General features: G+C 65.3%; 52 protein-coding genes (1 of these 52 only partly in view). 19 read left to right on the top strand and 33 right to left on the bottom strand.

Annotated elements, in window-relative coordinates:
• The 5 genes in view from LDZ24_RS16015 to LDZ24_RS15995 are tightly spaced (at most 27 nt apart) and all read right to left on the bottom strand, a layout consistent with a single transcriptional unit that may run on beyond the window.
• Positions 1 to 836 carry the 5' portion of an ABC transporter permease gene (locus tag LDZ24_RS16015; protein ID WP_248323185.1) on the bottom strand. 169 nt of this gene lie to the left of the window's left edge, so only the first 836 of its 1005 coding nucleotides appear in the window; the start codon lies at positions 834 to 836; the stop codon falls past the left edge of the window.
• Entirely contained in the window at positions 829 to 1869 is a 1041-nt protein-coding gene (locus tag LDZ24_RS16010) for an ABC transporter permease (protein ID WP_371747463.1), read from the bottom strand. Before LDZ24_RS16010 ends, LDZ24_RS16015 begins: the two co-directional genes overlap by 8 nt.
• Positions 1869 to 3380 (bottom strand): sugar ABC transporter ATP-binding protein, encoded by a 1512-nt coding sequence (locus LDZ24_RS16005; RefSeq protein WP_248323184.1) that lies wholly within the window; start codon positions 3378 to 3380, stop codon positions 1869 to 1871. Before LDZ24_RS16005 ends, LDZ24_RS16010 begins: the two co-directional genes overlap by 1 nt.
• 14 nt (positions 3381 to 3394) lie before the next feature.
• Positions 3395 to 4285 (bottom strand): amidohydrolase, encoded by an 891-nt coding sequence (locus LDZ24_RS16000; protein WP_248323183.1) that lies wholly within the window; start codon positions 4283 to 4285, stop codon positions 3395 to 3397.
• Positions 4286 to 4312: 27 nt separating this feature from the next.
• Positions 4313 to 4627, bottom strand: coding sequence for an L-rhamnose mutarotase (locus tag LDZ24_RS15995; RefSeq protein ID WP_248323182.1), 315 nt, complete (start codon positions 4625 to 4627; stop codon positions 4313 to 4315).
• 165 nt (positions 4628 to 4792) lie between these two features.
• Here LDZ24_RS15995 and LDZ24_RS15990 point away from each other — a divergent pair, with 165 nt between their 5' ends.
• Positions 4793 to 5749, top strand: coding sequence for a LysR family transcriptional regulator (locus LDZ24_RS15990; RefSeq protein ID WP_248323181.1), 957 nt, complete (start codon positions 4793 to 4795; stop codon positions 5747 to 5749).
• Here the strand turns inward: LDZ24_RS15990 and LDZ24_RS15985 are convergent.
• The 4 genes from LDZ24_RS15985 to LDZ24_RS15970 all read right to left on the bottom strand — a co-directional run bounded on the left by LDZ24_RS15985 (position 5736) and on the right by LDZ24_RS15970 (position 8935).
• A complete protein-coding gene (locus tag LDZ24_RS15985) occupies positions 5736 to 6518 on the bottom strand; it encodes an SDR family NAD(P)-dependent oxidoreductase (protein WP_248323180.1) in 783 nt (260 codons plus the stop codon). The genes LDZ24_RS15990 and LDZ24_RS15985 overlap by 14 nt on opposite strands.
• Positions 6519 to 6529: 11 nt before the next feature.
• The gene (rhmD, locus tag LDZ24_RS15980) at positions 6530 to 7708 is read right to left on the bottom strand and encodes an L-rhamnonate dehydratase (RefSeq protein WP_175941938.1); all 1179 of its coding nucleotides are present in this window, start codon (positions 7706 to 7708) and stop codon (positions 6530 to 6532) included.
• Positions 7709 to 7909: 201 nt separating this feature from the next.
• The gene (locus LDZ24_RS15975; RefSeq protein WP_248323179.1) at positions 7910 to 8671 is read right to left on the bottom strand and encodes an SDR family NAD(P)-dependent oxidoreductase; all 762 of its coding nucleotides are present in this window, start codon (positions 8669 to 8671) and stop codon (positions 7910 to 7912) included.
• 108 nt (positions 8672 to 8779) lie between these two features.
• Positions 8780 to 8935 (bottom strand): hypothetical protein, encoded by a 156-nt coding sequence (locus tag LDZ24_RS15970; RefSeq protein ID WP_248323178.1) that lies wholly within the window; start codon positions 8933 to 8935, stop codon positions 8780 to 8782.
• A 237-nt stretch (positions 8936 to 9172) separates the two neighbouring features.
• Between LDZ24_RS15970 and LDZ24_RS15965 the strand changes: the two genes are divergently transcribed.
• Both LDZ24_RS15965 and LDZ24_RS15960 read left to right on the top strand, forming a co-directional pair.
• Entirely contained in the window at positions 9173 to 9418 is a 246-nt protein-coding gene (locus LDZ24_RS15965) for a hypothetical protein (RefSeq protein WP_248323177.1), read from the top strand.
• Positions 9419 to 9488: 70 nt separating this feature from the next.
• Positions 9489 to 9692, top strand: a complete 204-nt coding sequence (locus LDZ24_RS15960) for a cold-shock protein (protein WP_175941946.1) — start codon at positions 9489 to 9491, stop codon at positions 9690 to 9692.
• 66 nt (positions 9693 to 9758) lie between these two features.
• Here LDZ24_RS15960 and LDZ24_RS15955 read toward each other — a convergent pair whose 3' ends face one another.
• Complete coding sequence (locus tag LDZ24_RS15955; RefSeq protein WP_248323176.1) at positions 9759 to 10268, bottom strand: DUF6622 family protein; 510 nt, start codon at positions 10266 to 10268, stop codon at positions 9759 to 9761.
• A 248-nt stretch (positions 10269 to 10516) separates the two neighbouring features.
• Here LDZ24_RS15955 and LDZ24_RS15950 point away from each other — a divergent pair, with 248 nt between their 5' ends.
• Entirely contained in the window at positions 10517 to 11371 is an 855-nt protein-coding gene (locus LDZ24_RS15950; protein WP_248323175.1) for a helix-turn-helix domain-containing protein, read from the top strand.
• Between the two features lie 3 nt (positions 11372 to 11374).
• Here LDZ24_RS15950 and LDZ24_RS15945 read toward each other — a convergent pair whose 3' ends face one another.
• From LDZ24_RS15945 to LDZ24_RS15935, 3 genes are all read right to left on the bottom strand, one after another.
• On the bottom strand, positions 11375 to 13195 hold the full coding sequence (locus LDZ24_RS15945) for an ATP-binding protein (RefSeq protein WP_248323174.1): 1821 nt from the start codon (positions 13193 to 13195) through the stop codon (positions 11375 to 11377).
• A gap of 19 nt (positions 13196 to 13214) precedes the next feature.
• The gene (locus LDZ24_RS15940; RefSeq protein WP_248323173.1) at positions 13215 to 14852 is read right to left on the bottom strand and encodes an ATP-binding domain-containing protein; all 1638 of its coding nucleotides are present in this window, start codon (positions 14850 to 14852) and stop codon (positions 13215 to 13217) included.
• A gap of 106 nt (positions 14853 to 14958) precedes the next feature.
• A complete protein-coding gene (locus LDZ24_RS15935) occupies positions 14959 to 15630 on the bottom strand; it encodes a glutathione S-transferase family protein (protein WP_248323172.1) in 672 nt (223 codons plus the stop codon).
• 104 nt (positions 15631 to 15734) lie between these two features.
• Here LDZ24_RS15935 and LDZ24_RS15930 point away from each other — a divergent pair, with 104 nt between their 5' ends.
• Positions 15735 to 15905 carry a hypothetical protein gene (locus tag LDZ24_RS15930; RefSeq protein WP_175941955.1) on the top strand — a complete coding sequence of 57 codons (171 nt, stop codon included), beginning with the start codon at positions 15735 to 15737 and terminating at the stop codon, positions 15903 to 15905.
• 47 nt (positions 15906 to 15952) lie between these two features.
• Here the strand turns inward: LDZ24_RS15930 and LDZ24_RS15925 are convergent, their stop codons facing one another.
• Positions 15953 to 16366 carry a response regulator gene (locus LDZ24_RS15925; protein WP_175941956.1) on the bottom strand — a complete coding sequence of 138 codons (414 nt, stop codon included), beginning with the start codon at positions 16364 to 16366 and terminating at the stop codon, positions 15953 to 15955.
• 362 nt (positions 16367 to 16728) lie between these two features.
• Positions 16729 to 17556, bottom strand: coding sequence for a helix-turn-helix domain-containing protein (locus tag LDZ24_RS15920; protein ID WP_371747450.1), 828 nt, complete (start codon positions 17554 to 17556; stop codon positions 16729 to 16731).
• A 443-nt stretch (positions 17557 to 17999) separates the two neighbouring features.
• Here LDZ24_RS15920 and LDZ24_RS15915 point away from each other — a divergent pair, with 443 nt between their 5' ends.
• Positions 18000 to 18167: a hypothetical protein gene (locus LDZ24_RS15915; protein WP_248323171.1), complete on the top strand. Its 168-nt coding sequence runs from the start codon at positions 18000 to 18002 to the stop codon at positions 18165 to 18167.
• 12 nt (positions 18168 to 18179) lie between these two features.
• On the opposite strand, the gene LDZ24_RS15910 is transcribed toward LDZ24_RS15915, so the two are convergent.
• Positions 18180 to 18566, bottom strand: a complete 387-nt coding sequence (locus LDZ24_RS15910; RefSeq protein ID WP_248323170.1) for a hypothetical protein — start codon at positions 18564 to 18566, stop codon at positions 18180 to 18182.
• A gap of 280 nt (positions 18567 to 18846) precedes the next feature.
• Here LDZ24_RS15910 and LDZ24_RS15905 point away from each other — a divergent pair, with 280 nt between their 5' ends.
• The gene (locus tag LDZ24_RS15905; RefSeq protein ID WP_248323169.1) at positions 18847 to 19302 is read left to right on the top strand and encodes a hypothetical protein; all 456 of its coding nucleotides are present in this window, start codon (positions 18847 to 18849) and stop codon (positions 19300 to 19302) included.
• Between the two features lie 18 nt (positions 19303 to 19320).
• On the opposite strand, the gene LDZ24_RS15900 is transcribed toward LDZ24_RS15905, so the two are convergent.
• On the bottom strand, positions 19321 to 19515 hold the full coding sequence (locus tag LDZ24_RS15900) for a hypothetical protein (RefSeq protein WP_248323168.1): 195 nt from the start codon (positions 19513 to 19515) through the stop codon (positions 19321 to 19323).
• A gap of 320 nt (positions 19516 to 19835) precedes the next feature.
• Between LDZ24_RS15900 and LDZ24_RS15895 the strand changes: the two genes are divergently transcribed.
• Positions 19836 to 20756, top strand: coding sequence for a DMT family transporter (locus LDZ24_RS15895; RefSeq protein ID WP_248323167.1), 921 nt, complete (start codon positions 19836 to 19838; stop codon positions 20754 to 20756).
• A gap of 38 nt (positions 20757 to 20794) precedes the next feature.
• On the opposite strand, the gene LDZ24_RS15890 is transcribed toward LDZ24_RS15895, so the two are convergent.
• On the bottom strand, positions 20795 to 21067 hold the full coding sequence (locus LDZ24_RS15890; RefSeq protein WP_248323166.1) for an XRE family transcriptional regulator: 273 nt from the start codon (positions 21065 to 21067) through the stop codon (positions 20795 to 20797).
• A gap of 451 nt (positions 21068 to 21518) precedes the next feature.
• Between LDZ24_RS15890 and LDZ24_RS15885 the strand changes: the two genes are divergently transcribed.
• The gene (locus LDZ24_RS15885) at positions 21519 to 22103 is read left to right on the top strand and encodes a phasin family protein (protein WP_248323165.1); all 585 of its coding nucleotides are present in this window, start codon (positions 21519 to 21521) and stop codon (positions 22101 to 22103) included.
• A gap of 48 nt (positions 22104 to 22151) precedes the next feature.
• Here the strand turns inward: LDZ24_RS15885 and LDZ24_RS15880 are convergent, their stop codons facing one another.
• Entirely contained in the window at positions 22152 to 22520 is a 369-nt protein-coding gene (locus LDZ24_RS15880; RefSeq protein WP_248323164.1) for a DOPA 4,5-dioxygenase family protein, read from the bottom strand.
• Positions 22521 to 22558: 38 nt separating this feature from the next.
• Positions 22559 to 22693, bottom strand: coding sequence for a hypothetical protein (locus LDZ24_RS27985; RefSeq protein WP_256465410.1), 135 nt, complete (start codon positions 22691 to 22693; stop codon positions 22559 to 22561).
• Positions 22694 to 22788: 95 nt separating this feature from the next.
• Here LDZ24_RS27985 and LDZ24_RS15875 point away from each other — a divergent pair, with 95 nt between their 5' ends.
• The 3 genes from LDZ24_RS15875 (at position 22789) to LDZ24_RS15865 (ending at position 26489) form a co-directional block, all read left to right on the top strand.
• Positions 22789 to 25110: an ATP-dependent DNA helicase gene (locus tag LDZ24_RS15875; RefSeq protein WP_248323163.1), complete on the top strand. Its 2322-nt coding sequence runs from the start codon at positions 22789 to 22791 to the stop codon at positions 25108 to 25110.
• A gap of 58 nt (positions 25111 to 25168) precedes the next feature.
• Positions 25169 to 25660, top strand: coding sequence for a hemerythrin domain-containing protein (locus LDZ24_RS15870; protein WP_175941974.1), 492 nt, complete (start codon positions 25169 to 25171; stop codon positions 25658 to 25660).
• Between the two features lie 91 nt (positions 25661 to 25751).
• Positions 25752 to 26489 carry a 2OG-Fe(II) oxygenase gene (locus LDZ24_RS15865; RefSeq protein WP_371747462.1) on the top strand — a complete coding sequence of 246 codons (738 nt, stop codon included), beginning with the start codon at positions 25752 to 25754 and terminating at the stop codon, positions 26487 to 26489.
• Between the two features lie 24 nt (positions 26490 to 26513).
• On the opposite strand, the gene ribA is transcribed toward LDZ24_RS15865, so the two are convergent.
• Both ribA and LDZ24_RS15855 read right to left on the bottom strand, forming a co-directional pair.
• Positions 26514 to 27182: a GTP cyclohydrolase II gene (gene ribA, locus LDZ24_RS15860; protein ID WP_244850281.1), complete on the bottom strand. Its 669-nt coding sequence runs from the start codon at positions 27180 to 27182 to the stop codon at positions 26514 to 26516.
• 142 nt (positions 27183 to 27324) lie between these two features.
• On the bottom strand, positions 27325 to 28020 hold the full coding sequence (locus LDZ24_RS15855) for an NADPH-dependent F420 reductase (RefSeq protein ID WP_175941978.1): 696 nt from the start codon (positions 28018 to 28020) through the stop codon (positions 27325 to 27327).
• Positions 28021 to 28237: 217 nt separating this feature from the next.
• On the opposite strand from LDZ24_RS15855, the gene ahpC reads away from it, so the two are divergent.
• Together ahpC and ahpF are read left to right on the top strand one after the other, a co-directional pair.
• The gene (gene ahpC / locus LDZ24_RS15850; protein WP_175941980.1) at positions 28238 to 28801 is read left to right on the top strand and encodes an alkyl hydroperoxide reductase subunit C; all 564 of its coding nucleotides are present in this window, start codon (positions 28238 to 28240) and stop codon (positions 28799 to 28801) included.
• Positions 28802 to 28952: 151 nt separating this feature from the next.
• Positions 28953 to 30539, top strand: coding sequence for an alkyl hydroperoxide reductase subunit F (ahpF, locus tag LDZ24_RS15845; RefSeq protein WP_248323161.1), 1587 nt, complete (start codon positions 28953 to 28955; stop codon positions 30537 to 30539).
• A 71-nt stretch (positions 30540 to 30610) separates the two neighbouring features.
• Here ahpF and LDZ24_RS15840 read toward each other — a convergent pair whose 3' ends face one another.
• Complete coding sequence (locus LDZ24_RS15840; RefSeq protein ID WP_248323160.1) at positions 30611 to 31840, bottom strand: sensor histidine kinase; 1230 nt, start codon at positions 31838 to 31840, stop codon at positions 30611 to 30613.
• A gap of 256 nt (positions 31841 to 32096) precedes the next feature.
• On the opposite strand from LDZ24_RS15840, the gene tam reads away from it, so the two are divergent.
• Positions 32097 to 32873: a trans-aconitate 2-methyltransferase gene (tam, locus tag LDZ24_RS15835; RefSeq protein WP_248323159.1), complete on the top strand. Its 777-nt coding sequence runs from the start codon at positions 32097 to 32099 to the stop codon at positions 32871 to 32873.
• A gap of 7 nt (positions 32874 to 32880) precedes the next feature.
• Here the strand turns inward: tam and LDZ24_RS15830 are convergent, their stop codons facing one another.
• Positions 32881 to 33816, bottom strand: coding sequence for a LysR family transcriptional regulator (locus tag LDZ24_RS15830; RefSeq protein ID WP_248323158.1), 936 nt, complete (start codon positions 33814 to 33816; stop codon positions 32881 to 32883).
• Positions 33817 to 33967: 151 nt separating this feature from the next.
• Here LDZ24_RS15830 and LDZ24_RS15825 point away from each other — a divergent pair, with 151 nt between their 5' ends.
• Positions 33968 to 35551: an aldehyde dehydrogenase (NADP(+)) gene (locus LDZ24_RS15825; protein ID WP_248323157.1), complete on the top strand. Its 1584-nt coding sequence runs from the start codon at positions 33968 to 33970 to the stop codon at positions 35549 to 35551.
• Between the two features lie 201 nt (positions 35552 to 35752).
• Here LDZ24_RS15825 and LDZ24_RS15820 read toward each other — a convergent pair whose 3' ends face one another.
• Positions 35753 to 36352, bottom strand: a complete 600-nt coding sequence (locus LDZ24_RS15820) for a hypothetical protein (protein ID WP_248323156.1) — start codon at positions 36350 to 36352, stop codon at positions 35753 to 35755.
• Between LDZ24_RS15820 and LDZ24_RS15815 the strand changes: the two genes are divergently transcribed.
• Complete coding sequence (locus tag LDZ24_RS15815) at positions 36315 to 38144, top strand: zinc ribbon domain-containing protein (protein WP_248323155.1); 1830 nt, start codon at positions 36315 to 36317, stop codon at positions 38142 to 38144. The genes LDZ24_RS15820 and LDZ24_RS15815 overlap by 38 nt on opposite strands.
• 131 nt (positions 38145 to 38275) lie before the next feature.
• Entirely contained in the window at positions 38276 to 39412 is a 1137-nt protein-coding gene (locus LDZ24_RS15810) for a TAXI family TRAP transporter solute-binding subunit (protein ID WP_248323154.1), read from the top strand.
• Between the two features lie 9 nt (positions 39413 to 39421).
• On the opposite strand, the gene LDZ24_RS15805 is transcribed toward LDZ24_RS15810, so the two are convergent.
• From LDZ24_RS15805 to LDZ24_RS15790, 4 genes are all read right to left on the bottom strand, one after another.
• On the bottom strand, positions 39422 to 39862 hold the full coding sequence (locus tag LDZ24_RS15805) for a hypothetical protein (RefSeq protein WP_248323153.1): 441 nt from the start codon (positions 39860 to 39862) through the stop codon (positions 39422 to 39424).
• 105 nt (positions 39863 to 39967) lie between these two features.
• Positions 39968 to 42703, bottom strand: coding sequence for a glucosidase (locus tag LDZ24_RS15800; protein ID WP_248323152.1), 2736 nt, complete (start codon positions 42701 to 42703; stop codon positions 39968 to 39970).
• 88 nt (positions 42704 to 42791) lie between these two features.
• Positions 42792 to 44705, bottom strand: a complete 1914-nt coding sequence (locus tag LDZ24_RS15795) for an amylo-alpha-1,6-glucosidase (protein ID WP_248323151.1) — start codon at positions 44703 to 44705, stop codon at positions 42792 to 42794.
• Entirely contained in the window at positions 44702 to 45178 is a 477-nt protein-coding gene (locus LDZ24_RS15790; protein WP_248323150.1) for a nuclear transport factor 2 family protein, read from the bottom strand. The genes LDZ24_RS15795 and LDZ24_RS15790 overlap by 4 nt, the downstream gene beginning before the upstream one ends.
• A gap of 634 nt (positions 45179 to 45812) precedes the next feature.
• Between LDZ24_RS15790 and LDZ24_RS15785 the strand changes: the two genes are divergently transcribed.
• Positions 45813 to 47009, top strand: a complete 1197-nt coding sequence (locus tag LDZ24_RS15785; protein WP_248323149.1) for a hypothetical protein — start codon at positions 45813 to 45815, stop codon at positions 47007 to 47009.
• 2 nt (positions 47010 to 47011) lie between these two features.
• Here LDZ24_RS15785 and LDZ24_RS15780 read toward each other — a convergent pair whose 3' ends face one another.
• The 4 genes from LDZ24_RS15780 to LDZ24_RS15765 all read right to left on the bottom strand — a co-directional run bounded on the left by LDZ24_RS15780 (position 47012) and on the right by LDZ24_RS15765 (position 55614).
• Positions 47012 to 48292, bottom strand: coding sequence for a DUF445 domain-containing protein (locus LDZ24_RS15780; protein ID WP_248323148.1), 1281 nt, complete (start codon positions 48290 to 48292; stop codon positions 47012 to 47014).
• Positions 48293 to 48331: 39 nt separating this feature from the next.
• Entirely contained in the window at positions 48332 to 48736 is a 405-nt protein-coding gene (locus tag LDZ24_RS15775; protein ID WP_248323147.1) for an ACT domain-containing protein, read from the bottom strand.
• Positions 48736 to 54546, bottom strand: a complete 5811-nt coding sequence (uvrA, locus tag LDZ24_RS15770; protein ID WP_248323146.1) for an excinuclease ABC subunit UvrA — start codon at positions 54544 to 54546, stop codon at positions 48736 to 48738. Before uvrA ends, LDZ24_RS15775 begins: the two co-directional genes overlap by 1 nt.
• Before the next feature lie 174 nt (positions 54547 to 54720).
• Positions 54721 to 55614 (bottom strand): alpha/beta fold hydrolase, encoded by an 894-nt coding sequence (locus tag LDZ24_RS15765; protein WP_248323145.1) that lies wholly within the window; start codon positions 55612 to 55614, stop codon positions 54721 to 54723.
• Between the last annotated feature and the right edge of the window lie 105 nt (positions 55615 to 55719).

Raw genomic sequence — 55719 nt, 5'->3', positions numbered from 1 at the left:
GACAGCAGCACGCCGATCATCGAGCCGCGTCCGCCGAAGATGCTCACGCCGCCGAACAGCACCGCGGCGATGACGGACAGCTCGAAGCCTTCGCCGTTGTCGCCGCGCGCGCTCGTGAAGCGCAGCGTATACACGATGCCCGCGAGGGCCGACATCGCGCCCGACATCATGAAGAGCTTGAGCTTCGTCTTGTCGACGTCGATGCCGGAAAACTGCGCGGCTGTCGGGTTCGCGCCGATGGCATAGAGGCTGCGTCCGAAGGGCGTCGCCTGCAACAGAACCGTGAAGACGATGGCGCCCGCGATCACGAGCAGGAACGGCATGGGCAGGAACGTATCGCCGACCGTATTGATGCCGAACGCCGTGTACGATGCGGGGAAATCCGCGATGGCCTGATCGCCGAGCAACACATACGCGAGGCCGCGAAAGAGCGCGAGCGTGCCGATGGTCACGGCAAGCGAAGGAAGGCCGAAGCGCACGATGACGAGCCCGTTCAGCAGCCCCGCGAGCGTGCCCGCGACGAGCACGATGGCGATGACGAGCGGCATCGGCAATCCCATATGCCAGAGCACGCCCATCAGCGCGCTGGATGCGCCGAGCACCGACGCCACCGACAAGTCGATCTCGGCCGCCACGATGACGAGCGTCATCGGCAGCGCGATCAACGCGATCTCGGTGAAATCGGCCAGCATGTTCGAGAGATTGGCCGACGACAGAAACATCGGCGCGAGCACGCGCCCCGCCACGAGCGAGACGACGAGCACGATGACGAGCATCGCTTCCCATTGCAAATGACGGCGCTTCGTGATGGACAAAGCGGAATCCGGTTTAGCCATGATCGCGTTTCCTCATCATGCGGCGCGCGACGGAACGCGCGAGCAACGTATCCAGCGTGATCGCCGCGACGATCAGCGCGCCTTGTATCGCCTGCTGCCAGAAGGGCGACACGCGCAGCACCACCAGCGCGATGTTGATGACGCCGAGCACCAGCGCGCCGAGCGTCGCGCCCGCCACCGTGCCCACGCCGCCCGTGATCGCGACGCTGCCGACGACCGCCGCCGCGACCACTTGCAGTTCGATGCCTTTCGCCGTGCTGGCATCCACCGTGCCGAAACGCGCGAGCCACAGCACGCCCGCAAGTCCCGCAATCCCGCCCGACAGCAAGAAGCCGATCATCACGCGACGGTCCACGCGAATGCCGGCGAGTCGCGCCGCTTCGGGATTCGAGCCGATCGCGTAATGCTCGCGTCCGCCGCGATACTGCTTCAGATACACCGACAGCGCGACCAGCACGACAAGCGCGATCAACACGAGATTCGGCACGCCGAGCAACGAGCCGGTCGCGATTCTCGCGAACGCATCGGGCAGGCTCGTCGCGTTGATCTGTCCGCCGTGGACCCATGCGTAATCCGCGCCGCGCACGATGTATAGCGTCGAAAGCGTGGCAACGAGCGACGGCACGCGGCCGAACGTGACGAGCGCGCCGTTCAATGCACCGATAAGGAGTCCGATACATATTCCGGCGAGCATCGCGACCGCCACGGGCATATGCGGAAACATGACGAACAGGCTGCCGACCGCATAAGCGCTCACGCCGACGATCGACGCCACCGACAGGTCGATGTGCCGCATCAACATCACCATGGTCATGCCCGCCGTCAGCAAGCCGATGATCGACACGTTGAGCAATACGTCGCGCAGATTCTGCAGGTTGAGGAAGTCGGGCTTCACGGCCGCCGTCGCGCCGACGAGCGCGAGCAGCACGACGAAGAGCGTCAGCTCGCGGCTCTTCGCGATGGATGCCGCGAAGCCGTCGCGTTTCTCTTGCGCGGCGGGCATGGCGGGCAAGCTGGGAGAGTGTCGTGTCATCATGCCGCGTGACCCAATGTATGCGCAGGCGCGCCCAATGCCGCGCTCATCACGCGCTCCTCGTTCGCATCGGCGCGGGCGATGTCCGCGCTGATACGGCCTTCGTGCATCACGAGCACGCGGTCCGCCATGCCCAGCACTTCGGGCAGTTCGCTCGATATCATCAACACAGCCATGCCCTCCTTCACGAGTTCCGCGAGCGTGCGATACACCTCGGCCTTCGCGCCCACGTCGATGCCGCGCGTCGGCTCGTCGATGATGAGCACCTTCGGGTTTGTCGCGAGCCACTTGCAGAGCACGACCTTCTGCTGATTGCCACCCGATAGCGTGCCGACGGGCGCATCGAGATCGCTGGCTTTCAGGCGAAGGCGCTTGCCCCAGTCAGCGGCGAGCGAGGCTTCGCTACGCGACGAGATGAGACCGTGCCGCATCAATCGCCCGAGCACGGTCAACGACGCATTGCGCGCGATGGACAGCTCCATCGCGAGTCCTTGCGCGCGCCGGTCCTCGGGCACGAGCGCGAGCCCGGCGCGCACGGCAGCAGCCGGCCTGCCCAGTTCGATCTTGTCGCCGCCGACCTTGACTTCGCCGGCATCGACCGGATCGATGCCGAAGATAGCCCGCGCAACCTCGCTTCTACCCGCGCCGACGAGACCTGCGAGCGCGACGATTTCGCCCGCGCGTACATCGAACGACACGTTCTTGAAGATGCCTTCTCGCGTCAGATTGCGCACGGAAAGACGTACATCCCCCGGCGAAACATCGGCCTTCGGGTAGAACGTATCGAGATCGCGGCCCACCATCTTGCTCACGATGGAATCGATGGTCATGTCCGCGGTCAGCGCGTCGTGAACCTTCATGCCGTCGCGCATGATCGTCATGCGTTGCGTCAGCGCAAAGACCTCATCGAGCCGATGCGTGATGAAGAGCACCGCCGCGTTGCGCTCGCGCAGACCGCGCACGATCGCAAAGAGCCGCTCCACTTCAGGCAACGAAAGCGCGGCGGTCGGCTCGTCCATGATGAGCACGTTCGCATCGAGCGACAGCGCCTTGGCGATCTCGACGACCTGCTGATCCGCGATGGACAACCCGCGCACCAGCCGTTGCGCGCGCATGCTGACGCCGAGCGAGGCGAGCAACGCATCCACTTCGCGATGCATCTCGTCATAGCGGATACGCCCCAGCCGGTCGCGCGGCTGGCGTCCCATGTAGATGTTCTCCGCGATGGACAGATCGGCGAAGAGCGTCGGCTCTTGATAGATGACCGCGATGCCGGCATTGCGTGCTTCGGCGGGATTGGCGAAACGCCGCGCCGCGCCGTCGACCAGCAGCTCGCCTGAATCCGGCTGATAAACGCCCGCGAGCAGCTTGACGAGCGTGGACTTGCCCGCGCCGTTTTCGCCGAGGAGCGCATGCACCTCTCCGGGGAAGAGCTGCAAGCTCGCGTCGCCGAGCGCGCGCACGCGGCCAAATGACTTGCTCGCGTGCCGCATTTCAAGCCTTGGTGTCATCGAACGTCTCCTGCTTAGATGCGGTAAATACGTTCTGCATTCCGAACAAATAATGCTTCGTTCTCGCTCTCGCTGGCGTCCTCGACGATGCGCGCATACGCGTTCCATATCGCCGTGTAAGAGCCGAACAAGCGGTCTACCGGAAAATTCGATGCGAACATGGCGCGCTCGCTGCCGAATGTGTCGATGGTTTCGAGCACGTAAGGACGAAAGCTCTCGACGGTCCATCGATGGTCGAACATCGCGAGACCGCTGATTTTCACCGCGACGTTCGGGCATGCCGCGAGCGCGCGCATCCCTTCACGCCACGCGCGATACCCCGCAGGCGACGCGCGATCCACGAACATGCCCGCGTGATTGACGATGAACTGCGTGTCGGCATGTTCACGCGCAAGCTGCGCGGCATCGGGCATCTGCGATGGATAAAGCTGCAAGTCGAACGACAAACCAAAGCGCCTCAGCAACGCGAAATGCTTGCGCCATTGCGGCTCGTGCATGTAGTGGCGGCCTACGTAGTCGTAAAGCGGGTTGTCATGCACGTTCAGTATCTGGCGAATGCCGCGCGTATTCGCGAACGCTGCGTGTGCTTCGAGCACGCGAGGCGCGTCGTCGCGCGACAGATCCGCGCCCGCGACGATGCCGTTCGGCATGCCGCGCCCTTCGCCGTCCGCGATGCCTTGCAGCCAGCGCGTTTCTTCCACCGGATCGGCGGGATCGTGATTCGCATCGACATGCACGAGCTTGAGCACGTCGATGCCTTCTGCATCACGCAGCAAGTCGGCGAGCAGATAGTCGTGCTGCAACTCGCGCGCATCGCCGACGAAGGAGGTCTGCGGATTGGCGAGCCACGGGTAATGATGCGTGGAAAGGTCCCACAGATGAATATGCGGATCGACAACCTGCATGATGATGTCCTCGCGGCTCGGGCTGATTCACGCAAGATGAAACACGGGCGCAAGCGCAACAGCGACGGGCGCGTTGTCCGCATGCTTCTCCATCAGTTCCGCCATGAAGTCCCACCATCTACGCATGATGGGCAAGTTCGGCAGCGCGTCGGTCGTATGTGTGTCCGCGCGCTTGTATATCGCGAATAGATGACCGGTCGCTTCGTCCAGAAAGATCCAGTAATCGCGGATGCCGGCCGCATGCAACGCATCGGCCAGTTCGGGCCATAGCTCGCGATGGCGCCGTTCGTACTCCTCGCGCATGCCCGGTTTCGGGGTCATGCGAAAAGCCACTGTCTCCATGGCGGCCGCCTTCTTATGTTCGATGCGCCCTGTCTTTGCGTAGAGGCGCGTTATGGCTGCGACTATAATGCGCCGACCGATAGCACGACAATCCGAAAGCAGGATTGGCCGATCGCAAAACCGTATCAGCGGACATCGTTGCGTTGCATCATGCGGGGCTCTTCAATGAACCAGAACGTCTCACAGCTCGCGCTCGTCAATCGCCTCAAATTCAAGCATCTCGCGCTGCTCGTCGCGCTCGACGACACGCGCAATCTTCATCAGGCCGCGGACAACATCAACGTCGCGCAGCCGAGCGCGAGCCGCATGCTCGCGGATATCGAAGAAGCGTTTGGCTTCCAGCTCTTCGACCGCAATGCGCGCGGCATGCATCCGACGCCGCTCGGCACCGCCGCGCTCGCTTACGCGCGCCGCTCGCTGGCGGACCTCACGCGCTTCGCCGACGATCTCGACAACAAGCGGCGCGGCGGTCACGGACAACTGACGGTCGGCGCGATCATGGGCGCGGCGCCCGACGTCCTCGCGATGGCGGTCACCGAACTGAAGTCCGAACGCCCGCTGCTCAACGTGCGCATACTCGGCGAAACGAGCGATCAGGTCGTGCAACTGCTGCATCGCCGCGAAGTGGATCTGGCGCTCGGCCGCCTGACCACGCCGCTACAGCACAACGATTTCGACTTCGAACCGCTCGCCCGCGAAGCCATGCGGCTCGTCGTGCGCGCGAAGCATCCGCTTGCAAGCAAGGCTTCGCTCGAACTGAACATGCTCGTCGGATGGCCGTGGATTCTTCAGCCGATCACGAGTCCCGCGCGCGGTCTCTTCGAGGAAGAACTCGCGCGCGCGGGATTGACCACGCCCGCCGATATCGTCGAATGCGCGTCCATCTTCGCGACGCTGCAACTGCTGCAAAACAGCGACGCCGTCGCGATGCTGCCCGAGTCCGTCGTGCGCGACTATCTGCGCGCGCAACTGCTCGTGGAGTTGCCCGTCGAGATCGGCAAAAGCCTGTCGGGCTTCGGCCTGCTGCGCCGCAAGTTCGAAACGCTGAGCGAGCCGGCCGAGTACTTCATCGCGTTACTGCGCAAATACTCGGCCGTTTCGCTCGCCGTCACTGCAAGTTGACGAAGAGCCCGCCATCGACCAGTAAGGACGCGCCCGTCACATAGCGCGCGCGGTCCGAGGCGAGAAACACCACGCATTGCGCGACATCGTCCGGCGCGCCGAGACGACCGAGCGGAATGCGCTTTTCCATGTAGGCGTGCTTGTCGGCGTCCGACAAGTCTTCGGCGTTCAGGTCCGTCGCGATGGTGCCGGGCATCACCGAATTACACCGGATGCCGTACGGTCCCAGCGCGATGGCGCACGACTGCATAAGCGAATGCACGCCCGCTTTCGTCGGCGTGTAATGCGTCTGCATGCCGCCGCCGACGAGCGCGCTGATCGAACTCGTCGCGACGATCGCGCCGCCCGTGCCTTGCGCCTTCATCTGATTCGCGGCGGCCTGCGTTACATAGAACGCGCCGTTCAGATTCACGGCGACCGTCGTTTCGTACACCGAAGGCGGCATGTCGAGGAAAGCATGAAACGGACAGATGCCCGCGTTGCTCGACAGCACGTCGACGCGCCCGAACGCTTCCACCGCGCGCCGCACCAGTTCGATGCCCGTCTCGCGTTCCGCGACGTTGCCTTCCACTGTAATCGCGCGGCGGCCGAGCGCCTCAATCTCGCCGACGATCGACTCCACCGCCGATGCCTTGCCGTAGGACTGATCGTTGTCGCGCCAGTAATTGATCGCGACGTTCGCGCCTTCGCGCGCGCTCGCCAGCGCAATGGCCCGCCCGATGCCGCGCGAGCCGCCCGTCACGATCACGACTTTGTTCTCTAGCAGCATGGGACGCCTCGTCAGTGGGTATAAGGCCGCGCCAGCGCGCATTCGGGGTTCAGCCGCACGCCGAAGCCCGGCGTCTCCGGCACTTTCATGCGGCCGTTGACCGGCACGGGCTCGTCGAGCAGCAAGGGCGTGAACATCGGCACGACCTGATCGGCTTGCGGCGCCATCATCAGAAACTCGGCGAACGGCGAGTTGTGCCGCGTCACGACAAAGTGATAGCTGTACACCGACGACCCGTGCGGCACGACGAGCACGTTATGCGCATCCGCCATCGCCGAAATCTTGATCAGCTCCGTGATGCCGCCGCACCAGCCCACGTCCGGCTGCACGAGGTCCGCGCAGCCCATCTCGAACAGCATCCGGAAGCCCCAGCGCGTCGCTTCGTGTTCGCCCGTCGTCACCATCATGCCGCGCGGAACGGAGCGGCGCAGTTCGGCGTAGCCCCAATAGTCGTCGGGCGGCAGCGTTTCTTCGAGCCACTTCAGGCCGTATTCGTGCGCGGCCGTGGCGAGCCGCTTCGCGTAGTTGAGATCGAGCGACATCCAGCAGTCGAACATGAGCCAGAAGTCGTCGCCCACTTTCGAGCGCATGTCCGCGAGTTTCGCGATGTTCGCGGCGAGCCCTTCCTCGCCTTCCGCCGGGCCGTGCTGCAACGGCATCTTCCCGCCGATGAAGCCCATCTGCTTCGCGAGGTCCGGCCGCGCGCCCGTCGCGTAGAACTGCAATTCGTCGCGCACCGGGCCGCCGAGCAGCTGAAACACCGGCTCCTTGCGCACCTTCGCGAGCAGATCCCAGAGCGCAAGATCGACGCCCGAAATCGCGTTCAGCACGATGCCCTTGCGCCCGTAGTAGAGCGTCGCGAAGTACATCTGATCCCACATTTTCTCGATGTCCGTCACGCGCTGGCCTTCGATGAAACGCGCGAGATGCTTCTCGACGATGAACGCGCCGATTTCGCCGCCGGTCGTGACCGCGAAGCCGACGGTGCCGTCGCTCGCTTCGATCTCGACGACGAGCGAGCCCAGCACGTTCAACCCGAACGACTGCCTGCTCTGTCGATACTCCGGATAGCGCGCCATCGGCGTGGCGATGTGATCGTCGATCCAGTGATCGGCGCCCTGATCGTGATAATCGGCGCCGCCGCCGCGAACCACGAAAGCGCGAACCTGGCGAATGGTGGGCATGGACATGGTTTCGTCTCCGTATGTTGGAATGGTCAGCACGCGTTCGCGGGCTTGGGCTATCGACGCGAGACTCCGGCGCCGCGCCGCGCGCCGGCACGCGCACGTACATCAAAGAGAAACGGCAGCAGCCGGCGCATCACGCGGGACGTGACAGCGCCTTCCGCCGCGGCGGAATGGTCCATGTCTCTCTCCAGTGAAGCGCGCGGATCAGTAAGTCGCGCGTCCGCCCGACAGGTCGAACACCGCGCCCGTGCTGAACGCGCAGTCCTCGGACGAGAGCCACAGAATGAGCGACGCCGCTTCCTCCGGCATAAGGAAGCGGTTCATCGGGATCTTGGAGAGCATGTAGTCGATGTGCTGCTGCGACATCGAATCGAAGATTTCGGTTTTCGCCGCGGCGGGCGTGACCGCATTCACGAGAATGTTCTTGCCCGCGAGTTCCTTGCCGAGCGATTTCGTCAGCCCGATCAGTCCGGCCTTCGACGCGCTGTAGTGCGAGGCGTTCGGATTGCCTTCCTTGCCCGCGATCGAGGCGATATTGACGATGCGGCCGTAGCCGTTCTTCAGCATGTGCGGCACGACGGCGCGGCAGGTCAGATACGGCCCGATGAGATTCACGTCGATCACGCGCCGCCAAACGTCGGGCGCCAGTTCCCACGTCGTCCCGTTGCCGCCGGTGATGCCCGCGTTGTTCACGAGCACGTCGATCTTGCCGTGCGCGACAAGCGTCGATTGCACGGCGGCATCGACGGACGCTTCATCGGTCAGTTCGACGACCGACTCGCTGACGGTGCGCTCCTCGTGCTTCGACGCGAGTTCGGCGCGCGTGCGCTGCAGCCGCTCGGCGTCGACATCCCACAGCGCCACGTTCGCGCCCGAAGCCAGCGCCCGCTCGGCGACCGCGAGGCCGATGCCCCGCGCGCCGCCGGTGATGACCACGGTGCGTTCCGCCAGATCGATCCGGTTCATGCCTTGTCTCCTGTTGTGTTGTCGATAGCACTATAGTCGGCCAGCGATAACGCAACAATCCGAATGGGCGATCGTTCGATAACGAAAGCGGATCGGTAGCTCTAGGGGTCAGCGGTCGGAGACGGGCCGCTGCGTCGTCTCGAAGCGCAGGCGCGCAGGCGGCTTTTGCCGGCCGCCGCGCCGAAACACCTTATCGGCATACAAGGCGAAGGCGAAAAGCGCGGCGACACCGACGGGGCAAAGCAACAAGGCAGCAACGAACATGATGAGACTCCTCGATAAAGTGCGAGGCAGTTTATCCGCGAAACGTCGGCTAACTAACACAAAATTGAAGCATTCGCCGCTTAACATCTGGAAACGCGTTTTCGAAATCCGACGATGGAGCCGGGCGTGCAACGAACAAGGCGACCCACAGGCACAGACGTTGCTAAATGCTTCGCACCGTCGACCGACCAGGCGCGCGCCGCGCGCACCGACGACCACTTATCCAACAAAAACAGCATGTTCACACCGAAGCCTTGTACCGCTACTTGCGTTCTCGACGGAATGCCCGTCACCCTCACCTACTACCCCGACACCACGCTCTTGCGCATCACCGACGCGACCGGCCGCTGCGTGCGGGAAACGCGCTGGCCGGCGCCGTGGCGCACGCTGCTCGCGACGCTGCGTGAATTCAGCGGCCGCCAGACGGAGGGCCAACTCTCCACGCTGCTCGACGAAATCCCCGCCGAAGCCGCGTTCGCGTGAAGACGCCTTCAACGATTACTTACCCAAGCGAGATTCGGTCTCGCTCAACGCTGCAGAAGAAGAGGAAATAATGGCAACTGGCACTGTGAAATGGTTCAACGACACGAAGGGCTTCGGGTTCATCAAGCCGGACGACGGCAGCCCTGACGTGTTCGCGCATTTCTCGGAAATCCGGGCGGACGGCTACAAGTCGCTGCAAGAAAATCAGAAGGTGCTGTTCGAAGTGCGCCAGGGTCCCAAGGGCCTGCAAGCCGCGAACATCCAGCCGCAGTAAACGCGTGTCCGGACGCTGAAGCCGTGAAGCCGTTGCATCGGCTTCACGGCTTTTTGCTTTCGACCATCAGACCCGTTCGAACACAGCCGCCGCCGGGCGCAGCGCCAGCCAGTAGATCAGGAAGCGGCCCGCGAAGATTCCCGCGACCACGCCCGAAACCAGCGCGCTGAGCACGGCCCACGTCGACTCCATGCCAGCGCCCGTCGCCAGTTCGAAGCCGATGAAGAATTTCGACGCGAACGTCGCGAGGATAAGCAGCATCGGCACGACGGAGCCCGGCACGGTGACGGTGCGCCGCACGCGGTCCACGGCGATGGCGCTGTTCTTCGCCAGCATCGCGCCGATGCCGCCGCCTATCGCGCCGCCGATCAGCCACGTCGCTGCCGGTTCCCAGCCGGCGTCCGGCCCGGTGACGACATGCAGCAAGCCCCACGCGGCGAAGATCGCCGGCACGACTGCGAGTTTCGAGAGCGGCGCCGTGCCGCCTTGCATCGCTTTGAGGCCGCGCGAAACGAGCACCGCCAACAACACCCAGACCCACGCCGGCGTACCGGCCAAGATTGCTTGCAAGGACATGATCGTTCTCCATTGAAACCGTCAGGAAAGTCACAACACAAATCTTTACGCTGGAAACATTGTGCTTTCTGGAAACAGCCGCGTCAACGGATTTTTACATTGTAAAGATTGATCGACCGGCGAGTTCTCATTCCTATGCTGAACATTGGCGGCTGCTTCATCGTTTCGTTTTCGAGCACGCCGAGCGTTGCCCTTTACAATGGGCGGTTCGCTGCGCGTTCGCAGCTATTTCCGCCTCGCCTGGCAGCATGGTCTCTGAAACCTCTTCACTGGAATCGCTCGCCGTCGCCGAGCGCGTGCGCGAGCTGATGAGCCGTCACGGCATCGGCAAGCGTCAGCAGACGGCCGAACTGTGCCGCATTCTCGATCTGAGCTTTTCGCAAGGGCATCGCAAGCTGCGCGGCAATAGCCCGTGGACGCTCGCGCAAATTCGCCGCGTCGCCGACGCCTTCGACGAGCCCGCGCTCCAACTCTTCGACAGCATCGATACGCGCCCCGACGATACCGAAGGCACCGCCCACGACGCCGTGTTGAAGCTCGGCTCGGTCGAGATTCCATGCACCGCGTGGATCGGCGATGCACTGGACGCGGGCAGCCGGCCCGATTTCATCGCGCAGAAAGTGAACGGCCGCTGGATCGTCACGCGCCATGAGGGCGTGCTGTTGCAGCAAGCGAGCGACGTCCACAAGATCGAGATTCAGCCGCGCCGCGCGGACACCGAAAAGCCCGTCATCGCGGTCGTGGATGACGATCACGCGTCGGCCGACAATCTGCACGACTATCTGGAGATGACCGGCTTCACCGCGATGGCCTTTTATGGCCTCGACGCGTTTCTGGAGGCGCTGCAGTCGCAGGTCTTCGACGCCGTGGTGATCGACTGGCTGTTCGGCGCGCACACGTCGGCCGGCGCGATACAGGCAGTGCGCGAGTCCGACAACCCCGACGCGCCGATCTTCGTGCTCACCGGCGAACTCACGACCGGCAAGGCGAGCGAATCGGAAATCAGCCAGATCATTCGCGATTACAACGTCGCGTGCTTCGAGAAGCCGGCGCGGCTCGGCATTCTGGTGGCCGACCTGTCGAAGCGGCTGTTGCGGAACTAAGCCTCAGGCAGCGCGCCGCCGCGCCGTCGCCGCGCGATGCACGGCCGCCTTCAGCACCTCGAAGCGCACCGGCTTCAGCAGATAGTCGAAGAAGAGCACCGTCGCCGTCGGATCGACGAGTTCGGGCACGTACGCGCTCACCGCGATGATCGGCACGCTCGCGCCCGGCGCGATCCGCGAGCGGTATTCGTTGGCGAACGAGTAGCCGTCCTTGCCCGGCATGTGCAGGTCGAGCAGGATCACGTCGGCGTCGTTGGCGCGCAGCCACGCGAGCGCGCTGTCGACGTCCGGCATGCCCACGGCCCAGTAACCCAGCAGCGTCAGCATCTCGATCAGCGAGTCGCGGATCGACTCGTGATCGTCTATCACCAGCACGCGCGACTTGCGCAAGGCGGAGGCTTCGGCGTCGTCGTCGCGGCGCTCAGGCATCTCGTCGACGGACACCGCAGGCAGGCTCACGCGAAACGCCGCGCCCTGACCGACTTCGCTCGACACGTCGATGCTGCCGCCGAGCAGATCGACCAAGCCTCGCACGACCGCGAGACCCATTCCCGCGCCGTCGAAACGCCGCGTGCTCGACGAATCGAGCTGCGTGAATTCCTGGAAGATGAGCGGCAGTTGTTCCCGCGCGATGCCGGGCCCCGTGTCGGTCACCGAGATATCGAGACGCGCCTGGTCGCGCACGAAGCGCACGTCGATGGACCCGGCGTCCGTGTATTTGATCGCGTTCGTGACGAGATTCGTGACGATCTGGCGCACGCGATGCGGGTCCGATTCGAGCAGCCCACGCTCGCCGCTGTATTCGCCGCGCAACTCCAGGCCCTTCGCGGACGCGGCAGGCAGGTTCGCATCGACGATGGAATCGAGCAGTTCGGCGGGATCGAACGCAGCGAGGCGCAGTTCGAGCTTGCCGGCGCCGAGGCGCGCGTAATCGGTCAGGTCACGCATCTGCGCTTCCAGATGACGCGCGCCGGTTTCCAGCCGCTGGATGATCTTGCGATCCGCCTCGCCCCGCAGATTCAGCCCGAGCAGTTCGATGGAGGAGACGATCGCGTGCAGCGGCGTGCGCAGTTCGTGGCTGATCATGCCGAGGAACGTGTCTTTCGCGACAGCCGTTTCGCGCGCCGCCCGCGTCGCCTGATGCTCGGCTGAGAGCGCGGCGCGTTGCTGCTCGATCAGGCGCGCGCGCCGATAACCGTTGAGCAGCAGCAGCGATGTCGCCGCCGCCGATAGCAAGCCGAGCAAAATGCCGCCATAAAGCAGATAGCGGCGCTTGGCCTCGAAGTCGCGCACGATGTTTTCGCGCTCGGCGGCGTCCATCAGCCGCCTGCCGGTCGCCAGTTCCGCGACGGCGGGCGCGTTTTGTCGCAGCACGCCGATCACCCGCAGCGCGCGGCTTTGCCTGACCGTCAGCCGACTCACGTCGCCTTCGATCGAATCGAGCGCCGTATGCAGCTGGCGCAAGATTTCCTGCTGCCGGTTGTGCATGGCGTCGTGGCCTTCGGGCGTGCGCGTGGCATCGGAGACGATGTCGAGCCGCGCTCGCAGCCGGGCGTAGGAATCGCGGACCGCGCCGGCATCCTCGTCGATGCCGCTGCGAAACAGCAGCACCTGGCTCTCGAAGCGCTCGTAGGCAATCTGGAACTGCGCGGCGTCCCAGTACAAACCCTCGTACGGCACGACCATGCCGTGCGGCTGCCGGGCCAGCAGGCCGGAGTACAGCATGTAGCCGACCGCGCCCAGCGGCGGCGCGACCGCCAGCGCGATCAGCGCCGCATACCAGAGGCGGCGCAGCCACGGACGCCGGTTCTGCATGAATGGCATGAGACGACTGCGGCGCGGCCTAGCGCAACGCTTCCATCGCGTGCGTCGCGCGTTCGGAGGCGACCACGATGAGCTTCATCGTCGCCCGCGTCGCGCCGACGAACACTTTGCGCGCCGCCTGATCGTCGAGCGTGTCGAAGTCGACTTCGGTGAGGATCACGCACGGCGCGGATTGCCCCTTGAAGCGATAGATCGACTCCAGAAGCACGTCGCCCTCGCGATACTCAGGATTGCCGAAGAGATCATACGTTCCCGTGAACGCGCGCAGCCGGTGCGGTCCGAGATGATCCACGGCCGTGAGCGCCGAACCCTCGCGCCCGCGAAACGACAGCACCGCGATGTCCTGCTTGCGAAAGCCGAGCGAGAGCGCGTGCGTGATGGCGCGCTTCGTGGCTTCGATGACTTCGTCGGGCTGCCCGTCCGCGTAGGTCGAGACGGTGACGTCCGAGCCGTCGAACGGACTGCCCGCATCGAGCCGCACATCCGGTCCGACGATCTTGCGAATAAAGCCAAGCAGGTCACGCGGACTGCGATAGTTGGTGGTTTCGCGCAGGATGGTCCAGCCGGGCAGCGGCACCGGCTCGCGCAGATAGAGGTTCTGCATCGGATCTTCGAGCCACCACCACGCCGCATCGGGCTTGAGCAGCCGTTCGAGCGCCTCGACCCACGCGGCCTGAAAATCCTGGCCCTCGTCGACGATCAGCACATCCGTCTTCCAGTGCTCCGGCACGGGCACGGCCGCGAAGCGTTCTTCGAGCGTCGCGAAGACGTTGGGCTGGCTGAAATCCGGCGGGCTGCCCGCATCCCGCGCAACGGCTGCGCTCAGTTGATGATAGTTCGCGATCTTCGCGTCTTTCGGCGCGATCGCGCGAATATGGTCCGCGAGCGGCCGGTTGAAGCAGACGTAGAGCACGCTCTTGCCGGCGGCCAGCGCGTCGCGCATCACGCGCACGGCGAGTTGCGTCTTGCCTGCGCCCGCCGTCGCGATCACGCGCAGACGGAACGGCTCGAATTCGAGGCGCCTCGCCCACGTCGCGAGTCCGCCCGACAGCCGCGTGACGAGCGTGTTCGCCGCGCCGACGAGCGCGTTCGTGTCCGGCGTGAGCGAGAGTTCATCGGCGAGAAAGTGGTGGATGCGCGCAGCCGCTTCGAAGCGCGGCTCGTCGGGCGGCAGAATCTCCAGCACGACGCGCGCAAGCTGCGCCTTGCGGCTTGCATCGACGATACGGCCCGGCGGCACGCCCGCGATCGCCGCGTCTTTCACCGTGTAGTCGGGGCAATACAGCAGTTCCTCGATGCGATACGTCCCCGCGCCGAACGCCGCCGTGAAGCGCCGGTGCAGGTTTTCCAGCGTGCGCGCAAGCTGGATGGCGACATTGCGCTCCTTTTGCAGATAGACCTTGACGAGCCCCGCGCCCGTTTCGCGCAGGAAACCGGCCTTCATCTCGATCATCAGCACGCGGCCCGACGGCGCGACCACGACGAAATCCGCCTCGCCGAAAACCGAGAAGCCTTCGTTGATGCGCGTCCAGTGGACGCCGTGATAGACCGTGTAGTCGTCGGGCAGCTTTTCGAGTTGCGCGAGCGTCTCCAGTTCGCGCGCCGCGGCGCCGGTCGCTTCGAGGTTCTTCCAGTCGTCGGGAACGATTCGGGCCATGCGTTGCCTTTGAGCGTGAGGGACTTGCGACGAAACGCGCGGCTAGGGAAGCGGCGCTTGGTGCGCCTTATTGTACGCAACGCGCGGCGCTTTCCTGCGCGGGCGGCTAGCCTGCGTAGTCGTAGCGGCCGCCGCGCTCCAGGGCGCGCCGATAAGCCGGCCGCGCGTGAATGCGTTCGAGAAACGCGCGAATATGCGGCCAATCCTTCGCGCCCGCGCGCTGGCTGCCGGCTTCGAGCGGGAAGCTCATCTGAACATCGGCGGCGCTGAAGGTATCGCCCGCGAACCACGGCGTCTTCGCGAGTTCGCCTTCGATATAGCTGAAATGCAGCTTGAGTTGCGGGTCGATGAAACCGCGCTGCAACGTCTCGCCGATGCGCCGGGCAATGGGCCTCGCGAAGAACGGCATCTTCGCCTTTCCGATTCGCGACGCCACGAGCTTGAGCAGGAGTGGCGGCATGGCCGAGCCTTCCGCGTAATGCATCCAGTAGTTGTAGCGCACGCGCTGAGGCGCCGCCCCGTGCGGCGGCGCAAAGCGCCCTCCGCCGTAGCGGTCCACCAGATATTCGATGATCGCCCCGGACTCTGCGATGGTTAGCGCGCCGTCCGTCACGACGGGCGACTTCCCGAGCGGATGCACGGCGCGCAGTTCGGGCGGCGCGAGCATCGTCTGCGGATCGCGCTGGTATCGCTCGATCTCGTAGGGGACGCCGAGTTCTTCGAGCATCCACAGCACGCGTTGCGAGCGGGAGTTGTTCAGGTGATGGACGGTGAGCATGTCTTCGCGTTGTGCCGGACGGTACGACTCTTGCAGGCAGAGGATGGCGCGCGGCAGCGCATTGTGCCTATCCTGACTATTCCGACAAGTAAAAGGAGAACCCGATGACCTTGATCATCTATCTCGTGGGCTGGCTCATTCTGATCGGCGGCGTGTCGTGGGCGCTCGTCGCCATGCACGTGGCGCAGCACACCATCGCCATCGTGGCCGTCATTCTGCTGGGAATCGCCGTCATCACGGGCGCCACGCGGGCGCGCAACCGCGACCGTTCATAGCGTCCTGCAAGGCGAGCGCCGCGCTGTGTCGCGCGGCGCTTCCTGTGTCAGGTCACGACACGCGCGTTGAGCGCGTCCTGAATCAGCGTGACGAGTTCGTCCGGGTGCGCGGGCTTGGTCATGAAGTGCTGAAAGCCCTCGCCGATGCTGCGTAATCGGTACTCGTCGCCGTCGTGCCCGGTGAGCGCGATGGCGACCGAAGGCGGCAGATTCCCGCGTATTTCGTGGTCGCGCAAACGTTGGATAAGATAGAAACCGTCCATTCCAGGAAGGTCGAGATCGCAGATCACCGCATCGGGCAGCACACGGGTCGCGGTTTCCGCGCCGTCTTCGGCGTCGGCCACGGCGACGACTTGCGCGCCTTCTTCTTCCAGCAACATCTGCAGTGATTCTCTGCTTTCGGGATCGTCTTCGATGAGTACGATCCGCGCATGCCCCAGTCTTGCCACTTCGTTCATCATGTTCTTTTCAACTGCCTAAAACGGAATTCTCGCGCACGGTCTCCACGGCTCGCCGCTTCACTACCCTCTGCCGACCGTCGCGCGCTTGCGTGGCGATTGACAGAAAATCGCGGCGGGAATTCCGGACGCACCGTATTTTTCGCCGCGCGTGCGCCGGTGCTGAACGTCTCGCGGTGTCCGGGCACCCGCCGGCGTGAAATGCTGCCCGGCCGCCGTGTCCCAGCAATTCTTATCGAGCAAAAAACGGACCGACGTACGTTTTAGCCCCGTCAGGCGGCGCATCGCGTGTTTCGGACGTATGTGCCTGCACCGTAACGGCACATCCGCCGGTAATTCCGGCATGCGCCGCGCCCGTTCTACCGTCAGACGTTTGCATACTGTTCGACGCGCGGCGCGTTCGTCTGCACCAGCGCCCGATATTCCGTCGGGGTGATGCCGACGGTCGCCTTGAACTGGCGCGTAAAGGCGCTGTGGTCCGTGTAGCCGCAAAGCGCGGCGACATCGGTCACTTTGTCGTGCGTCACCAAGAGCGCGGTGGCGGCATCGAGCCGCGTCTTGAGCAGCACTTGCCGCGGCGTCAAATGGAAGACCTTGTGGAAGTACCGTTCGAGTTGCGCGATGGACATGTCGGCCATTTTCGCGAGGTCGCGCATATTGAGCGGCTGCACGTAATTTTCCTGAATGTGCTGCACGACGGCCGCGAGCCGGCTATACGCCGGGTGCGTGCTTTCGGCCGCCTGCAAGTCGCGCGAGATGCCGGCCAGCCCGACGATACGCCCCTCTGCATCGTGCAGCGGCTGCTTGCACGTCATGCACCAGCCGGGCTCGCGTCCGGGGTACAGATGCAACTCCAGCTGATCGATCAGTTGCACGCCCTGCGCGATGATCGCCTGATCCTGCGCCGTGTAGATCCGCCCGAAGCGGCGCGGAAACACGTCTTCGGCGGTCTTGCCGATGAGCGCGGTCTTGTCGTCCTTGTGGCCGCAGCGCCGGGCGAGCGTGCTGTTGACCATGGCGTAACGCGCTTCGCGGTCTTTCACGAAGAACACGATGTCGGGCATGGCATCGAACACCGGCGCGAGCAGCGCGAAATGCGCGAGCATGTCCTGCAAGGCGGAGGCACGGGGCGACGCGATGTCCTCGAACGCGCGAGGCGAGGCGCTGCCGGCAAAGGGTGCGGTCGTGCTCATCGGTGCTTCGGGGCGCGCTAGTCGGAATGGCGCCGATTATAGAGGCGCGAAAACGACGCCAATATTGGCGCTCTCCCCACTATGTTTTCGGTGACGCGAGACTTTGGTGGAGTCGTCGACGCGCGACCAACATCAGCTAGCGCTCTGCTCTTGTCCCTCGCCCGTCGCATGCCGCGACGGCATCCCTCATTGCCTTGGTGAAACGCTAAACGACTGAGCGGATTAGAAAATTCCACGCGCGCCGACGTCAAGCGCGGCCCCAGGCCCACGCTTTGCGGAAAGTCAAGTGTTCTGGTGACTATGTGCGCTAGCAGCCGGTCAGGATCGCCGCGATCCGGCCTAATGACGAAAGCAGCAGGCGCACGGACGGGTCACCGTTCGGCCAGCCTGCCCTCCGGGGAAGGTCCCAAGGTCCGTTGAGAACCAAGCAAAAAGGGATTGCCATGACCAAGCACATCAACAAACATTCCGTACCGCGCCGCGAGGCCTTTCGTTGCAGCGGCCAGCAACTCGACGCCATCATGCGCTTCGCCGAAGAGCGCAAGCTCGACGAACGCCCGCTGCAATGGGTCGTCGCGCAATTCTGCCGGGCGCGCGCCAAAGCCGCCTGACGGCCGCGATTACTACTGTCCCGACAGGACGCGCTGTTTGAGCACCCAGATTGCCGTCGGCACCGCGTAATACGCGCTCACGTTGCCCGTGACCAGTTTGCCCGTGAGTTGAACGCGCGCGTTCTCGCCGGGCTCGGCGTCGATAATCTGTACTGCCGACACGTTCGACTGCTGCCGTCCGCCCTGCTGCCCGCTGCCCGCATTGACGACGCATACCGGGCTTCCCAGCGACAGCACCCACGCTGGCTTCGCTGCCGGGTCGGTCTGATGCGTGGCCTGACGCGTCACCGTGCCTTCGAGCGTGACGATATCGCCGTCGGCGTAGCACTGCGCCGCCCACGCCGGACCCGCGCTCGCTGCCCACAGCACGAAGATCCACGCGCATGCTTTCGTCGTCATTCGGGCCTCGCGAGGGGCGCACCGCTGGCGGCACGCGGAGTCTAAAAAGAAGTTAGACACTTTAGGCGATCCGCGTTGGGGTCGCAACCCGGCAAAATTGCCAGTGCGGCGCCGCCCAAAGGTCCACCCGTGCGGGAACGGCCGTTGCTCCATTCGTCTTACGATCAACACACGCGCATGTATCGCCAGGCGCCGTCGTTCGATCCCGGTCAGCGACGCCCGCCCGCGATAACGGCGCGAACAGGCGACCTGCGTTTGCGCGGGCCGACGGAGGGCGACGATGCATCAGACGGCAAACCAGACGAATCAGGTAATCGTAGGCGTGTTCGACTCGTATCGCGATGGACACGAGGCGCTGCGCGCGCTGCAAACGGCGGGACTGTCGCGGGACGACGCGCATCTGTATCGCGCGGGCCACGGCGACGCGCAACTCAAAGCGCTCGCGATGCCATCGCACGAAGAGGATGAGGCCGAGTACGTCGCGCATGGCGAGCATCAGGGCGTGGTCGGCGCGCACAACCGCTTCGCTCCGCGCGAGCCGCTCGCGCCGCGGCCGCCCGTTCCCGCCGCATCCGACGACAGTTGCCGCGAACGCACGCTGCTCATCATCCGTATGACCGACGACATCAAACCCGGCGCGATCGGCGACATGCTACATGAGCACGGCGCAGTTGCCGTGAAGGACCCGGCCGGTCACTGGCGCTTTTCTCCTTACCGAAACCACGCGCGCGCTTAAAGCACGGCGTCCGTGGCTCTAATGCATGCGCCGGTGCGTGGTTTCGACGCCAGCCGTGTCGGCTTCGCCGGATGACGCCGAATCGGGCTCGGCCTCATCGGCCTCTTCCTCTTCCGCTTCCTGCTGTGCGAGACGCACCGCCTCCTGTGCCGCCGCCGCGCGCAGCGCACGGCATTGCGCGGAACGCCGCAGCGTAGCGAGCAGACGCACCATTTCTCTCGGTCTGGCTCTCGTCGTGGTCTCCCCGCCGCAGCGTTGAGAAATTACTTTAAGTCTAGGCGGCAATCCGTGGAGAGCAAAGCCTTTCGCGCAAATAATCGCGTGCGGCGTTCCGCTTTTTTTCGAGGCGCAGGCGATCGCGAAATCATTCAGAGTGAACCGTCCAGTACATTTTTTAGTGCCGTGACCAAGGCACAACAGCCGCTCGCGGAAGCTGACTGTCGCCTTGCCAGCTTCTGTCGATGTACGCAGAATGGAAGCAACGGCTTAAAAGCGCCGTCCTGATTCACGGATGACCAACCGGCGAACACTCGATGGCGACCTTAGAGGGCAAGGCACGGTACGCGGTAGCGACGGACAACGCCGGTGCCGGCATCGCGATCATGATTCTGACCACGGCCGCCTTCGCGGCGAGCGATTCCACGGTCAAGCTGATCGGCGCTGCGGTCCCGGTCGTCGCGCTGCTGTGGGTGCGCTATCTGTTCCAGATGATCGTACTCGGCGTCTGGCAGGCGCGACGCGGCGCGTTCGGCCTCTTTCGCACCTTCCATACCGGCAGTCTCAAACTGCAAATCGTCCGGGCGCTGCTGCTGCTGACGAACTCCGCATGCACGTTCGCCGCCCTGCGCTACTTGCCGCTTCCCGTCACCACGTCCCTTGCGATGCTCGCGCCGCTGATCTCGACGCTGCTCGCCGCGCTCGTCCTGAAGGACCACGTCTCGCGCGGCAAATGGGCGATGGTCGTGCTCGGTTTCGTCGGCATGTTGTTGATCGTGCGGCCGGGCGGCAGCGATTTCACCTGGTCGGTTATCTTGCCGATCGGTTCCGCGACGAGCTTCGCGTGCTTTCAGGTGGTATCGAGCCACCTGTCGCGCGTGGACGACGCGATCACGACCAACTTCCTGACCGCGCTCGTCGCGACGGTCGTGCTGTGCGCGCTCGTCTGGGCCGATCAGGCGCAGCTACTGCCGGAACTCGCGCGCGTCGGCGCCGGCAGTTGGCTGCTCGTCGCGTTCATGGCGACGATGGCCACCGGCGGCCAATTGCTGATGCTTCAGGCTTTGCGGCGCGCGCCGCTCGCGGTGCTTATGCCCTTCTCGTACGCGCAGCTCGCGTTCGCATCGTGCTTTAGCTGGCTGCTGTTCGGACAGGCGCCGGACGCGTGGATGACGGCCGGCATGTGCGTGATCGCCGCGAGTGGAATCGGCACCGTGCTGATGCACGGCCGCAAATAAGCGGCGGACCGACGCCCGCCGATTTTAGGAGCGAGGTTTCAGGCTGCGTGCGTCTGGCCGGTGCAGAGCCAATGCACGTCGACATCGAGCGCATGAGCGATGCGGTTGAATGCGTGAAGCGGCGGCACCGTAATGCCGCGCCGCCAGAACTGCACGTCGTGTTCGCTCGCATCGACCCATTTGGCCGCTTTGGCGGAGCTCACGTTGGCGCGTTGCATCGCGCGGTCGAGTCGCGCGGCCATTGCGCGCCGCAGGGTGTTGTCTTCGTGACTACGTTCAAGGTGTCCGATGGTTTGGGTATGTCGGCCCATGTTGCTTCAACTCTCTCGTTTTATATTTTCGCCGTTCAGCGCCGGCTGATATTCGCGCAGGTCGGAATCTTACGAAGTCACGGTGACGGCTCAGTGACAGGCAATTCCTCGCTGCGTGCGTGCTGCGAAACGCAAGGCCGAATTCTTTCAAGTGGCAAGGGGAAGCGTCAAGTGGGGAAATAACGCATCGGCGTTTGAGCGCGTCGGTGTTTACCCTTTTCCGGCCCCATACGGTTCTCGTCATTAATACGGACGATCGTGCAATTAAATCGCCTGCGAATTACATCACCGTTTAATACCGATTAATGCAAGCCGAGTTCACCCGCGCAATTAGCCGATTATCGTGATGCCTGAAAATGGGAATTGACAGGCATTATCTTTTCTCTAGAATGAGTCGTTCGCTGCGCTGCACAATCACGCGTAACTGAAGCAACTTCTAATGGAGTCCAGCATGAGCAGTCTTGCGCCAGAAACCTTTCTCGCGACCCAGCGGGCCGGCTTGGATGCCACCTTCGGATTCGCCACTCAGGCGGTTCAGGGCTTCGAAAAACTGATCGATCTGAACGTTCGCACTTTGCGGACTGCTCTATCGGAGCAGCAGGAATTCATCGGCAAGAGCTTCTCCGTCCGCGATATTCAGGAGTTCTTCGCCGTTCAGAACGCCCGCATGCAAGCGAACGCGCAGCGCGCGCAAGCCTATTGGCAGGACGTGAACGAAATCGCTACTGGCGTGCGCGGCGCCTACATGCAAGCGGCGCAGGACCAATTGGAGAAGTCGCAGCGCAACGCGCAGGCGATCGTCGAAAGCCTCGTCACGAGCGCGCCGCTCGGCAGCGAGGCGGTCGTGTCGGCGTGGAAATCCGTCATCGACTCGGCCACGCAATCGGCGAACTCGGCCTACGAAGCAGCGCGCACTTCGACGCGCCAGGTCGTGGAAGCCGCGCAGACCGAGGCGAGCGCAACCGCGACCGCCAGCTTGCCGACGCCGCCCGCCGTGCGCGTCGTCTCGAACAAGCCGGCTGGCACGAAGAAGTAAGCATCAACTAAGCATCGCGCGCGAGGCGGACGCGCTCCGCTTCGCGTGCTAGCGGGAAAAGGCCGTGAGCACGAGTTCGTGCGAATGGCCGATCCAGACCGCCGAATCGCGATGGTCGCGCAGATCGTCGCCCGTATTCGGATGCATGAACACATCCAGTTCGCCGTGATTCAGCGCGAGCCATTCGAGCATCGCCGCCAGTCGCTCGCTGCGGAATCCGAGCTGAAAAGACCATAGCGGATGAGGTCCAACCGGACGTTCGTGAAAGCGGCCGAGCGTCAGCGCGCCGCTTTCGATGTCGCCGGCGAACCGCTCTGCGATCACCTGCCGAAACTGCCATGCGGCGTCGCGGCTCGCGGCGTCGAAATAGACATGCGCATGCCAGCCTGATACCGCGGGCGCGTTGTCGGGTGCCATCGTTCGATCCATCCGTCGCGAGTCTGAGACGTCCGATTCTAATACGCGCCGCCGCCGCTGCTGCTCCCACTGGACGAGCGGTTGTACGATGCGCCGCCGCCGTCCGTCTGACAACCGGCAAGCGCGGACGTCACCAGCGCCAGACCGATCACGACGATTCTTGCGAACTTCATAGATGCCTCCGTTCGTTGGACGGCGACCATGATCGACGCCGCATCCACTAAACGCACGGCCGAAGCCCGTTATTCCACGTGCTAGACTACTGTACATGCGTACAGTTTCCGAGCCCGCCTACACCGTCGCCGTGCGCGCGCTCTGCGAGTTCACCGCGAAGCAAGGCGATCTCGACCTTCGTTTCACGCCGACGCCCACGGCGCAGGAAGGCGTGGCGGGCCACGTCACCGTCACGAGCCGCCGCCTGGCGGGTTATCTGAAGGAAATTGCGCTGTCCGAAGACTACGGCCCGTTGCGCGTGCGTGGCCGGGCGGATGGCTACGATCCCGCGCGGAACCGGCTCGAAGAAATCAAGACGCATCGCGGCAAGCTCGATTCCATGCCGCAGAATCATCGGCATCTGCATTGGGCGCAGGCGCGCGTCTACGGCCATCTCATGTGTCGCAAGCTCGGGCTCGACAGCATCGACATCGCGCTCGTGTATTTCGATATCGTCGATCAGACGGAGACCGTGCTCACGGAGACTCGGACCGCCGAAGCGCTCAAAGAACATTTCGACGCCCAATGCCAGCGGTTCATCGCGTGGGCGGAGCAGGAAGTGCAGCATCGCGCGGCGCGAGATGCGGCGCTTGGCCGGCTCGTCTTTCCGCACGGCGCGTTCCGGCCCGGACAGCGGGCGCTCGCCGAAGCGGTGTATCGCGCGGCGGTGTCCGGCCGATGCGTCGTCGCGGAAGCGCCGACGGGCATCGGCAAGACGATCGGCACGCTGTTTCCGCTGCTCAAGGCGTGGCCCGCGCAGCAGCTCGAAAAGATTTACTTTCTGACCGCGAAAAGCGCGGGCCGCCAGTTGGCGCTCGACGCGCTAGCGACGCTCGCCACGTCCGCGCCGAAGTCGCTGCGCGTGGTCGAACTCGTCGCGCGCGACAAGGCGTGCGAGCATCCGGACCGCTCGTGTCACGGCGAGTCGTGCCCGCTGGCGCGCGGCTTCTACGATCGCCTGCCGGCTGCCCGCGCCGCCGCGCTGCAACGGGCGCATCTGGATCGCGCGTCGGTGGCGGATGCGGCGCGCGAGCACGCCGTTTGTCCGTACTACCTGAGTCAGGAATTGACGCGCTGGGCGGACGTGATCGTCGGCGACTACAACTATTACTTCGACACGAGCGCCATGCTCTTCGCGCTCGCGGAGGCGAATCGCTGGCGCGTGGCCGTGCTCGTCGACGAGGCGCACAACCTCGTCGAACGGGCGCGCGGCATGTATTCGGCGTCGCTCGATCAGGCCGCCTTCAACGCGATGCGCCGCAGCGCGCCGCCCTTTTTCAAACGGATGCTGGCGCGCGTCGGCCGCAGTTTCAGCGACGCGAGCCGCGATCAGCTAGCGGCGGGCATCGACTACGCGGCGCACGACGAGCCGCCCGCGGCGCTTTTGAGCGCGCTCGGACAGGCGATCTCGGCGCTCACCGAAACGATGGCCGAGCAGCCGGACGCGTTCACGCCGGACGTGCTGCGCTTCTATTTCGACGCGCTGCACTTCACGCGCATCGCCGAGCGTTTCGGCGCGCATTCGATCTTCGACATCACGCTGTCCGGCAAAGGCCGCGCGGTGTTCTGCCTGCGCAACGTGATTCCCGGCCCGCATCTCGCGCCGCGCTTCGCCCGCGCCCATAGCGTCGCGCTCTTTTCGGCGACGCTCACGCCCGCGCATTACTACGCCGACACGCTCGGTTTGCCCGCGACGACCGTGCGCATCGACGTCGAATCGCCGTTCACCGCCGATCAACTCGACGTGCGCGCCGTCGCCGACGTATCGACGCGCTTTCGCGACCGCGAACGCTCCGTCGACCGCATCGCGGACCTCATCGCCGCCCAATACGTCCGCGCGCCGGGCAACTATCTGAGCTTCTTCAGCAGCTTCGACTATCTCGCGCAAGTGGCGTCGGCGCTCGAACGGCGTCATCCGTCGATCGTCTGCTGGCAACAGTCTCGCGGGATGAGCGAGGCCGACCAGCACGCGTTCCTCGCCCGCTTCGAACCCGACGGGCGCGGCATCGGCTTCGCGGTGCTCGGCGGCGCGTTCGGCGAGGCGATCGATCTGCCGGGAACGCGGCTCATCGGCGCATTCGTCGCGACGCTGGGGCTGCCGCAACTGAACGTGGTGAACGAGCAATTGAAGGCGCGCATGCACGCGGCATTCGGCGACGGCTACGCCTACGCCTATCTTTTCCCCGGCTTGCAGAAGGTCGTGCAGGCGGCCGGCCGCGTGATTCGCGGCCCGCAAGACCGCGGCGTGCTGTATCTGATCGACGACCGTTTCGCCCGCGCCGACGTGCGCCGCCTCCTGCCGGCGTGGTGGGACGTCAAGCTGCTGCGCAAGCGGGACCATAGCGGAACGAGAGTGGGCATCGCTCTTGCTGATTGACGGCACCCCATGAGCCTGCGGCTGTCCGAAGCCCCGGCCACACATAAGGAGAAGCCCGATGTCCACCGCACAAGAACCGCTCGACGCGCTCAAGATTCTCGAAGAAGACCATCGCGCTGTCGAACAGTTGTTCGAAGCCTTCGACCGCGCGCCGAAAGACGACCTCGAACGCAAGTCGACGCTCGTTCAGCGCGCCTGCGAGCTGCTGACCATTCACGCGATCGTCGAAGAAGAACTGCTGTATCCGGCCGCGCGCGAAGCCTTCGGCAGCGACGACGAGAAGATCGACGTGGAGGAAGCCTACGTCGAGCACTTCCTCGTCAAGACGCTGATCGAGAAGTTCACGCAACTGAAGGCCGGCGACGAAGGCTTCGACGCGACCTTCCGCGTGCTGAAGGAAAACGTGATGCATCACGTCGAGGAAGAGGAGTCGGAGCTCTTCAAGGAAATCCGCAAGACGAAGCTGGACGTCGCGGCGCTCGGCCAGAAGATCGAGGCGCGCAAGACGGAGCTGCAGAACCGCATCACCGAAGTGGCGACGCCGCGCTGAATGGCGCAGCAAGACCCGGAGTGTGCGGGCGGCGCGTGAGGCGCACAGTGGGAACCGGCACACGCACATCCGGAGCAACTGCATGAAGGCGATGGACAGCGCGCTCGCACCCGACGCGAGCGCGGACATTCCCGGGCGCATCGACGCGCTCGACTGGAACGATTTAGGCACGCAACTCGACTGCCAGGGCTCGGCCGTTGCGCCGGGCCTTTTTTCGCGCGAGGAATGCGCGGCGCTCGCCACGCTCTACGACGACGACGCGCGCTTTCGCAGCCGGGTGGTGATGGAGCGGCACAGCTTCGGTCGCGGCGAGTACAAGTACTTCGCGTATCCGTTGCCCGACGTGCTCGATGCCGTGCGCGGCGCGGCCTACCGGCATCTGGCGCCAATCGCGAATCGCTGGAACGAGGTCATGCGCATCGAGACGCGCTATCCGGACGAACACGCGGCGTTCATCGAGCGATGCCATCGCGCGGGCCAGACGCGCCCGACGCCGCTGCTCCTTCGCTACGTGCCGGGCGACTACAACTGCCTGCATCAGGACCTATACGGCGAGCATGTCTTCCCGATTCAGACGGCGATTCTGCTCTCCGCGCCGGGACGCGACTTCACCGGCGGCGAATTCGTGATGACGGAGCAGCGGCCGCGCATGCAGTCGCGCGTGGAAGTCGTGCCGCTCGCGCAAGGCGACGCGGTGTTCTTCGCCGTGCATCAACGGCCGGTGAACGGTACGCGCGGCGCGTATCGCGTGAACATGCGGCACGGCGTCAGCCGCCTGCGGTCAGGCAAGCGCCACATGCTGGGCGTGATCTTTCACGACGCGCGTTGAGGCGCGAAGGCGAGCGCGAGCGCTCTATTCGTTCTCGTCGAAGTAATGGCCGAAGCGCGCCTGCTTCGTCTTGATGTAGCGCTCGTTCTCTTCGCGCATCGGAATGGCGAGTGCCACGCGCTCGCTCACGGGGATGTCGTGGCGCAGAAGCGTGTCGAACTTCGACGGGTTATTGCTCATCAGCCGCACCGACTTCACGTTCATCGCGCGCAGGATGGCGGCGGCGGAGTCGTACTCGCGGGCGTCGTCGGGAAGGCCCAGATGCAGGTTGGCATCGACCGTATCCAGCCCCTGCTCCTGCAACGCATACGCGCGAATCTTGTTCGCGAGGCCGATGCCGCGCCCTTCGTGACCGCGCAGATACAGCAAGATGCCGCGGTTCTCCGCGGCGATATAGCGCAGCGCGAGGTCGAGCTGCTCGCCGCAGTCGCAGCGATACGAGCCGAACACGTCGCCGGTCACGCATTCGGAATGCAGGCGCGTGAGCACGGACTCGCCGTTGCTCACGTCGCCCATCACGAACGCGATGTGCTCGACATCCGTCTCCTTCACGCGATAAACGTACGAACCGAAGGTGCCGTAGCGCGTCGGAATGGTGGCGGTCGCGGCCAGTTCGACGTCCGCGCATTCGGCGCATTCGCCGAAGCGGTGATGAGAGTTCTGTACGTCCAGCGAGGGAGAAGCGGTTTTCATAGTCAATCAGCGAGTCCACGATGCCGGGAACGGCGGCGGTGTGCGCTGCGCCGGCCCGGCATGTCATGGTAAGGCCCATCGGGAAAGTTTGCAGATTGTCGCACGGCGCGCGCCGGCTTTACTCCTTTCCCTTAGTCGACGCTCACGCCGGATTCTCGAAGGTGCCGGGACTGCGGTCGGTCGCGCGCCATTCGGGCTTGCGCACCGGATCGGCTTTCTTCAGCGCCTCGCGCACGCCCGCTGCGTCGAGGTCCGCCGTGTAGACGGGCGTCGCGGGCTGCTGACGCCACGAGTCGTCGATTTCGCCGTTGTCCACCGCATCGAAGCCGATTTCGTCGATCAGCTTCATCACGATGGTCTTCGCGCGATGGTCGTCGCCCGATACCGGCAGCGCAATGCGCCCCGGCGTGCCCGCCGGCTTGCCGTTCTTGCGCAGATGCGCCGCGTAGATGTTGTTGAACGCCTTCACCACCGGCCGGCCGATCTGCTGCTCGACCCAGCGGCTTTCCGGCATGCCCTTCTCGATCTCCTCGATGCGCCCGTCGCGCTGCTGCGGATAGTAGTTGCCGGTATCCACCACGACGACGTTCTCCGGCACGCCCGCGAACAGATTCTTCGGCAGATCCGGCACTTTCGACTCCGGAATCGTCACGACGATGAGTTCCGCGCCCTTCACCGCGTCGCGCACCTCGACGGCGGTCGCGCCCGTGGTGCGCTCGACGTCGCGCAGCGAGTCCGGCCCGCGCGAGTTGGCAATGTTCACGTCATGGCCGCACTTCGTGAAATGCTCGGCCAGAACCTGTCCGATGTTTCCTGCTCCAATGATTCCGATCTTCATGAACACCTCTTGATGGACGATTGAGACAGACTTCTTCGCAAGCCGGATGCCGCCGGATGCCGCCGGGTGGCAACGGGTGGCAACGGGTGGCAACGGGTGGATCGACACAATAGCCCAGATCAATTAGAATGATAAAATCAATCCACTTCCAAGGATTGATAGTTTTAGTTCATAATCCATTCACTCCTTCAACAACACAGCTAGAGGAATCTGCTAAATGCCGATCATCAACAGCCAAGTCAAGCCGTTCAAGGCCACCGCTTATCACAACGGCGATTTCGTGACCATCACCGACGAAAACCTGAAGGGCAAGTGGTCCGTGTTCGTGTTCTATCCGGCCGACTTCACGTTCGTCTGCCCGACGGAACTCGGCGATCTGGCTGATCGTTACGAAGAATTCAAGAAGCTGGGCGTCGAAATCTACGGCGTTTCGACCGATACGCACTTCACGCACAAGGCATGGCACGACACGTCGGAAACGATCGCCAAGATCCAGTATCCGATGATCGGCGACCCGACGCTCGCGATCTCGCGCAACTTCGACGTCCTGATCGAGGAAGAAGGCCTGGCGCTGCGCGGCACGTTCGTGATCAACCCGGAAGGCGAGATCAAGCTGTGCGAAATCCATGACAACGGCATCGGCCGTGACGCAGGCGAGCTGCTGCGCAAGGTGCAGGCCGCGCAATACGTCGCAGCGCACCCGGGCGAAGTCTGCCCCGCCAAGTGGACGCCGGGCGCTGAAACGCTGACGCCGTCGCTGGACCTCATCGGCAAGATCTAAGCCTCGTCATTCGACGAGCGCCTCACGGACCCTGTCGCTGAATCGGCGGCAAGGTCGAAGCTCCAAACACGCTTTCGATGCGGCGCTTCGCGCGCCGTGCCGGAGCGTGTCCGCAACATCCCAAGAACAACGCCACGGAACGGACAACGCCATGCTGGACGCCAACCTCAAGAATCAGTTGAAAGCCTATCTGGAAAAGGTCACCCGGCCGATCGAGCTCGTCGCCTTCCTCGACGACAGCGACAAGTCGCGTGAGCTGAAGGGCCTGCTCGACGAAATCGCTTCGCTGTCGACGCAGATCAGCGTCGTCGAGAAAGAGGACGCCTCCGCGCGTCGTCCGTCGTTCACCATCGGCGAGCCGGGCAAGGGCGCGGGCATTCAGTTCGCGGGCATTCCGATGGGTCACGAATTCACGTCGCTCGTGCTGGCGCTGCTGCAAACCGGCGGCCATCCGATCAAGCTGGATGACGCGACCATCGAACAGATTCGCAATCTCGACGGCGACTATCGCTTCGAGACGTATTTCTCGCTGTCGTGCCAGAACTGCCCGGAGGTCGTGCAGGCGCTGAACGTGATGGCGATCATCAATCCGCGCATTAAGCACGTCGCGATCGACGGCGCGCTCTTCCAGAACGAAGTCGAAGAGCGTCAGGTCATGGCCGTGCCGACGATGTTCCTGAACGGCGAGAGCTTCGGCCAGGGCCGCAGCGGCGTGAAGGAAATCCTCGCGAAGCTGGATAGCGGCTCGGCCGCCCGCGCCGCGAAGGAACTGGAGAAGAAGCCGGTGTTCGACGTGCTGATCGTCGGCGGCGGGCCGGCTGGCGCGGCTGCGGCGATCTACGCGGCGCGCAAGGGCATCGCGACGGGCGTCGTCGCCGAGCGCTTCGGCGGTCAGGTGCTCGACACCATGGCCATCGAGAACTTCGTCTCGGTGCAGGAAACGGAAGGACCGAAGTTCGCCACGGCGCTCGAACAGCACGTGAAGAGCTACGAAGTCGACGTGATGGATGTGCAGCGCGCCGAGAAGCTGGTGCCGGGCCGCATCCACGAAGTGCAACTGGCGAGCGGCGCGGTGCTGAAGGCGAAGACGATCGTGCTGGCGACCGGCGCGCGCTGGCGCGAAATCAACGTGCCGGGCGAACGCGAGTATCGCGGACGCGGCGTGGCGTACTGCCCGCATTGCGACGGCCCGCTTTTCAAGGGCAAGCGCGTTGCCGTGATCGGCGGCGGCAATTCGGGCGTCGAGGCGGCGATCGACCTGGCGGGCGTGGTGGCGGCGGTGACGTTGCTCGAATTCGGCGGGGAACTGCGCGCTGACGCGGTGCTGCAGAAGAAGCTGCGCAGCCTGCCGAACGTGACCATCGTCACGAGCGCGCAGACGACGGAAATCACCGGCGACGGCAAGAAGGTCAACGGCCTGAACTACACGGACCGCGCGACGGGCGCGAGCCACCGCGTGGAACTGGAAGGCGTGTTCGTGCAGATCGGGCTGGTGCCGAACACCGAGTGGCTCAAGGGCACGGTGGAGCTGTCGAAGCACGGCGAAATCGTCGTCGATGCGAAGGGCGCGACCTCGGTTCCGGGCGTGTTCGCCGCCGGCGACGTGACGACGGTGCCGTTCAAGCAGATCGTGATCGCGGTCGGCGAAGGCGCGAAGGCATCGCTCGGGGCATTCGATCACCTGATCCGCGCATCGGTGGAAGACGAAGCGCCGGCCGAGGAAGCAGTCGCGGCGTAAGTCAGCGGTCAGCGGTAGCAGTGAACGAAAGGCGAACGGAGCGATCCGTTCGCCTTTTTACTATCGTGCGCTCACTCCGCGCTTGTGCTCTTGGGCGTAAGAACGAGCGGAAACGTCACTTCGAACACGCTTCCGTGGCCCTTCGACGAATGGAAGCGCAATTCGCCATCGAGCGTGCGCGTCAGTTCCTTGACGATGGCGAGACCGAGCCCCGTGCCGGGAATATCGTCCCCGGCGGCGCGCTGGAACTCCTCGAACACGCGCTCCTGATCCGCTTCGCTGATGCCGACGCCGGTATCGGCCACGCGCAGCCGCCAGCGGTCCTCGGGCGCGGCGGTGATCGACAACACGATCTCGCCCGACGACGTGTACTTGACCGCGTTGGACAGCAGATTCAGCGCAACCTGTTTGACCTTCAGCCGGTTCGACACCACGGTGCTCAGCGTGGGATCGACATGCCCGGTCAGCTTGAGCCCTTTCGCCTCGGTCGCGACGCGGCTCGACTGCATCAGTTCGTCGAACAGGCTTGCCAGATCGAAGCTGTCCACGGTCAGCGTGGAATCGTCGCTCAGCAGCTTCGAGTATTCGACCATCTCGTCGACGAGCGTCGCCATGTCCACCACCTGCCTGTTCGCGAGCCCGAGCGCCGTATCGCGTCTGCCAGGCGAACGCGCGGCCAGTTGCAACGCGGTCGAGAACACGTTCAGGAAATTGCGCAGATCATGCGCGACGCGCCGCGTGACCTGCATGCGCGACTCGTAAAGATCGCCGATGAGCTGCTGGCGCAGCGTCAGTTCCTGATTCGCGCGCTCCAGCATGCCGGTGTATTCGTCGATCTTCCGGTCGCGCTCGGTCACCGCTTCGCGAACCGATGCCAGCGTGACGAGGCTCACCACTTCGTCGGTCATGAGGCGCGCGTATTCTTCGTCCGCGCGGCTGAAGTCCTCATGCGACGCCGCGTATTCGCCGATTGCGGACAACAGAACCTGTCTGAAGAGATCGAGCTCGCGCACCAGTTCGTCGATGCGATAGCCTTGCTGCCAGCGCCATTGTCCGTGCTGGCGGGCGTCGTGCTCGAGCGCGCCTTCCTGCCCGCTCAGGTTGCGCGTTTCGAGGACGTTGCAGATTTCTTCGAGGATGCTCGGCAGATGGTCCGCAAGCTGGCGATACGTGAGCTGGTCCGAATGCTCGACTTCCTGATCGCCGAAGACGAGCTTCATCCATCTCTCGGTCAGCGCGGCCTGCTGCGTGCGCAGCGCGGCCACGAGTCCGTTCATGCCGTCGGCGGGAATGTCGCGCATGTGCGATTCTCCGAATTCTGCGCGCCGGAGACGGCGCTGAAGGACCGGTTGTTAGACCGGAAGTGCGACAGTTCGACAGTGCGGCAAATACATCGGCAGTATAGGCCGACAGCGGTGTGTCTAGTGCAAATCCGACCGGTCTGATCAGGCACTTGCGCCAAGCTTTACCTGCGGCGCTCCCTTCATGCTCGCGCGCGGCGCCTGAATCGTGCAAGATTGCTCCCGTACCCGTGACGCGGCAATTGCAGGAGAGAAAATGACCTCATCGGGCGGCTGGGAAGCGAAGCAGTACAAAGTCTTCGAAGCGGAGCGCACGCGGCCCGTCCGCGATCTCCTTCACGCGGCGCAGGGCGCGACGGTTCGCGCGGCGGTGGACCTCGGCTGCGGGCCGGGCAACTCGACCGAGACGCTGCTTGCTTATGCGCCGCAGGCGAGCATCGTGGGCATCGACAGTTCCGCCGACATGATCGAGGCCGCGCGGAAGCGTCTGCCGCAGTTGCGCTTCGAGCTGGCGGACATTTCGGCCTGGAACGAAGCCGGCCCGTACGACCTGATTCTGGCGAACGCGTCCTTGCAGTGGGTTCCCGATCACGAGACGCTGCTGCCGCGACTCGTCAGCCTGCTCGCGCCCGGCGGACGGCTCGCCGTGCAGATGCCCGACAATCTCGACGAGCCATCTCACAGGCTCATGCGCAAGGTGGCGGCGAACGGGCCGTGGCGCGAGCGGCTCGCAGGCACCGAGCGCACACTCCGCCACGATGCGCACTGGTACTACGCGCGACTCACGCCGCACTGCGAGCGCGTCGATGTATGGCGCACCATCTACCATCATCCGCTTGCAGGCGGCATCGACGCCGTCATCGAATGGTTCAAGGGCAGCGCGTTGCGGCCCATGCTCGCGAAGCTCTCGGCGGATGAACAGACCGCCTTTCTGGACCAATACCGCGAAGCGCTCAAATCGGCCTATGCGGTTCTCGCCGACGGCACCGTGCTGCTGCCGTTCCCGCGCCTCTTCTTCGTCGCAACACGCTGATGCCGCGTTACTGCGCCCGCTCGTTGTCCCGCAGCATCTGCACGAACTGGCGCGCCGCCGGCGAAAGCGCGCCGCCCTTTCGCGTCACGATGCCATACGTCTGCGATTTGAGCTTCATGCGTATCGGCAGCACGCGCAGCATGCCGTGGCGTTCGAACACGCGGGCGACGCTCGCCGGCAGAATCGATACGAGCTCCGGACTCTCCTGCAGCAGCGTGACCGTGACGAACGGCGATGCCGTCGAAATGGGATTGGCGGGCATCGGCAGGCCGGCGAGATCGAGTTCGCGCTCGAGCAGCGCGCTCATCGGCAGATAGCTCGGATACGTGACCCAGCGGCGGTTCGCCAGGTCCGCCAGCGCGACTTCGCGGGCCTGCCCTTCGCCGCGCGCGCGTCCCGCCACGATGCACAGCGGCTCGTCCGTCAACGGTTGATAGTGGTACTTCGACGGCTGCTCCGACACGCTCGCGCGCCCGATCACGAGATCGACGCGGCCGTCGTCCAGCATCGCGAGCATGTTGGCGCTCGTGTCCTCGACGATCTCGACCGCGAGATCCGGGTGCTTCGCGTGCATCTCGTTGACCATCGGCGCGACGACGCCCGGCACCGCGCCCATAATCGTGCCGACGGTCAGCCGCCCGCCCGTGCCCGCGCGAATCTGCGCGACTTCCTGACAGAGCGCGGACAAATCGGCCGCCAGCACGCGCGCATAGCGCACCACGCAGCGGCCGAACGGATTCGGGATGAGTCCGCTTTTCGCGCGCTCGAACAGCGGCGCTTCGAGCATCGACTCCAGTTCGGCGAGCGCCTTGCTCGCGGCGGACTGGGTCATCGCCATCGCGCTCGACGCCTTGTGCAGCGACTTGTGATCGTCGAGCGCGATCAAGAGTTGCAGCTGCTTCATGCGCAGCCGCGACATCAGGACATCGAGAGTCGTCTTCATCGTAGGAAAAAAAGCGCCGGTGATTCCAAAAAGCGATCAAGCGATGGAAAGCTTTCACTATACAGGCGCGTTCGCCGGGTCGTATAGTCGGCGCAGCACGACGCTCGCCAAGGAAGCGTCGCGACCCTCTATCACGGAAGGACGAGACACCATGGAACTCACAGGCAACCTGCTCATCGGCCAGCAATCGGTGCGCGGCACGAACGGCACCATCAAGGCCGTCAACGCATCGACGGGCGCAGCCATCGAACCGGGATTCGGCGGCGCAACGCTCGACGATCTCGACCGCGCGTGCGCGCTCGCGTGGGCCGCGTTCGACGTCTATCGCGAAACGGCGCCCGAAGCCCGCGCGAAGTTTCTCGAAGCGATTGCGCAGAACATCCTCGATATCGGCGACGACCTGATCGAACGCTGCATGATCGAAAGCGGCCTGCCGCGCGGGCGTCTGGAAGGCGAGCGCGGCCGCACGGTCGGCCAGTTGCGCATGTTCGCGGATGTGGTGCGCAACGGCGATTACCTCGGCGTGCGCATCGACCCGCCGCAGCCCGACCGTAAGCCGATGCCGCGCGTGGATCTGCGCCTGCGTCATATCGGCGTCGGTCCCGTCGCCGTGTTCGGCGCGAGCAACTTCCCGCTGGCGTTTTCCGTCGCAGGCGGCGACACGGCGTCCGCGCTGGCCGCGGGTTGCCCGGTGATCGCGAAGGCGCACTCGGCGCATCCGGGCACGGCGGAACTCGTCGGCCGCGCGGTGCAAAAGGCCGTGAAGGACTGCGGCATGCCGGAAGGCACGTTCTCGCTGCTTTTCGACAGAGGCCGCGACATCGGTCAGGGTCTGGTGAAGGACAATCGCGTGAAGGCGGCCGGTTTCACGGGTTCGCGTGGCGGCGGCACCGCGCTGATGAAGCTCGCGGCCGAACGCGCCGAGCCGATCCCGGTTTACGCGGAAATGAGCAGCATCAACCCGGTTCTGCTGTTCCCGGCAGCGCTCGCGAACCGCACCGAAGCGATCGCGCGTGGTTTCGTGCAGTCGCTCGTGCTGGGCGCGGGCCAGTTCTGCACGAACCCCGGACTGGTGCTCGCAGTCGACGGCCCGGACCTCGACAAGTTCATCGAAGCGGCATCGGCGGCGCTCAAGGAAACCGCCGCGCAGACGATGCTCACGCCGGGCATCCACAAAGCATACGAAGGCGCGGTCGAGAAGATTGCTTCGCACGACGGCGTCAAGACCGCCGCTCGCGGCCTGCCGGCGCAGGGCGGCAATCAGGGTCAGGCGGCGCTCTTCGTCACGACCGCCGACGCGTTCCGTGAGAACCACGCGCTGCAGGACGAGATTTTCGGCGCGTCGTCGCTCGTCGTGCGCTGCCCGGACCTCGCCACGATGCGCGAGCTGATCGAATCGCTCGAAGGCCAGCTCACCGCCGCGCTGCAGATCGACGAAGCCGATTACGCCGAGGCGCGCAGCTTCGTGGCTCCGCTCGAACGCCGCACGGGCCGCATTCTGGTGAACGGCTTCGGCACGGGCGTCGAAGTGGGCCACGCGATGGTCCACGGCGGCCCGTATCCGTCGACGGCCGATGGCCGCTCGACGTCGGTCGGCAGCCTCGCCATCAACCGCTTCCTGCGGCCCGTCAGCTATCAGGATCTGCCGGAAGCGCTGCTGCCCGATCCGGTCAAGTCGGATAACCCGCTCGGCCTGAACCGCCGTATCGACGGCAAGCTGCAACTGGCCAGCTGATCGTTGCCACGGAGCGCCCCTCGGGGCGCTCCATTCATCATCCCGCGATAGTTCGGAATCCTTCGCATCGCCCGGGCCTAGCATATGCCGCGCCCGAGGCGGTGCAAAAACAACACGCCGCGCGCACCGGAACGCCTTTCGCATCAGCGGGTTAGCGAGCGGTCGCCGGGCATTGTCGGTTATCGGCTAAAGAATGGCGTCTCACCACCGCGGCGCCGCGCCCAGAATATCCTGATGAGAGTAGCGAAGCGTGGCGCTGCGCGCGCACCGGAACGGTGTCGCGGCTGCATCGATTGCGCATTCGCATCCGACGAGGGCCATGCGCCGCCGCTTGACGGCAGGCGCGAGACGACACGCAGCACGGAGCCACCGCGCAGCCGCCGCCGTCGCGCGGCCCGAAGTAGGTGCGAAACGCAATTGACGTGCGTCGAGGGTTGACGCCATATTCGGATTTCGTCTTCCGCCGGCCAGCTTGACCGGAAGAGGAAACAATACGAAGGATTGCTGCCGCCCGGACGCCCCGGCGTTCATACGAGCCGGGCGCACGGCGGCCACGTTATCGCACATGTCCTTCGAGGGCTTCAGCATGACCACGCGTTTGACGTTTCCCGCATCCATGTTTTCCGTCGTCTGCCAGCGCTGCGGCAGCACCGTGCGCAAAAACGCCGACAGTTGCCCGAACTGCGGCGCCGATCGCAGCGCGGCTTTCGGCCGCAAACGCGGCGGCGCGGCACGTCCGCGCGCCAACATGTTCGAGCAACAGATGTCGAATCCGCCGTTCGTTTCGGCGTCCGCTTCCACGCCCGTCGACGATGGCGAACCCGGCATGAGTTCCGGCTGGGCCGGCGGCTGGGATCCGAAGCGCGCGAGCGAACGCATCGCGCAGAAGGCCGCCGAGCACCGGGCAAAGCGCGTCGAGCAATCCGCGCGCAACGCTTACGCCGATCCGAGCAACGATCCGGACGCCCTGCCCGGCCCCGACCGATGGCGCGGCAGCAAGACGCTCATCGCCGGCGCGTGCGCGCTGGCGCTCGTGGCGGGCGGCGTCGCCTATATGCAGTACGGCGCGGACGACCGCCCGGCTTCGGGCGAACTGAGCGCGTCCGGCGCGATCGACGCGAAACTCGGTCCGTTCGGGCGCGGCGCAACCGATACATCCAATTCGACCGACGCCACCCCTTCCGCCGACGCGCCCGCGCAACAAGCTCCCGGCGCGGCGAAAACTGGCGCGCTGATGCTCGCTCCCGGCGACCCGCTGCAAGGCACGCGCGCGGCGCTGGACCAGCACGATCTGACGCTGGCGCGCGCCCGGATGAAGGCGCTGCCGGCTCGCGAGCAGGCGCGCCCGGAATTCGACGCGCTGAAAGACGAGCTCGTCAAACGCGAACAGCAACGCGACGCGGCGCTGCAACTGGCGCGGGCCTGCGAACGCACGTCCGCGTGGGCGTGCGTGCAGCAGAACGCCGCCGAGGCGCTCGCGCTCGATGGCGGCAATGCCGAGTCGCAAGCCATGCTGGAGCGCGTGATCACGCATGCCGGCTGGCTCGTCGCGACGCCGCAAGGCGCAAAGAAAGGCACCACGGCCGGCAGCCCCACCGACGTCCCGAATACCGGCACCGCCGTTGCCGGCAGTGTCACGCCGGCGCCCGCTGCGGTTGCGACGCCGCCCGCTGCGACAGCGACGCCGCCCGCTGCTGTTGCTGCGCAGGCAAACGTTGCATCGGCTCCGCAGGCGGACAAGACCGACGCCCTGGCCGCGAAGCCCGCGCCCGACAAGCGCAACGGACAACGCAGCGCGAACGCGAACGCGGCGGCGGCCGCCGCTGCCGCTGCCGCCGCCCGGCAGGCCGCGCTCGACGACGCCCGCGCCGCCGAATACACATCGCGCGCCGAGAAGATCGCCCGCGCGCAAGCCGCGACGAACGCGATGGTCGCGGCCACGATTCTCCCGCCGTCGCCCAGCGTCGCGGCTCCGGCCAAGCCTGCGACGCCCGCAGCGACCGAGCCTGTCGCCGCCGCGCCCGCCGCTCCGGCTGCGGCCAAGCCGTCGACCGCCGCACCGACGCAGGCTCAGGAGTCCGGCAACGGCATGTACGTTGCCACGAGCCCGCCGAACAGCAACGGCATGTATGTCGCGCCGAGCAGCGTGCAGGGCGACATGTATGTCGCCCCCGCCGCGCCGAACGGCATGTATGTCGCGCCGGCAGCGCGGCCTGCGCCCGCGCCGTCGCCCGCGCCCGCTGCCGCGCCGACCCAGCGCGCGACGCCTTCGGGCCCGCAATCATCAGTGCCGCCGCTTCTGCCGCAGGCTGCCGCGATCCAGCCGCAAGCCGCGCACGCATTGCCGTCCGGCTCGCAGGCCGTGCGGCCCGCCAGCATCGAGCGTCCGGCGGCCGCCACCACGACCGCCGCGACCGCCACCGCGAGCACGCTGCCCACGACCACCGTCAGCGGCACCGCGCGCACGGCAACATCCTTCGGGGCGTCGAGCGTGACGGCGCGCATGGACGCCGACAAGACCGACGATGTCGAGCGCGCCATCAAGCAATACGGCTGGAGCAGCGGCAACGAAAGGCCCGCGCCCGCGCGCTGACCGGTTTCCGCATCGCCTCCGCGCTATCGCATCACCGGCATTACCGGCATTACCGCATCACCCGTTTCACGCGACGCCCGCGCGTCGCGTGACTTTCAAAGAACCCGTCCAACTCGACTCAAGGGTCAATCATGGTCTCCAGCCAATTCATGCGGATTGCCGCGCGGAGGGCGTTCGCCCTGTGCGCTTTCGTCGGACTCGCCTGTGCCGCGCAAGCCGGCTACGCGGCCGATCCCGTGCCGTACAAAATCACGACCGGGCAGGAGCGCGGCACTTATATCCAGATCGGGCAGGATTTGTCGAAGTACGTGGCCGAGCCCGCCGGCATGGACCTCGAAGTGCTGCCGTCAAAAGGATCGGCCGAAAACGTCCAGCGCATGCGCTATGAGCCCGGCGTGAAGTTCGCGCTGGTGCAGTCGGACGTGTATCAGGCTTACCTGGACATGGCGAATTCCGGCAACGCCGAGGCCGGCCGGATCATCCAGCCGCTGCGGCTCATCATGCCGCTCTACGACGAGGAGATTTATTTCGTCGTGCGTTCCGATTCGCCGCTCAAGAACATCAACGAGATCAAGGGCAAGAACATTAGCGTCGGGCCGATCGGCAGCGGCACGGCGCAGTCCGCGGAAACGCTGTACCGGCTGATGTTCGGCGAGCCGATTCCCGATGCCAACGAGCAGCACTACAACAACGAAGACGCGCTCGCCAAACTCATCGTGCGCAAGATCGACGTCGCGGTGATCGTCGCCGGCCAGCCCGCCAAGCTCTTTCAGGACATGAACCCCGAGTTGCTTCAGCAGATCAAGCTGCTGCGCCTCGACCCGTCCGCGCCTGAAACGGCCCGCGCAAAGCAGACGTATTTCCCCGCGACCATCCGCACGACGAGCTACCCTAACTGGATTCAGGAAGACACGCCGACGCTGACCGTGAAGGCGTTCCTCGTCACGTACGACTACGGTCTGCGCGGCACGGTCGGCGCGCTGTCGAAGTTCGCGGATTCGCTCTGCGCCAATTTCGATACGCTCCAGGCGAGCGGGCATCCAAAGTGGAAGCAGGTCCACCTCGAATTGCCGCCGCTCACGCGCGGCTGGAAATACTATCCGCCGATGGAAAAGCACTTGCGCGCGTGCATCGCCAAGCGCGCGGCGCTCGCGCAGTCGCAGGGCTCGGCGCAGACCGTGTCGGCGCGCGGCACGGACGCCGCCGCGCAGAAGAAGAAGTCATCCTGCACCGCGCAGGAAAAGCTGCTGCTGCTCTGCGACCAGTAACGCGCGGCGCTAGCTTCGAAGCGACGGAATGAAAGCGGACTCGAACGGCGGATATCTGCGATAAGCCGAGATCGACGTCCATTCGCGTGTCGTCGCGTCCGAGCGGAACTGGCGTTGCGCCGCGAGGCCGCCCTTGCTGGCCGATTTGTGGAGCGCGCGATGACGCGCCCGCGAACGCGCCTCGAGGCGGCGTTCCAGCGCCGCCGCGCCCGCGAACCAGTGGTCGATGGCGCCGCCCAGCGCCGCGAGGATGCCGACGCCCGCCATCCAGCCGGCCGCCATGCTGTCGAACGCGCAGGTGACACCTGCGCCGCCGCACATCGCCGCGAAGAAGACCAGCATGATCCACGCGAACGGCGGACTCTCCTCGTGCTCCGTGCGGCAAGCGAGCCGCGGGGCGCGTCCGGCCGCGGCCTGTCTCATGTCGTAAGCATTCGCTGATCGGTTCATCTTCGTTCTCCATGCGCCGCGGATTCGCGTCCGCAAAAGTTACGCAGATGCAGAGAACAGCGATATAAGACTTCTCCGAACAAAGCGGGCACGCATGTCTAGCGGCTACTTTGCGCCGGCGAACTCCTGCACGTCGGCATCGGCTTCGCCCGCGAGCGGAACGACGCCCGACGGACCCAATGCGCGCGGCTGCAACAACAACGCGACGAGCCCCGTCCAGCCCGTCTGATGCGACGCGCCGACGCCGCGCCCGTTGTCGCCGTGAAAGTACTCGTGAAAGAGCACGAGATCGCGCGAGCGCGGATCGGCCTGCAACAGCGGATACGCCGCCATCACCGGTCGCTCGCCATTCTTGTCGAGCAGGAACAGCGTGGTCACGCGGCGCGCGAGTTCGTCGGCGATTTCGGCGAGCGAGAACGTCTGCCCCGAGCCCGTCGGATACTCCACGCGGAAATCGTCGCCGTAATAGCGGTGGAATTCGAGAATGGATTCGATCAGCAGATAGTTCACCGGCATCCACACCGGCCCGCGCCAGTTCGAATTGCCGCCGAACACGCGCGAGGTCGATTCCGCCGGCTGATACTGCACGCAGAAGCTCTCGCCGTTGTGATAGAAGACGAACGGATTGTCGCGATGCACGCGCGACAGCGCCCGCACGCCGTGGTCGGACAGAAACTCGGACTCGTCGAGCATGCGCCTCAGAAGCGCCTTCATGCGATGCCCGCGCAACAGCGAGAGCAGCACGCTATTGCCCTGACCCGCGATATTCCAGCGCGAGACGAGCCGCGACAAATCCAGCCGATGCTCCAGAAACCAGTGCAGGCGCTCGCGCAACTCCGGCAACGCGCGATACACGCTCGGCTCCAGCACATGCACGGCGAACAGTGGAATCAGCCCGACGATCGACCGCACGCGCATCGGCACGCTGGAGCCGTCCGGCAGGCGCAGCTTGTCGTAGAAGAACTCGTCCTCGCTGTCCCACAGGCCCGTGTCGCAGCCGTCCTCGCAACTCACGGCTTCCGCGATATACAGGAAGTGCTCGAAGAACTTCACCGCGATATCGACGAAAACGGGATTCGCATACGCGAGTTCCAGCGCGATGCGCATGAGGTCGAGCGCATACGCCGCCATCCACGCGGTGCCGTCGGCCTGATCGATATGACCGCCCGTCGGCAGCGGCGCGGAACGATCGAAGATGCCGACGTTATCCAGCCCGAGAAACCCGCCCTGAAAGATGTTGCGGCCGTCCGCGTCCTTGCGGTTCACCCACCACGAGAAGTTGAGCAGCAGCTTGTGAAACACAAGCTCCAGAAAGTCGCGATCGCCCTTGCCGGTGATCGCGCGGTCGATCTCGTACACGCGCCACGTCGCCCACGCATGCACGGGCGGATTGGCGTCGCTGAACGCCCATTCGTAGGCCGGCAACTGGCCGTTCGGATGCTGATAGCGGTCCTTCACGAGCAACAGCAACTGCCGCTTTGCGAACGCCGGGTCGATGAGCGCGAACGCCGCCGCATGGAACGCGAGGTCCCACGACGCGTACCACGGGTATTCCCACTTGTCCGGCATCGACACGATGTCCGCGTTGCACAGATGCCGCCAGTCCGCATTGCGCCCGGTGCGGCGCTGTTTCGGCGGCTTCGGCTGAAGCGGATCGCCGTCGAGCCAGCGCGTCACGTCGAACTGGTAGTACTGCTTCGACCACAGCATGCCCGCGAGCGCCTGCCGCTGCACGAGCCGCTGATCCGCGCCCGCGATGTCATGCTGCAACGCGCCGTAGAACTCATCCGCCTCCGCGATACGGCGCGCGAACAGCGCATCGGCATCGAGCGGGACGGTGTCCGGCGCGGATTCGGGACGCCAGCGCAGAAACACCGTGGCCCTCGCGTGCGCGTCGAGCGTGAGATGCGCGCGGGCCGCGGCGCGCGTGCCGGCATCGCGGCGAACGGCGTCTTCATCCCCCGCGACGATGTAGTCGTTGAAGCCGTCCTTGAACGGGCCCGCGCCTTCCATCCCGAACAGACGCCGCACGTTGGTCTCGTTCTCGCAGAAAAGCCACTCGATGCCGTCCGTATCCGGCGACCACGCCGTGACGATCATCGGCTCGTGACCGTGATGATCGGCTGCGACCTGCGCGACGCCGCGCTCCGTTCGCAGCTTCAGCGACGGTTTGGCCGGCGTCGGCTTCCACGACCACGTGTTGCGCGCCCAGATCTGCGGCAGCACGTCGAGCGTGGCGGGATAGGCCGCGCGGTTTTCGATGGTCACGCGCATCACGATATCGTCGGGCGTGTGTTTCGCGTATTCCACCTGCACGTCGAAGTAACGCTCGTCGTCGAACACGCCGGTATCGAGCACTTCGTACTCGGGCACGTCCGCGCCGCGCCGCGCGTTTTCATCGACGAGATCGGCATATGGAAACGCCGCATGCGGATACTTGTACAGCATGCGCATATAGGAATGCGTCGGCGTGCCGTCGAGATAGAAGTACAGCTCCTTCACGTCCTCGCCGTGATTGCCTTGCTGATTCGTGAGGCCGAAGAGGCGCTCCTTCAGAATCGGATCGCGTCCGTTCCAGAGCGCGAGCGACACGCACCAGTTGAGCTTGTCGTCGCCGAAACCCGCGATGCCGTCCTCGCCCCAGCGATACGCCCGGCTGCGCGCGTGATCGTGCGGAAAGTACTCCCACGCGGTCCCGAACTCGCTGTAGTCCTCGCGCACGGTGCCCCACTGGCGTTCGCTCAGATACGGCCCCCAACGCTGCCACCGCGGACAGTCGCTCGAATGCAGCCGCGAGCCTTCCACGGTGTCGATCTGATTGACGGTGCGCGTCTTCGCCATGGGCGTCTCCTGTTGCGGCCTGCGGTGCAGCTTGCGGGAAACGGCTAATTTAGCGCGTTTTCACGACACGACGCACATTCGACGGCCTTCACGCCGCGCCGAGCAGCGTTTCGATGCGCAGCAGTTCCGCGAGCGACCACGCCTGAAACGGCGCGCCGCCCGGCGCGTGCGGCGCGTCGCCGTCAGCAACCTCGCTCACGTGATCCAGCCCGTAATGATCCAGATGCGCGTAGAGCGGCGCGAGGAAGCGCTCGCGCACGCCCGCCGCGCCGCGCACGCGCAGCCACGCCTCGACGAACGGCCCCATGAGCCACGGCCAGACGGTGCCCTGATGGTAGGCGCCGTCGCGCTCCAGCACGCCGCCTGCGTAATGCGGACGATAGGCCGGGTCGGACGGCGCGAGCGTGCGCAGGCCGAGCGGCGTCAGCAGATGCGCTTCGACCTGATCGACCACCGCGCGGGCGATATCGCCCTCGACGAGCGGAAACGGCAACCCGCCGACCGCGAAGATCTGGTTCGGGCGAATCGAGCGGTCGAGCTTGCCCGGCTCGTGATCGGCATCGACGACATCGTAGAGCGCGTGGGTGTCCGGATCGACGAAGCGCGCCGCGAAACTTTGCCGGGCGCGCGCGCACAGCGTCTGCCAGCGCGGATTCCATGCCGACGCGATGGCCAGCGCATTGATCCACAGCGCCTGAACCTCGACCGGCTTGCCGATGCGCGGCGTCACCACCCAGTCGCCGGCTTTCGCGTCCATCCACGTGAGTTGCACGCCCGGCACGCCCGCGCGCAACAGACCGTCTTCGTCGGCGGCGATTCGATAGCGCGTGCCGCCCGCGTAGCCTTCGAGAATCGTATCGACCGCGCGTTGCAGGCGGCTCGCCGTGGCCGCGAGCGCATGGCCGGTCGCGAGATAGTCGTGGACGGCGATCACGAACCACAGCGACGCATCCACCGAGTTGTACTCCGGCTGGCCGCCGCTGTCGGGGAAACGGTTCGGCAGCATGCCTTCCGAAAGCGCGTCGGTCCATTCGAGCAGAATCGATTCGGCGTCCTGGTGGCGGCCGCTCGCGATCAGCAAGCCGCGCATCGAAATGAAGGTATCGCGGCCCCAGTCGGTGAACCACGGAAAGCCCGCGATGATGGTTCGCCCCTCTCTGCGATTGACGACATACGCATCGGCGGAACGGGCGAGGCGCGATGCGAACGCCGCGCGGCGCTCCGACTCGCGGGCCGCGAGCCGCGACGCGTGCGCGAGCGCATCCGCTTCGCGCGGCACGTTGCTGCCCGTATCGGCATGCAGGATCATCACGGCTTCGCGCGCGGTCAGATCGAACGTGAAGACGCCCGGCGTCGGCAGATCTTCGATGAAATCGAGCCCGCGCTCACGCTCGCGCGCATAGCAGAAATTGCGATACCAGTCGGGCGCGTGCCGATACGCGCCGTTCGCCGTCGCGCCGATGGCCGGCAAATCCGCGTACGGCCGCCAGTGAACGCGCTCGCCGTCCGTCGTGGCGTCGAAGCAAAACGCCGGATTCTCGCGATGCAGCGCGTGATAGTCGCGCCCCGACAGCAGCGGGCGCACATGCAGCGTCGCGGACGGCGGGCGCGCATCGGCTTCGAGGCGCCAGCGCAACACGGTCTCGCCGCTCTCCTTCGCGACGAACAGCTCGGCCACGACCGTTTGCGCATCGCCGACGCGATAGCGCCACGTCGGCCACGGCGATGTATCGAAGGAAACGAGATTCGCGGAGGCGTCCGGGTACAGCACGTCGGGCGCGTAGTGCTGCATGGTCAACGGGAAGCGCTCGCCGCCTATCTCGACCCACGCCTCAATGCCGTTCACGAGCACCACGCGCCCCGCAGGCGGCTGCGTCGCGGCAAGCAACAGCGCCTGATAACGGCGAATTCGCATGGTACCCACCGTGCCGGAAGCGAAGCCGCCGTGCGCGTCCGCTTCGAGCCATTCGTCTTCCAGCCGCGTCGAGTCGATCGCCGTCATGCCGCCGCCCGTTTGCGGTAGTCGGTGAGCGCGCGTCGCGCCTTCGTGCGGATGGCGCTCTGCATGCGCGGCGTCCAGCCGAACAGCCAGCCGGAGACGCCCAGCGCCTGACGGCTCCAGCGCCAGAGGTCGAACGTATCGGTCTGCTCGGCGATCAGGCCGTCGCGGATGGCGAACTTCGTCGCGATCTCGTTGACCACTGGCCGCCCGGTCGCGGAGTACGTGTAGCGCGCGACGGCCTTCGCGCTCGCGGTCTGCCCGAGCGTGCTGATGCCGTCGAAGGTCAGCGTGAAGTCGGCCGCGCGGCCGAGCAGCATGCGCCACATGTCGCCGACTTCGCGGCCATGCAGCAGCCCGAACGCCGGATCTTCGAAGCGGATGTCGGACGCATAGCAGGCTGCCATGGCGTCCGCGTCGGCGCGCTGAAACGCACGGTAGAAGCGTTCGATGAGTTCGGCGTTCGTGTTCGGCATGGTGGTCCTGGCAGAGAGTCGCGCCGCGCGGAAGTGGGCATTCTCGCGCGACTGCGGCCGAATTGCAGCTTGCCGCACCGCTTTTCGGGATCGCCGCCGCGTTGCCGACGCCGTTTCATCTGTTTAGATAATCGGGCATAGAATGACGCGCGTTTATTAAACAGGCGCAGTTTCGATTATTGCGAAACCGGTTTCAACGCATTCTTTTTAAGACCGTCTTAATGCGCGCAAGAAAACTCTTAATCAATCCGGTTTTAGAAAAATCAGATATTAATTGACTCGGAGTTATTCTTAACCTAGATTTCTAGAACGGTCGTTCTAATCCTGATGGTCGGCCGTCGATTATTACTGCGGCGGCTCTCGTGCCCGCACGGCCCGCCATTGCTCTAACCTACAAAGCCAGCGCCCGCCTAAAGGTCGCATGCCGCGCACCATGAGAATCAGGCCTCGAGTCAGTACGCTTTCATTGGCGTCCGCAGATTATTTTCTGACGGACTTACGCACCGGCATTATCAGCCGCGCAATTCATCCGCAATCGCCGGATATCATTATTTACGTTCTAAAGACCGAAGACGGATCGCAGTATTGCGCGCAACTCGATTATCGGGAGCATCCGCTTCGGAATGCGATTCTCATGGCGGCGCTCGAATCAGGGCTCACGGTGACGATTCGCGCGGACGCCACGCATCACATCACCGATCTGGCCGCGACGCTGCCGAATGTCGCCCCGCTTCCCGCGCTCGGCTACACGTGGCGCCTGCTGGAAGACGTGCGCACCGGCGCGGTCGTGCAGGTGGAAGACGCCAATCTGCTCGGCAGCATGGCGTACATCATCCGCAGCCCGGACGGCTCGCATCATTGCGTGCAGATGTGCCCGCACGAACACGGCTACCGCAGCGCCCTGCTGATGGCCGCGTTCAGGGCGAAGCTGCCCGTGACCGTCGCCGGCGACGCCGACTACTACCTCACCGCGGTGTCCGTCGGGTCGCGGGCGTTCGGGCCGAACTTCAACTGCGCGCCCGGCTTCATTTCGACGACGCCGCGTTCCGGCATGATCGACGAGATCATCGACAACGAGGCGGCCGAGACGCTGAGCGTCATCGTCAAGACGCCGGAGGCCACGCGCTACCACGCCCGAATCGACCGGCAGCAGCACGCGAACCGGCACCATCTCGCCATGCTGGCATTGCGTTCGGGCTTGCCCGTCACGGTCAGCGGCAACGAAGACCACGCCATCACCGGCATAGCGGTCGGCGCGCTGTCGTCGGACCCGGCGCCCTCCATGATGCTGTTCGGCCAGAAGCTCACGGGCGTGCAAACCGGGACGCTCGCGCGCATCATCGACTCCGGCACGCTGGACCCGGTTCGCTACGTGTTGCGCGCATCGGACGGCGCGCACTACTGCGCGCAGATGAACACGGCCAAGCATGCGAGCCGCCATCAGATGCTGATGACGGCGCTGGCGCTGCATCTGCCGCTGAGCGTCACCGCCGACGCGAATTCGAATATCACGGGCGTGTCGGTCGGATTGCCGCACCGGGGCAGCCCGACGTTTCATTGCCAGACCACGCGTTTTCCCAAGACCGAGACCGGCAGCATCGTCCGGATGATCGATTCCGACGCGCTCGGTCCGGACACGCGTTACGTGCTAGAGACGCCGGACGGCGACGAATGGGCCGTGCCCGCCTTCGCGCGAGGCCAGCCGGGACGCGGCCCGCTGCTCGCGCTCGCGCTGACGGGCGGGCTGGCCGTGATGGTCAACGGCACGGGCGGCAGCGGAAGCGTGGAGACACTGCTGGAAGCGGGAAGCGTGACCGTCGCGCGCAGCTAGCGTCAGAGAGCGAACGCCGTGACCGCGTGGATGAGCAGCCCGACCGCGCCGCCCACGAGCGTGCCGTTCACGCGAATGAACTGGAGGTCGCGCCCGATGTTCAGCTCGACGTCGCGCACCAGCGTGGCGTCGTCCCACTGCTTGACGGTCGCGGCGATGTGCTTCGCAATGCCTTCGCGCAGCTCGGGCGCGAGGGCCTTCAGCGCATCGCGCATATGCTCGTTGATCGAATCGCGCAGCAGCGGATCGCCGCCGAGCGCCTGCGCGAAGCCCGCCGCGACGGCCACCACTTTCGCGTGCAGCGCGGAGTCGGGGCGCTTCAGGTCCGCCGCGAGCCACGCGGTGAACTCGTCCCACAGGCCGTCCACGTAGCCGCGCAATTCGGGGCGTTCCAGCCATTCGCGCTTGTGCTCGTCAATGCGCGCCTTAAACGCGGGATCGGACTTCAGGCGCTCGACGAAGCGCTCCACTGCTGCATCGAAGGCTTTGCGCCGTTCGTGCTCCGGGTCGCTCGTCACGTCGTGCAGCCACTGGTTCGCGCCGCGCACGAGGCCCGCCGCGAACTTGTTGCCGAGATCGCCCGCATCCAGCCCGACGAAACCCAGCATGCCGATGAGCTTCGGATACTCCTCGCCCGCCACCGCGACGATGCGCGTCGCAAGCATCTCCTGCACCTCGGGCTTGTCGAGCCACGCCGCCATTTGCTTGAGGCCCTCGTCGAGCAGCAATTGATGGCGCCGGTCGGCGGTGAGCGTCGACAGCAGATTGCCGGCGGCGGCGGAAAGATCGAAGGCCTCGGCGCGGCGGCGAATCGCGTCGTGGAGCATGGACTTGATGCGCGTGTCGTCGATGAAAGCCAGCAACTGGCCGACCGCCGCGACCGCGCGATTGCCGAGCAGCTCGGCGTTTTTCGGCTCCGCGAGCCACACCGAGAGACGGCTTGCCGGATCGAACGCATCGACGCGGGCAACGAGCGCATCCGTGCCGAGAAAGCGGTCGCGCACAAAGACGGCGAGGTTATCGGCCACGCGCGCCTTGTTCGCGGGCAGGATGGCCGTGTGCGGCACCGGCACCCCGAGCGGATGGCGAAACAGCGCGACGACCGCGAACCAGTCCGCGAGCGCGCCGACCATTGCGGCTTCCGCGAACGCGGACACCCACGCCCACGCGCCGGCGTCGTGCTGGCTCTTCGCGACGGCGAACAGCACGCCCGCGCCGACGAGCAACGCGGCGGCGAACCACTTCATCCTTTTCAGGGCTACGGCTTTATCCTGCGTTTCCATCTGCTTGTCGGTATAGAAGTGTGGAAGCGCGCAAGCATATCAACGCCCTTGCTGCAACTTCAAGAGCGCATCCATGGCGCGGCCGGCTGCTTTCACCGGCACGAAGATGTGATTGTGATAGGCCGCTGCGATCACATTGCAGCTGATGCCCGCGTCACCGAGCGCGCGCGCGAACGCGGCGGTCAGCCCGACGGCGTTCAGATCCGAGTGCACAGTCAGCGTGATCCACGCCGCGCGAAAGAGCGGCGTGAGCCCAGCGGCAAGGGCCGCGCCTTCTTCCATGACGACAGTCAGCCCTTCGCGCTCGCGAAACGTCGCGACGATGCCCGCGCCGCCCGGCGCGGCGTCATGCGGCAGCGACGCGAACACATAGACGCCGGGCTGAAGCGCGGGCTGCATGGACGCCAGCAGCGTCCGCAGGTCGGAGACCGGCGCCGGCGTCATCACGCGGCATCCTCGGCAGGCCGCGTTCTGCCGAGCACCGGCCGCAGCGCCGTTCCCGTATGGCTGCGCGGATGACTCGCGAGCGTGTCCGGGTCCGCCGCCGCGACGATGGTCCCGCCGTTCACGCCGCCTTCCGGCCCGAGATCGAGCACCCAGTCGGCTTCCGCGATCACGTCGAGGTCGTGCTCGATCACGATCACGCTATGCCCGCCGTCCACCAGCCGGTGCAGCACGCGAATCAGCTTCGCGACGTCCGCCATGTGCAGGCCGACGGTCGGTTCGTCCAGCACATAGAGCGTATGCGGCGGCTTTTGGCCGCGCCGCGTGATGTCGTCGCGCACCTTCGACAGCTCGGTGACGAGCTTGATGCGCTGCGCCTCGCCGCCCGAGAGCGTCGGCGACGGCTGGCCGAGCGTCAGATAGCCGAGGCCTACGTCCTTCATGAGTTGCAGCGGATGCGCAATGCTCGGCATCGACGCGAAGAACTCGACGGCCTCGTCGATCTCCATGGTCAGCACTTCGCCGATGTTCTTGCCGCGCCACGTCACCGCGAGCGTCTCGGGATTGAAGCGCTGGCCGTGGCACACGTCGCACGGAACCTTGACGTCCGGCAGGAAGTTCATCGCGATGGTGCGCACGCCTTGCCCTTCGCACGCGGGGCAGCGCCCGTTGCCCGTATTGAACGAGAAGCGCGACGGCGTATAGCCGCGCGCGCGGGCTTCCAACGTGTCGGCAAACAGCTTGCGGATGGTGTCCCACATGCCGATGTAGGTCGCCGGGCACGAACGCGGCGTCTTGCCGATCGGCGTCTGATCGACTTCGAGCACGCGGTCGATCGCTTCGAAACCGGTGACGCCCGAGCAGCCCTGCCATGCGTGGACCACGTCGAACTTCGGGCGCGGCGTTTCGCGGGCGAGCACGCTCGCGCGCGATTTCGCGGCCGGGGCGTCGGCCTGCGCCGCCTTGCGCGCGCGCCGCACCGCCGGCGACGACAGCACCGAGCGGCCGACGGCATCGAGCAGGTTCGTCATGAGCACGTCGCGGGCGAGCGTCGATTTGCCCGAGCCCGACACGCCCGTGATCGCGACGAGCCGGTTCAGCGGCACGCTCGCGGTCACGTTGCGCAGGTTGTGCAGCGTCGCGTTCTCAACCGTGAGCCATTGCTCCGGCACCGCCGGGCGCTTGCCGACGGCCGCGCGCACTTCGCGGCGCGGCTGCAACGGATGAACGATCGGGTTCGCGAGCATTTGCCCGGTCAGCGACGCCTTGTGCGCCGCGAGATCCGTCACGCTGCCCTGCGCGACCACCGTGCCGCCGCGCTTGCCCGCGCCCGGCCCGATATCGATGATGTGATCGGCCCGCCGGATCGTGTCCTCGTCGTGCTCCACGACGACGAGCGTGTTGCCCTTGTCGTTCAGCTTTTTGAGCGCGCTCAAAAGAATCAGGTTGTCGCGCGGATGCAGGCCGATGGTCGGTTCATCCAGCACATAGCACACGCCTTGCAGGTTGCTGCCGAGTTGCGCCGCGAGACGAATACGCTGCGCTTCGCCGCCCGAAAGCGTCGGCGCGGCGCGATCGAGACTCAGATAACCGAGCCCGACTTCCTCCAGAAACTGAAGGCGCCCTTCGATCTCGCTGACCACGTCGCGGGCGATGTCCGCGTCGCGGCCCGTCAGCTTCAGCGTCGCAATCCACTCGCGCGTGTCCGTCACGGTCCAGCGCCCGACTTCGGTGATCGGATAGTTGCCGAACGTCACCGCGCGCGCGACGTCGTTGAGGCGCGTGCCTTCGCAGTCCGCGCACGGCTGATCGACGATATCGTCCGGTTCCTGATCCACCGAGCCGATGCTCTGCTCGCGGCCGCGATCATCCTGCGCGAACACCGTATCGTCGAACGCGGCGCGCTGCTCGCGCGTCAGCTTGACGCCCGTGCCGACACACGTATTGCACCAGCCGTGCTTGCTGTTGTACGAGAACATGCGCGGGTCGAGTTCCGGGTAGCTCGTGCCGCAGACCGGACACGCGCGCTTGGTCGAAAACACGATGCTCTCTTCCTTGCCGCGCCGCTTGCCGCTGGAGAGCGCGCCGTGCAGTTCGTCGAGCGGCGCGCACAGATGCATGACGCCCTTGCCGATTTCGAGCGTCTCGTCGAGCAGACGCCGCAGGTCCGCTTCGTTCTCCGCCGACACGACGAGATCCGCGACCGGCAACTCGATAGTGTGTTCACGGAAGCGGTCGAGCTTCGGCCACGGATCGACCGGCAAAAAGTCGCCGTCCACGCGCAGATGCGTGTTGCCGCGCGCTTTCGCCCACTTCGCGAGATCGGTATAGACGCCCTTGCGGTTCACCACGAGCGGCGCGAGCAGGCCCACATGCTGGCCCTTGAAGTCGCGCAGAATCTGCGCGGTGATCTGCTCGGAGCTTTGCGCCTGAACCGGCGTGCCGTCGTGAATGCAATGCTGGATGCCGAGCTTCACGTACAGAAGGCGCAGGAAGTGCCAGACTTCCGAAGTCGTCGCGACCGTGCTCTTGCGGCCGCCGCGCGACAGACGCTGCTCGATGGCAACCGTCGGCGGAATGCCATAGACCGCATCGACTTCCGGGCGGCCCGCAGGCTGCACGATGGAGCGCGCATACGCGTTCAGCGACTCCAGATAACGCCGCTGTCCTTCGTGGAACAGAATATCGAACGCGAGCGTGGACTTGCCCGAGCCGGACACGCCCGTCACCACGTTGAACTTGTTGTGCGGGATGTCGACATCGAGCGACTTCAGATTGTGCTCGCGCGCATTGACGATGCGCACCACATCCTCGCCCTGCAATGCGCGCCGCGCGCTCGCCACTTCCGCCGCGAGTTGCAGCGGCACGCCCGCGCGCTTTTCCGCCGCGCCGGGCGTCATGGCTTCTTCGTAGTCGAGGAGCGCGCGGCCCGTGTGCGACTGCTCGCAAGCCGCGACGTCATCCGGCGTGCCGACGCACACCACTTGACCGCCGCCGTCGCCGCCCTCGGGACCGAGGTCGATGATCCAGTCCGCCGCGCGAATCACGTCGAGATTGTGTTCGATAACGATCAGCGAATGCCCTCGCTCAAGCAGGCGGCGCAACGCCTGCATCAGCTTGGCGATGTCGTCGAAATGCAGGCCCGTGGTCGGCTCGTCGAACATGAAAAGCCGCGCCTTCTGATTCGGCGACGCCGTTTCCGCGAGAAAGCCCGCGAGCTTGAGGCGCTGCGCTTCGCCGCCCGAGAGCGTCGGCACCGGCTGGCCGAGCTTCACGTATTCGAGACCGACATCGACGATAGGCTGTAGCACGCGCAGCACATCGGCGTCCCCGGCAAAGCACTCGACGGCTTCGCTCACGGTCAGCTCCAGCACGTCCGCGACGCTCAGTTCGCGCCCGCCACGCTCGATCTTCACATCGAGAATCTCTGCGCGATAACGCCGGCCGTCGCAATCGGGACAGCGCAGGTAGACATCGGAGAGAAACTGCATCTCGACATGCTCGAAGCCCGAGCCGCCGCACGTCGGGCAGCGCCCGTCGCCCGAGTTGAAGCTGAACATGCTCGCGCCGTAGCCGCGCTGCGCGGCGAGCGGCGCTTTCGCGAACAGCTTGCGGATTTCGTCGAACGCGCCGACGTAGCTCGCCGGATTCGAGCGCGCCGTGCGGCCGATCGGCGATTGATCCACGAACACGACGTCGCCCAATTGATCCGCGCCCTTCAGCGCGCGAAACACGCCGGGCGCTTCAGTCGCCTTGCCGAAGTGACGCATGAGCGCGGGCGCGAGCACGTCCTGAATCAGCGTCGATTTGCCCGAGCCCGAAACGCCCGTCACGCAGACGAGGCGCTCCAGCGGAATCTCGACCGTCACGTCCCGCAAGTTGTGATCACTCGCGCCTTCGAGGACCAGACGCGGCGAGTTCGCATCGACCGCGCGGCGCGTCCAGTTCGACGCATGCGCGACGTGCTTGCGGCCGCCGAGATACGCGCCGGTGAGCGTGTCGCTCAATTGAATATCGTCGGGCGTGCCGTCGTAGACGATCTGCCCGCCGCGCTCGCCCGGCCCCGGTCCCATGTCGATCAGGCGATCCGCCGCGAGCATCACCGAAGGATCATGCTCGACGACGACGAGCGTATTGCCCGCATCGCGCAGACGGTGCATGGCCTCGACGATGCGGTTCAGGTCGCGCGGATGCAGCCCGATGCTCGGCTCGTCGAGCACGAACAGCGTGTTCACGAGCGACGTGCCGAGCGCGGTCGTCAGGTTGATGCGCTGCACTTCGCCGCCCGAGAGCGTGCGGCTCTGACGATCCAGCGTCAGATAGCCGAGGCCCACGTCGCACAGATACTTGAGGCGCGTGCGCACTTCGGCGTGCAGCAGCTTCAAGGCCTCGTCCAACAGCGTGGACGGCAGCGTGAGCGAGTCGAAGAAGCGGCGGATGCGCTCGATCGGCATCAGCATCAGGTCGTGCACGGTCAGGCCGGGCAAGGCTTCGAGTTGATCGCGCGTCCAGTCGACGCCGTTTGGCAAGAACCGGTCCGCGGGCGCGAGCACCGCGTCGGCCTGTTCCTTGGTGCCGAGGCGCCACAACAGCGATTCCGTCTTCAGCCGCGCCCCCGCGCAGGCGGGACACGTCGTATAGCTGCGGTACTTGGAAAGCAGCACGCGGATGTGCATCTTGTACGCCTTCGACTCCAGATAGTCGAAGAAACGCTGCACGCCGTACCACTGGCTGCCCCATTTGCCGGTCCAGTCCGGCGATCCGTGGATGACCCAGTCGCGCTCCTTCTGCGTCAGTTCGCCCCAAGGCACGCCGAGCCGGATGCCCGCCTTCGCGCCGTAGCGCACGAGGTCATCCTGATTCTCTTTCCACGCGGGCGTTTGCAGCGTCTTGATCGCGCCTTCGCGCAGCGTCTTTTTCTCGTCCGGAATGACGAGGCCGTAATCCACGCCGATCACGCGGCCAAAACCGCGACACGTCTCGCACGCGCCGTAGGCCGAGTTGAACGAGAACAGCGCCGGCTGCGGATCGGCATAACGCAGGTCGCTTTCCGGGCTATGCAGGCCGGTCGAGAAGCGCCAGATATCGGGTTCGGCTTCGTCCTTCAGCACATAGACGTTCACGCGAACGCTGCCGCGCAGCAGCGCGCCTTCGATGGCTTCCAGCGCCCGCGAGCGCTCCGTGCCTTGCAGGCGAAACCGGTCCGCGACAACATCGAGCACTTGCCGCGCGCCCGCTTCCGTCTCAACGTGGCGCTTGGCCTGCACGCGCGTGTAGCCGCTCGCGGAGAGCCACTGCGCGACTTCGTCGTCGCTCGTCGTGTCCGGCAGTTCGACCGGAAACGTCACCGCGAGCCGCGGATCGGCGTCGCGCGTGCGCTCCAGCAGTTCCGCATAGATGGTCTCGGGCGTGTCGTGCCGCACGCGATGCGCGGTCTTCCTGTCGAAGAGTTCGGCGGCGCGCGCGTAGAAGAGCTTCAGGTGATCGTTGAGCTCGGTCATCGTGCCGACCGTCGAGCGCGAACTGCGCACCGGGTTCGTCTGGTCGATGGCGATGGCGGGCGGCACGCCGTCCACGCGATCGACCTGCGGCCGGTCCATGCGGTCGAGGAACTGGCGCGCGTACGCGCTGAACGTTTCGACGTAGCGGCGCTGGCCTTCGGCGTAGAGCGTGTCGAAGACGAGGCTCGACTTGCCCGAACCGGACGGGCCGGTCACCACCGTCATCTGGCCGGTGTGCAAGTCGATATCGAGATTCTTGAGGTTATGTTGACGGGCGCCGCGAATGCGGATTGCGTTGTTCGATGCCAATTTTTCAACCGGTTCAATGTGATGGACGGCCTGTCAGGCCGTGGGCGGCGCCGCGCGGTGGTCCGGCGGCAGGCGCCTGCCGCAGCGACCGGTACTGTACACCCATACAGTACCGGTCGCAAAAAGCGGGCGAAGCGTTCGCCCGGCACTTGCAAGTAACTCGCCCGCTCGCCGTCAGCGCAAGTGAGCGATGAGCGCATCCGCGACGGCATCGGGCGCTTCGCGCGGCGGAAAATGCCCCGCGCCGTCGATCACGACGCGCCGATAGCCCGCCGTGAAGCAGCCTTCCTGCCCTTCGGACATCGAGACGTCGTCGCAGAAGTCCGAGCCGCCCTGGATCATCAGCGCCGGCACGCCGATGCGCTCGATCGTCGCAAGCCGCTCGTACAACGGTTCGAGCGCCGGGTCCGACGGCTGATCGCTGCGCCAGCGGCGGCGATACGCGTTCAGCGTGATCGGCACCCAGTCGGGATTCTCGAAGGCGCGCGCGGTGGCGGCGAACTCGGCTTCGTCGAACCAGCCGGGCGGCGACCATGTGTCCCACTGGATGCGCGCGAAGCCTTTCGCATCGGCGGCGATCACGTCCGGCGCGTCATCGAGCGACATGAACCACTGGTACCAGAAGCGCCGCGCCTGCGCGAAATCCCGCGGCAACACGAACTTCCCGCGCGGCTGAAACGCCAGCGCAATGGCAGCCATGCGCCGCACGCGCTCGGGAAACAGCGCGGCGAGCGTGTAGGTGGCGCGCGCGCCCCAGTCGTGACCGACCACATCGAAACGAGCGATGCCGAGCGCATCCGCCAGATCGATTGCGTCTTGCGCCAGCGCGACGCCCGAGCCATCGCGGATGGTGCCCGCGCGCAGGAAGCGCGTGCCGCCCGCGCCGCGCAATTCCGGAACGATGGTGCGGTAGCCCGCCGCGTTGAGCCGCGCCGCGACGTTCGACCAGGCGCGCGCGGCGTCCGGCCAGCCGTGCAGCAGGATGACGGGCGGTCCATCGTCGGGGCCGGCGTCGGCGTAGGCGATATCGAGCGTCGGCGTTTCTGCGTGCAGTTCGAAGGTCAGCATGGCTCCTCCATTCGGGAAGCGAAGCGTCAATTCTAGAACCGCGTGCGATTCCCCGCCGGAAGGCTGCGGCAATACTGACACATGATGTCGTACGAGATGCGCTGC

The sequence above is a fragment of the Caballeronia sp. Sq4a genome, assembly GCF_023170545.1.
Taxonomy (GTDB): Bacteria; Pseudomonadota; Gammaproteobacteria; order Burkholderiales; family Burkholderiaceae; genus Caballeronia.
Note: the sequence above shows the minus strand (reverse complement) of the source record. Positions and strands in the feature narration are given on the sequence as shown.

Excerpts from the sequence above, each read along its gene's own strand:
- LDZ24_RS16000 (WP_248323183.1), bottom strand. The coding sequence starts at position 4,285 with ATGCAGGTTGTCGATCCGCATATTCATCTGTGGGACCTTTCCACGCAT.
- LDZ24_RS16010 (WP_371747463.1), bottom strand. The coding sequence starts at position 1,869 with ATGACACGACACTCTCCCAGCTTGCCCGCCATGCCCGCCGCGCAAGAG.
- LDZ24_RS15950 (WP_248323175.1), top strand. The coding sequence starts at position 10,517 with ATGGTCTCTGAAACCTCTTCACTGGAATCGCTCGCCGTCGCCGAGCGC.
- LDZ24_RS15790 (WP_248323150.1), bottom strand. The coding sequence starts at position 45,178 with ATGCCGAACACGAACGCCGAACTCATCGAACGCTTCTACCGTGCGTTT.
- LDZ24_RS15965 (WP_248323177.1), top strand. The coding sequence starts at position 9,173 with ATGTTCACACCGAAGCCTTGTACCGCTACTTGCGTTCTCGACGGAATG.
- LDZ24_RS15955 (WP_248323176.1), bottom strand. The coding sequence starts at position 10,268 with ATGTCCTTGCAAGCAATCTTGGCCGGTACGCCGGCGTGGGTCTGGGTG.
- LDZ24_RS15765 (WP_248323145.1), bottom strand. The coding sequence starts at position 55,614 with ATGCTGACCTTCGAACTGCACGCAGAAACGCCGACGCTCGATATCGCC.
- LDZ24_RS15895 (WP_248323167.1), top strand. The coding sequence starts at position 19,836 with ATGGCGACCTTAGAGGGCAAGGCACGGTACGCGGTAGCGACGGACAAC.
- LDZ24_RS16005 (WP_248323184.1), bottom strand. The coding sequence starts at position 3,380 with ATGACACCAAGGCTTGAAATGCGGCACGCGAGCAAGTCATTTGGCCGC.
- LDZ24_RS15795 (WP_248323151.1), bottom strand. The coding sequence starts at position 44,705 with ATGACGGCGATCGACTCGACGCGGCTGGAAGACGAATGGCTCGAAGCG.
- LDZ24_RS15885 (WP_248323165.1), top strand. The coding sequence starts at position 21,519 with ATGAGCAGTCTTGCGCCAGAAACCTTTCTCGCGACCCAGCGGGCCGGC.
- LDZ24_RS15905 (WP_248323169.1), top strand. The coding sequence starts at position 18,847 with ATGCATCAGACGGCAAACCAGACGAATCAGGTAATCGTAGGCGTGTTC.
- LDZ24_RS15870 (WP_175941974.1), top strand. The coding sequence starts at position 25,169 with ATGTCCACCGCACAAGAACCGCTCGACGCGCTCAAGATTCTCGAAGAA.
- ribA (WP_244850281.1), bottom strand. The coding sequence starts at position 27,182 with ATGAAAACCGCTTCTCCCTCGCTGGACGTACAGAACTCTCATCACCGC.
- LDZ24_RS15840 (WP_248323160.1), bottom strand. The coding sequence starts at position 31,840 with ATGCGCGACATTCCCGCCGACGGCATGAACGGACTCGTGGCCGCGCTG.
- ahpC (WP_175941980.1), top strand. The coding sequence starts at position 28,238 with ATGCCGATCATCAACAGCCAAGTCAAGCCGTTCAAGGCCACCGCTTAT.
- LDZ24_RS15930 (WP_175941955.1), top strand. The coding sequence starts at position 15,735 with ATGACCTTGATCATCTATCTCGTGGGCTGGCTCATTCTGATCGGCGGC.
- LDZ24_RS15900 (WP_248323168.1), bottom strand. The coding sequence starts at position 19,515 with ATGGTGCGTCTGCTCGCTACGCTGCGGCGTTCCGCGCAATGCCGTGCG.
- tam (WP_248323159.1), top strand. The coding sequence starts at position 32,097 with ATGACCTCATCGGGCGGCTGGGAAGCGAAGCAGTACAAAGTCTTCGAA.
- LDZ24_RS15825 (WP_248323157.1), top strand. The coding sequence starts at position 33,968 with ATGGAACTCACAGGCAACCTGCTCATCGGCCAGCAATCGGTGCGCGGC.
- LDZ24_RS15945 (WP_248323174.1), bottom strand. The coding sequence starts at position 13,195 with ATGCCATTCATGCAGAACCGGCGTCCGTGGCTGCGCCGCCTCTGGTAT.
- LDZ24_RS15995 (WP_248323182.1), bottom strand. The coding sequence starts at position 4,627 with ATGGAGACAGTGGCTTTTCGCATGACCCCGAAACCGGGCATGCGCGAG.
- LDZ24_RS15805 (WP_248323153.1), bottom strand. The coding sequence starts at position 39,862 with ATGAACCGATCAGCGAATGCTTACGACATGAGACAGGCCGCGGCCGGA.
- LDZ24_RS15890 (WP_248323166.1), bottom strand. The coding sequence starts at position 21,067 with ATGGGCCGACATACCCAAACCATCGGACACCTTGAACGTAGTCACGAA.
- LDZ24_RS15810 (WP_248323154.1), top strand. The coding sequence starts at position 38,276 with ATGGTCTCCAGCCAATTCATGCGGATTGCCGCGCGGAGGGCGTTCGCC.
- LDZ24_RS15875 (WP_248323163.1), top strand. The coding sequence starts at position 22,789 with ATGCGTACAGTTTCCGAGCCCGCCTACACCGTCGCCGTGCGCGCGCTC.
- LDZ24_RS15830 (WP_248323158.1), bottom strand. The coding sequence starts at position 33,816 with ATGAAGACGACTCTCGATGTCCTGATGTCGCGGCTGCGCATGAAGCAG.
- LDZ24_RS15780 (WP_248323148.1), bottom strand. The coding sequence starts at position 48,292 with ATGGAAACGCAGGATAAAGCCGTAGCCCTGAAAAGGATGAAGTGGTTC.
- LDZ24_RS15960 (WP_175941946.1), top strand. The coding sequence starts at position 9,489 with ATGGCAACTGGCACTGTGAAATGGTTCAACGACACGAAGGGCTTCGGG.
- LDZ24_RS15990 (WP_248323181.1), top strand. The coding sequence starts at position 4,793 with ATGAACCAGAACGTCTCACAGCTCGCGCTCGTCAATCGCCTCAAATTC.
- LDZ24_RS15985 (WP_248323180.1), bottom strand. The coding sequence starts at position 6,518 with ATGCTGCTAGAGAACAAAGTCGTGATCGTGACGGGCGGCTCGCGCGGC.
- LDZ24_RS15925 (WP_175941956.1), bottom strand. The coding sequence starts at position 16,366 with ATGATGAACGAAGTGGCAAGACTGGGGCATGCGCGGATCGTACTCATC.
- LDZ24_RS15915 (WP_248323171.1), top strand. The coding sequence starts at position 18,000 with ATGACCAAGCACATCAACAAACATTCCGTACCGCGCCGCGAGGCCTTT.
- LDZ24_RS15940 (WP_248323173.1), bottom strand. The coding sequence starts at position 14,852 with ATGGCCCGAATCGTTCCCGACGACTGGAAGAACCTCGAAGCGACCGGC.
- LDZ24_RS15775 (WP_248323147.1), bottom strand. The coding sequence starts at position 48,736 with ATGACGCCGGCGCCGGTCTCCGACCTGCGGACGCTGCTGGCGTCCATG.
- LDZ24_RS15800 (WP_248323152.1), bottom strand. The coding sequence starts at position 42,703 with ATGGCGAAGACGCGCACCGTCAATCAGATCGACACCGTGGAAGGCTCG.
- LDZ24_RS15785 (WP_248323149.1), top strand. The coding sequence starts at position 45,813 with ATGGCGGCGCTCGAATCAGGGCTCACGGTGACGATTCGCGCGGACGCC.
- rhmD (WP_175941938.1), bottom strand. The coding sequence starts at position 7,708 with ATGTCCATGCCCACCATTCGCCAGGTTCGCGCTTTCGTGGTTCGCGGC.
- LDZ24_RS15865 (WP_371747462.1), top strand. The coding sequence starts at position 25,752 with ATGGACAGCGCGCTCGCACCCGACGCGAGCGCGGACATTCCCGGGCGC.
- LDZ24_RS15935 (WP_248323172.1), bottom strand. The coding sequence starts at position 15,630 with ATGCTCACCGTCCATCACCTGAACAACTCCCGCTCGCAACGCGTGCTG.
- LDZ24_RS15975 (WP_248323179.1), bottom strand. The coding sequence starts at position 8,671 with ATGAACCGGATCGATCTGGCGGAACGCACCGTGGTCATCACCGGCGGC.
- LDZ24_RS15970 (WP_248323178.1), bottom strand. The coding sequence starts at position 8,935 with ATGTTCGTTGCTGCCTTGTTGCTTTGCCCCGTCGGTGTCGCCGCGCTT.
- LDZ24_RS15910 (WP_248323170.1), bottom strand. The coding sequence starts at position 18,566 with ATGACGACGAAAGCATGCGCGTGGATCTTCGTGCTGTGGGCAGCGAGC.
- ahpF (WP_248323161.1), top strand. The coding sequence starts at position 28,953 with ATGCTGGACGCCAACCTCAAGAATCAGTTGAAAGCCTATCTGGAAAAG.
- LDZ24_RS15920 (WP_371747450.1), bottom strand. The coding sequence starts at position 17,556 with ATGAGCACGACCGCACCCTTTGCCGGCAGCGCCTCGCCTCGCGCGTTC.
- LDZ24_RS15815 (WP_248323155.1), top strand. The coding sequence starts at position 36,315 with ATGTCGAATCCGCCGTTCGTTTCGGCGTCCGCTTCCACGCCCGTCGAC.
- LDZ24_RS15880 (WP_248323164.1), bottom strand. The coding sequence starts at position 22,520 with ATGGCACCCGACAACGCGCCCGCGGTATCAGGCTGGCATGCGCATGTC.
- LDZ24_RS15855 (WP_175941978.1), bottom strand. The coding sequence starts at position 28,020 with ATGAAGATCGGAATCATTGGAGCAGGAAACATCGGACAGGTTCTGGCC.
- LDZ24_RS27985 (WP_256465410.1), bottom strand. The coding sequence starts at position 22,693 with ATGAAGTTCGCAAGAATCGTCGTGATCGGTCTGGCGCTGGTGACGTCC.